Source organism: Dolomitihabitans soli (assembly GCF_022213955.1).
Classification (GTDB): domain Bacteria; phylum Actinomycetota; class Actinomycetes; order Streptosporangiales; family Streptosporangiaceae; genus Streptosporangium_A; species Streptosporangium_A soli.
Genome location: NZ_JAKNTW010000004.1, coordinates 1 through 56159, shown reverse-complemented (window position 1 = coordinate 56159; position 56159 = coordinate 1). Strand labels below are relative to the sequence as shown.

Below are 56159 nucleotides of genomic sequence, written 5' to 3'. Positions count from 1 at the left end.
CTGGCCTGGCAGCGCGCCGCCAAGTGGCGGCCGTTGCGGTCCGGGGTCGGCCTGGTGCGGGTCCCGGCCACCGGCCCGTGGGGGCCGAAGACCCCCGCCGCGCTGCTCGCCGCGCCCGCGGCGGAGCCGCCTGCCGTCTCCGACGCGCTCGACACCGTGATCCGCTGCCATCTGCGGGCGTTCGGCCCGGCCGCCGCCGACGACGTCGCCCACTGGATCGGCTGGAACCTCACCCCGGTCCGGGCCGCGCTGAGCCGGATGGCCGACCTGCTCACCTTCACCGACGAGGCCCGGCGGACCCTGTACGACCTGCCGGACGCGCCCCGGCCCGGCGCGGACGTCCCCGCCCCGGTGCGGCTGCTCCCCTGGTTCGACAGCGTCCTGCTCGCCTACCACCCGAAACACCGGACCAGGGTGCTGCCCGACGCCTACCGGGACATCGTCTACATCAAGGTCAACGGGCAGCTCAAACCCACCTTCCTGATCGATGGGCGGGTCGCGGGCATGTGGTCGATCGCGAACGGGCGGGGCGCGGCCACCCTCACCCTCACCCCGCTGGGGCCGCTCACCGCCTCCGACCGCGACGCGCTGCTCATCGAGGCGGAGCGCCTGCTGGCCTTCTGCCGTCCCGAGGCCGAGGCGCAGCACGTGCGTATGGCTCCCCCGGAGTAGCCTGATCCGTCCCCGGAGGTCGCCTTCGAACTGTTCCTCCGCTGATCGTCGCGCTGGTCAAACCACGCACGCGGCGGGCCGTTCGGCCTGGACGTAGGCGAGCAGGACCGGCAGGTCGCCCTCGTCCAGCCGGTGGAAGCCGGCCGCAGGGATCAGGTCGGCGAGCAGATCCATGGGCCGCTGCCGCATCGCCGGGCCCGGCAGCATTCCCACCAGCCGGGCGAGCAGCGGGCTTGCCGGTGGACGGAACTCGGCGATCAGCAGCCGCCCGCCCGGCCGCAGCACCCGGAACATCTCCCGCACCGCGGCACCGCGCTCGGCGGCCGGCATGTGGTGCACGGCCAGGCTGGAGACCACCACGTCGACGGACGCGTCGGGCAGGTCCAGGGCCTGACCCTCGCCCACCAGGTAGGAGCAGTTGCCCGGGGCGCGCCGCCGGGCGTGCTCGATCATCGGCGGCGAGGGGTCGATGCCGGTCACCTGCCCGGCGGGGCCGACGACCGGGGCCAGGATCCGGGTCAGGTAGCCGGTGCCGCAGCCGACGTCGAGCACCCTGTCACCGGGGCGGGTCCCGGACAGCGTCGCCAGGCGGGTGAAGATCTCCCGCCGCCGCCCGAGGAAACCGATCTCCGCCACGAACTCGTAGGCGCGTGGGTGGTCGATCGTTCCGCCGGCGTCGGTATGACCATGAAGCGGCTTGCCCGATCCCATCACATCTCTCCTCTCGAACAATGCGTTCGTTCAAGAATGGCGTCTTTCCCGCCGGCTCACGCCCGGCCGCGGTTCGTCGTCACGCGGGCGAGTGCGAAACCGGCACGCCGGGCGGCGTGGCGTTCGTCCCCTGCGCAGGGGCGCCGGCGGTGTCGAGGGTCAGGCGAATGAGGCGGCGGTCCTTCGCGCTCGCGTCGTCGCGGTGGTGACCGCCGGCATCACCCGGCAGTGCCTGAACCTCGGCCTGCCCGACGGGATCACCGTCGAGCAGGCCGAGGTGCTGCCGGTCGTCACGCCCCGGGGCCGGACTCGTGGATGACGGCGCGGACCTCCATGGCCGCGTACTTCGCGTCCGGCCATCTCGCCGCGATCTCCGTAGCCCGCTCCAGCGAATCCACGTCCACGACGATGTGGCCCGCGAAGTGCTCCTTGGCCTCGGTGAACGGGCCGTCGGTGATCGCCGTGGCTCCGTTGCGGACCCGTACCGTCCTGGTCTCGGACGGATCGGCCAACGCCTCGCCGCGGACGAGCTCACCCGACTTGGTGAGTTCCCGCATGATGGTGTCCACATCGGCCATCAGCGCGTCGCGCTCGGCGTCGGGCAGCTCGCCCACGTAGCCGGGGCGGTTGTGGATCAGCAGCATGTACTTCATCGTTCGGCTCCTCGCCGTGTGTTTCCTGCGTTCTCGTGAGCTGGTCGGAGCAGTACCGGCGTTCTCGACATCGACTCGCGATGGATTTCTCCGGAGGATTTCCCGGCCCATGTAAAGGTGCCCGGGTTCGCTCCGACTCTCTCATGTCGGCGCGGGCATGTCGGCGCGGGCCGCACGCGGTCGCGGTGATCAGCGATGCCCTTTTCGCTGGTGGGGCTGGTCGGCAGGGCCCTCGGCGGGCTGACGCCGGCCCGCTCCCGCCGCGCCGGCTGACCGGTTTTCGCGGCCGGGGGACACACGGCTGTCCCCCGGCGGCCGGTCGTGGTCAACGTGGTGAGGTGCTCAGCCTGCGGCCCCGCAGAACACCTTGATGGCGATGCCCATGACCTCTTGCGTGGACGGGTTGCGGGTCGAGGGGTTGATCGACATGGTCAGGGCCTTGCCCGAGTCGGCGCGGAACGCGAACGTCTGGTACCCGATCAGTTCGCCGCTGTGCCCCCACACCTTGCCGCACGGCAGCGTGTACGACTGCAGGCCGAGGCCGTAGCCGAATCCGGCGCGCGTCTCGACGGTCGTGCGCATGGCCCGCAGCGACGCGGCGCTGGTCAGCTTGCCGCCCAGCAGCGCGGACATGAACCGCTCCAGGTCCGCCGTGGTCGAGATCATCTCTCCCGCGGCCCAGTCGAGGGAGGGATTCATCCGCGTCGCGTCCACGAGGTGGGGCATCGCCTCATACCCCTTGGCGTGCGGCGACGGGACCCCCGCCCGATCGCCCGGCACCACGGTGTGGCGCAGCCCCAGTGGGCGCAGGATGCGGCGCTCGACCTCTTCGCCGTAGGTACGGCCCGTCAGCTTCTCCACCAGCAACCCGAGCACCACGTAGTTGGTGTTGGAGTAGTGCCACTTGTCATCATCGGGCAGCTTCTTGGCGAAGGCCACCTTGAGCAGTTCCCGCGGCTGGTAGGAGCGGAACCGCGCGTCGCCGCGCCACCGGTTGGTCGAGTATCCCGGCTCACTCATGTAGTCGTACAGATGGCTGGTGTGGTTGAGCAGGTGGCGAACCGTGATGCGTTTCCCGTCCGGTACCAAGCCCGGCATGTACTGATCGATGGGCTCGTCGAGCCGTACCTTGCCCTCGTCCACGAGCTGGAGCACCACGGTCGCGACGAACGTCTTGGTGACGCTGCCGATCCGGAAGTGCCCGCCGGGCGAGGGCCGCCCGTCGCGCTTGATGTCGCGCACTCCCACCGCTCCGGACCAGGTCCGGTCGCCGTCGGAGGCCCGCGCCAGAGCGGCTGTCGCCCCCTTGCCCGCCACGATCTTCTCCAACTCGGGACCCACCCCGGCGCCCGGGCCACCTGCCGCAACTGTCAGCGCTACCAGCACGTTCATCATCGTCTGCATCATGGGCTCAACGCTATGGAAGGCCGATCCGCGGCAGAATGGGGTGCTCCGCCTGTTCCTCCTGCGGAAAACCACAGCCGGAGGCCGGACGAGCGGCGATCAAGGCCTTCGCGAGCGGCAGATGACAGCCGTGGTCGGCTGTCCGGCTCTGCGTGGTGCCTGGTAGCGTTCCTCTGCACGTGACCGACCCGAGGAGGTGAGACCCATTACCGCTGTATCAGGCTGGGTGCTCTCCTCCCCCATGGTTGTGCGGTCCATCTGACATAGGTGGCCCGGGAGCGCCCGCAGGCATCCCGAAAGGCAACGAACCTATGCGCTTCACCTCGCAGACGACCTCGAACGGCGTCTCGGAACGTCTCTTCAACCTCGACGACATCCCCGGTGTGCTCTGGTCACCCGCCGATGCCGCCGGTAGCCGTCCCCTGGTGCTGCTGGGCCATGGCGGCGGCCAGCACAAGCAGGCGGCGGGCCTGGTGGCCCGCGCGCACCGCTACGTGACGGCCTGCGGCTTCGCGGTGGCGGCCATCGACGTGCCTGGGCACGGCGGCCGGCCGAGAACCGAACAGGACGAACGGTTCACCGCAGGCATCGGTGAACGGCTGGCTGCAGGCGAGCCCCTCGGCCCGCATATCGCCCGGCACAACGCCGCGCTGGCGGCGCGGGCGATTCCCGAGTGGCAGGCGACCCTGGACGCCCTGCAGAAACTCGACTGCGTCGGCGCGGGCGGGCCGGTGGGGTTCTGGGGCGTGTCGCTGGGCAGCGCGATCGGCGTGCCGTTCACCGCGGCCGAATCGAGGATCACCGCCGCCGTCTTCGGTCTCGCGGGTCACGAAACTCTGGCCGAGGCGGCGGCCCGGATCACCGTGCCGGTCGAGTTCCTGCTGCAGTGGGACGACGAGATGGTTCCGCGTGACTCGGGCTTGGCGCTGTTCGGCGCCTTCGCCTCTCCCGAGAAGACGCTGCACGCCAACCCCGGCCGGCACGCGGGCGTGCCCGCGTTCGAACTGGAGAGCTCGGAGCGCTTCTTCACCCGTCACCTCCTCGAAGGTGGCGCTTCTGCGGAGTTTGCTGGGTAGAGCGCCCGTTCCGACGGGTCCTGACGCTGTGGGGTGTGAGAATCGAACGGTTCTCAACACCCCGCAGGTCCAGGCCGGGCCGGCCGGGCTCAGGGCCGGCGGGTCCACTCGTCAGCGAGGTCGACGAGCCGGTCGAGGGCGGCCTCGACCCGTGCCTTGTCGCCGGTGGTCAGGTAGTCGAGTTGCAGGCCGGCGTACGCGGCGTTGAGCAGGGTCGCGTTGGCGCGGGCGACGTCGTCGGGGACGCCGTGGGCTCGTAGCGCCTCGGCCACGAACTCGGCACGGTCGCCGAGCATCGTGGGCACGTACGCCCCGGTGAGCCGACCGGCGGCGGCCAGGCCCTCGATCTCGTGGAGCAGCCGGATCAGCGGCAGATGGTCGCCGGTCAGGTGCCAGTCCCAGGAGGCCCGGACGACGGCGCCGAGGCTGCGGCCCTCCTCCCAGCCCGGCAGGGCCTGGAGCCGGTCACGCTGCCGCTGGTCGAGATGCTCGAGCACGGCGGCGATCAGGTCGTCCTTGGTGGCGAAGTGGTGGGTGAGCACCGAGGTGCTCCGCCCGAGGGCCTGGGCCAGCGGGCGCAGGGAAAGCCCGGCGACGCCGTGGGCGGTCAGGTGCCCGATGATCGCGTCGAGCAGCTCGGTACGGCGCTGCGGATCACGGGGCCTGGCCATGACGACTCCCTCCGGGTCGGGGTTCATCCGGCGACATCCTATTCACGTAACAGTCGTTGTGCATATTAGCGCAACGACTGTTACGCTAATATGCCAGGCCCGCCCTTTCCGGAGGTCCCCGCCCGTCACGACGGCCGCCGGCCGATTCTAGACGGGTTCACCGACGCCACGCGCATCGCACCCGGGCCGTGGCGGCCCGCACAGACAGATCCGCATCACCACACCCCTGAGGAGGAGCGGCGATGACGACCACCGTGGTCAGTCCTGCCGAGAGCCACGCGCTCGTCAACGGCCGGCGGCTGGCCTACGTCGACTTCGGCGGCGACGGCATCCCGATCCTGGCCGTGGTCGGGCACTTCGGCCGGGCCAGGATGTTCGCCCCCCTGGCCGCCGCCCTCGCCCCCGCCTACCGGGTGATCTCACTGGAGCAGCGCGGTCACGGCCACAGCGACAGCGACGGCGACTTCAGCCGGGAGGCCTACATCGCCGACGCCGCCGCGTTCCTGCGCCACCTCGACCTCGGCCCGGTGATCGCGCTCGGCCACTCGATGGGCGGCGTCACCGTCTACCAGCTCGCCGCCCGCCACCCCGACCTGGTTCGCGCCCTGGTCGTCGAGGAAGCCGGCGCCTTCAACCGGCGACCGGAGATACCCCACCCGGTCCTGGACATACGAAGCTGGCCCCGCCGCGCCGCCAGCCTGCGCGAGCTGCGCCTCCAGGTCGAAGCCCACGGCATCCCCGACGCGAGCTACTTCATGGAGAGCGCCGTCGAGCACCCCGACGGCTGGGGCTTCCTGTTCGACCACGACGACATGGTGAACTCCCAGCTGGCCCTGGTCGGCGACTGGTGGGCCGACTGGCTCGGCTCGCACTGCCCGGCCCTGTTCGTGCACGGCCTGGACAGCTTCATCCTGCCCACCACGATGGCCAATCAGATGGCCGAGCGACGGCCGAACACCGTACTGCGGGAACTGCCCGGCTGCGGCCACTGGGCCCACGACGACGACCCGGACGCCTTCGCCCAGGCCGTCCGAGACTTTCTCGCCGGCCTGTGAAAGGAACTCGCCCGAGGTCCGGATACGGCCACGCCGCGAGCACACGAGGTCCGCGCAGGCCGTCTGACGCCTTCGCCGAGATCGCCAGCCTGCTCGCTCAGCCAGGATCGCGATCGTGGGTTGGGCTTACCCTGGCCGCACCCCTCATCCGGTCTGCTGTGCCTCCACGAGAACCTCCCCGGCGTCCGTCCGGTAGTAGAACACGGATCGCCCGGCGCGTCGCCGCCGGATCAGGGCGGCGTCGAGCATGATCTTGAGGTGCCGGCCCACCGACCCCAGGCTCTGGCCGGTCAAGGCCACCAGTTGCGTCGTGGTCTTCGGACTTTCGAGGAGGACGAGGACAGCCGCTCGGGCCGGCCCGAGCAACCTGCTCAGGCTCTCGGGCGCCGACGCCCGGCCCGCCTCGGCCAGGAGGCCCGAGCACGGGTACACCACCGCGTGCCGGTGCGCGAGATCCCAGGAGACCCAGCTTTGGCGTGGCGTCACGGGGACGAACATCAGCTGCGCTCCGGACAACTCCCGTGGGGGGTGGTCATGCGTGGTGATCTGCAGGCGGCTCTCTCCGAGCCAGCGCATCCCGGGACGCATGTCATCGAGGGCCGCCGCCCAACCGCCGTGGCTCAGCTTCGCCGTACGCGTGATGATGTCGGCCTTGATGATCTCACGACGCCGTGGCCAGTAGGGGAGGACCGATTCTCCCCACACCTGTTCCAGCAGGGCGGCGGTGCGTTCGGGGAGGTCGGAACGACGCAACCGCGTGGGGAGCGGGCCGCCGAGGGACTCGGTGAGGTCGGCGCAGACCGTCTCGGGTGGGGTCTGACGGATACGCGCGACCTCCTGCTCGAAGGTGGGTTCGTCCTCGCCGGTCGGGGTGGGGGTGAGAAAGGTGGCGTTCCAGGTGCGGCCCAGGGCGGCCCGGATGAGCAGCGCGGTGATCGGGTCGTCGGACAGCCGCTTGCGGTAAGCGGGCAGGTGGGCATCGAGCCACGCGCGCTCACCCGGGTGCGCTGCCGTCGCACGTTCCAAGCTCTTGAGGCTCGCGGTGGCCTCGGCCAGAGGAGAGACGACGAACCGGACCCGCGCGAGGGTGTCCGCGTTGACCTGCCACCAGCCCATCGTTTCGCCTCCCGGCGAAACAGTACCGGTCCGACGACAAGGTCATCGAGACTCCGCCCATGCGCACCTACCGCGGGCTCTTTCGCGCGCCGGAGTTCACCCCGCTCTTTCTGACCTCCGCTGGGCAGATCACCGCTCAAACGGTCAGCGGGCTGGCTCTGGGCACGCTGGTCTACACGGCCACCGGCTCGCCCCTGCTCGCCTCCCTGGCCATGTTCGGATCCGCTCTCGGCCAGGTGATCGGCGCGACGACGCTGCTGTCGGCCGCCGACCGGCTGCCGCCGCGCGTCACGCTGACCGGCCTGGCAGTGGTCTCCGGCCTCGGCATCGCCGCCCAGGCCATCCCCGGCCTGCCCATCTGGGTGATCTTCGGCATCAGCCTGGTCCTGGGGACCCTCGCCGCACTGGGCGGCGGGGTGCGCTACGGATTGCTCAACGAGATCCTCGAGCGAGACGGGTACCTGCTCGGCCGCTCCGTCCTCAACATCTCGGCCGGTATCGTGCAGATCTGCGGGTTCGCGGCCGGTGGCCTCCTCATCACCGCCCTGTCACCGCGTGGCGCGCTGCTCACAGGCGCCGTGTCGTACCTCGCCTCTGCGGCCGTCGCCCGGTTCGGTCTCAGCCACCGCCCGCCGCGCGCGACGGGGCGGCCGTCTGCGATCGTGACCTGGCGCACCAACGTGCGGCTCTGGTCCTCCAAGCCCCGCCGCAACGTCTACCTGGCCCTCTGGGTTCCCAATGGGCTGATCGTCGGCTGCGAGTCCCTCTACGTCCCCTACTCCCCTCGGCATGCCGGTCTCCTGTTCGCCTGTGGCGCGGTCGGCATGCTGGTCGGGGACGTCTGGGCGGGCCGGTTCGTCTCCCGGCGGTGGCGGGAGCGGCTCGGAGTTCCGCTGTGCCTTCTGCTGGCCGTACCGTACCTGATCTTCGCCCTGGACCCGCCGCTGCCGCTCGCCATCGCCGCCGTCACGGTCGCCACCGTCGGTTACTCGGCCGGTCTGGTGCTGCAGGAGCGGCTGATGGACCTGACGCCGGACGAGCTGAGCGGACAAGCTCTCGGTCTGCATTCCTCCGGGATGATCACCATGCAGGGCCTGAGCGCCGCCCTCGCGGGTGCCGTCGCGCAGTACACCACGGCCTCGACGGCGATGGCCGTGATGGCGGCGGCCTCCGTCGTGGTCACCCTGATCCTGGCTCCCGGACTGCGCCCCGGCCACGCGAAAGCCGAGCAGGCGGCCCGCCCCTCTTGACCCCGGAGCCTGTGCGATCCTGCCCGTGCGAGCAGCGCTCGGCCCTTGGCGACACACGATCCCGGTAAGTCAGTCGCTCGGATTCAGGGGGTTGCCAGGCGAGTAGTCGCCGAGGCTGGTGAGCAGCTTGCGAAGCAATCCGGCGAGATGTTCCTGGTCGGGGCCGCTCAGTCGGCTGAGGAGCTTCGCCTCCAGGTCGACATGGGCGGCGACGATCGGGTCGATCAGCTCCCGGCCGCGCTCGGTCAACGTGATCAGCACGCTGCGCCGATTAAGGGGATCGACCTCGCGGGTCACCAGCTCCCTGGCGACGAGACGGTCGATCCGGTTGGTGATCGCTCCGGAGGTGACCATCGAGGACTCGACCAGCTGCCCCGCGGTGAGCCGATACGGATGCCCGGACCGGCGCAGCGTCCCCAGTATGTCGAATTCCCATAGCTGCAGGTCATGCGTGGCGAAATGGTCACGAAGCTCGCGTTCGAGCAGTCGGCAGGCGCGCTGGATCCGGGCCACCACGCCCATCGGCGTGGGGTCGATGTCGGGCCGCTCGGTCCGCCACTGGTCCAGCCGCCAGTCGACGTTGTCCTCCACGAGCCTGCCTCCTCCAGAACATCTCAACGTGAAACTGTTTGACGTCATCCTAACAGGCGGCTACATTCGCCAACATTGAATAGTTCAACGTTAAGGAGACTAGATGACGCAGGCTCTGAGCCGGCCGGACGTGGTTACCGCGTCCCAGCCCGGCACCACCCTGACAGTGACCGCGCTGACCGCGGTCGCGCCGGTCAGTTGGGGCACCACGTACCTGGTCACCACCGAGTTCCTCCCGACCGGCCACCCGTTGGTGTCCGGTGTGATCCGCGCGTTGCCGGCGGGGCTGATCCTGCTCGCCATCACGCGCAGGCTGCCGCACGGCAAGTGGCTGTGGCGCTCGTTGCTGCTCGGCACCCTCAACATCGGCGCGCTCTTCGCATTCCTGTTCGTCGCCGCCTATCGACTGCCGGGCGGCATCGCGGCGACCCTCACCGCCGTCCAGCCGTTGTTCGTCGTCGGCCTGGCGTTCCTGCTGCTCAATGAGAAGCCCACACGCTGGCGGGTCGGCTGGGGCCTGGTCGGCGTGGCGGGCGTCGCGTTGATCGTCCTGCGCGGCCGGCTCTCCTTCGACCTGCTCGGCGTCCTGGCCGGCATCGCAGCCGCCGGCGTGATGGCCGGCGGGATCGTCCTGACCAAACGTTGGGGACGTCCGGAGGGCGCCGGCGCAGCGACCATCGCCGGCTGGCAGCTCACCGCCGGCGGTCTCGTGCTCCTCCCGCTCGCGCTCGCGTTCGAGGGACTTCCGTCCGAACTGGATCTTCGTGCGATCGGCGGCTACGCGTGGCTGGCTGTTGTGGGCGCCCTGCTCGCTTACCTGGTCTGGTTCCGCGGCATCGGCAAGCTGCCCGTGGTCGCCGTGTCGTTCCTCGCCCTGCTCTCACCCATGGTCGCCACGATCCTGGGCTGGCTGTTCCTCGGTGAATCCCTGATGCCGTGGCAGGGCGTCGGGTTCGTGCTCGCGCTGACCGCCATCGCCGCCGCGCAGCTGCCCCCCGACGTCGTCCGCACCCTGATCCGTATCCCCGTCACCACCAAAGGAGAATGAGCGTGTCGCGCACCGTGCTGATCACCGGAGCCACCGGAACCGTGTCCGCCGCACTGATGAACGCGCTGGAAGGCGCCGATGTGGACCTTCGTGCTCTCGTCCGTGAAAAGTCCAAAGCGGACGGCCCGCGCGAGCAGGGCGCCGAGGTCGTCGTCGGTGACCTCGATGACGCCCGGTCGCTGCCGGCCGCCTTCGAGGGCGTGCAGGACGTGTGGCTGCTCACCCCGAACGGCCCGCGCGCTCCGGAGAACAACATGAACGTCGTGTGGGCCGCACGCCAGGCCGGTGTGGAGCGCATCGTGCGCCTGTCCGTCGTCGGCGCGGCACACGACGCGCCGAACCGCAGCGGCAGGCTGCACGCGCTGTCGGACCGGGAGACCGAACGATGCGGCATGCGCTGGACGATCCTGCGTCCGCACTGGTTCATGCAGAACCTGCTGAACGAGGCGGGCGACATCGCCGCCACCGGCACGTTCTCGCTGAACATGGCCTCGGCGCGGATCGGTATGATCGACGTACGCGACATCGCCGAATGCGCCGCCCGCGTGCTCCTCGACGATCCGGACCGCCACCACGGCCAGACGTACACCCTCACCGGCCCGCGCTCGCTGACGTTCGACCAGGTCGCCGATCAATTGAGCCTCGCTCTCGGCAGGTCCATCACGTACCTGCCGGTCAGCGACGACGCCAAGCGCAAGACACTGCTCGGCTACGGCGTTCCGAGATGGATCGCCGACATGCTCGAGGAGTACGCGCAGGCGTATGTCTCCGGCTGGGGAGACGTCGCCACCGATACGGCCGCCGACCTCCTCGGCCGCCCCCCGCGCGACATCGCCGACTTCGTCCGCGACCACGCCGCAGCGTTCACCTCGGCCGACGGCGACTGAACGGGCGTTGCCGCAGGCTACGGCGACCAGCCGCCGGCCTCGGCATCCCGAACCTCCCACGGGCCGCCGACCACCAGGACGATCACCGGAAGTTCCGGCCAAGGCACCTGCCCTGCCGGGCTAGCGCAGCCACCGCAGAGCTGCGTCGGCGCAGTCCTCGGGGCTGCTGTTGAAGGCGATGGCCGCGTCGGGCGCGTGCTGCCGGACCAGGTTGACCACCTTCTCGAAGAATTCGAGCAACGGCTCGTGCGTGCGGATGCCGCCCCCGATCACCACGCAGACGTAGTCTTCGCGGGTCAGCGCCTCCACGATCGCTCCTTCGGGGTTCTCGTCGAGTGCCACCAGGCACCAGTCGGCCTCGATACCGTGATCGTCGAAACGGGCCTGACCGCGTGCCATCGCCGCCTGGACCGGCCCCGGGTCCCAGCCCTGCAACTTGGCGGGATCGAGACCGACCACCAGTACTTGTGCCACTGTCACGCGTCCTCCTTGGTTGCGCTCCGCCGTCCACCACCACGTTTCAGATCGTTGCGCTGGAGGGTTTCCTGGTCGGCGGCCGTGGGTGGTCGGGCAGGTCAGGGAGTCTCGAGGGGGCGGCGTCGTGCACCTGCTGGAAGATCACCGAGGTGCGGAAGCCGGCGATCTCCCGGCGCTTGCTGAGCCGGTCGAGCAGGAAGGCGTGCAGGTGGTCGAGGTCCTGGACGGCGACGTGGAGAAGGAAGTCGTCACCGCCTCCCAGCACGAAGACGCTGAGCACTTCGGGCATGGCGCTCGCGGAGTCCTGGAAGGTATCGATGACGGTGCGGCTGAGGGGGCGCACCTGCACCGACACCATGGCCTGGACGCTGCGGTTCAGCGCAGCCGGGTTGATCTCGGCGTGGTAGCCACGGATGACGCCACGGCGGGTGAGCGCCCTGACGCGTTCCAGGCAGGTGGAGGGCGCGACCCCGAGCCTGCGTGCCAGTTCGCGGTTGGACTGCCGCGCATCTGTCTGGAGGAGCCGGATGATTTCCGAATCAAGTTCGTCCATGTACGGCAGTCTGCCAGTGGTTCCGCTCATACGTACGATCAGGCGGTCAAATCGCGGCCGAGTGACCAATCCTTGGAGGAAGCACCACTCGTATGACAGGGAGGGTCGATGGCATGTCTCTTGTCCACGAACAGATTCTGATCCGCACGGGGCCGCGCTCTGGTCTGCCGGTCATCGTCGCCGTGCATTCGTCGGCACTCGGGCAGGCCGTCGGCGGATGCCGGCTCTGGCGCTACGCCGACTGGCAGGACGGCCTCACCGACGCGTTGCGCCTGTCGGCCGGCATGACCGTCAAATGCGCCGTGGCCGGGCTGGCGAACGGCGGCGGCAAGACTGTCGTCGCCGCGCCCCAGGGCGCCGAGCTGGACGCGGCCATGCGCCGTGCGGTGCTGGACGACGTGGCCGACACGATCGCATCACTGGACGGGGTGTATGCGACCGGTCCCGACGTCGGAACGACTCCACAAGACATGGCGGTCATCGGTGAGCGCACCCCTCATGTCTTCTGCAAGCCTGCACAGCAGGGCGGCAGCGGCGACTCCTCCCCGGCCACCGCGCTCGGCACGCTGGCGGCACTGCGCGCGGTAAGCCAACGCCTCCACGGCACTCGGTCGCTCGCCGGCGTGCGCCTGTCGCTGGTGGGGCTGGGCAGCGTCGGCATACGGCTGGCGCGCCTGCTCTCCGCTGAGGGAGCCGACCTCCTGGTCAGCGATATCGACCCGGCCAAGCGGGCAGAAGGCGGGGAACTCGGCGCCACCTGGGCCTCGCCCGAGCAAGCCCTCACCGCGGACGTCGACATCCTCGTCCCGGCCGCGCTCGGCGGCATCCTGACCGCGGACGTCGTGCCGCGGCTGCGCTGCGCCGCCATCGCGGGGCCGGCCAACAACCAGCTGGCCGCCGGAGCCGTCGCCGATCTCCTGCACCGGCGTGGCATCGTCTGGGTGCCCGACTATGTCGTCAGCGCGGGCGGAGTCGTCAACGCGCTCGCCAGGGAACTGCGCCACGAAACCCCTGACGAGGCACGCGAACACGTCGAGGCCATCGAGCACACCGTCGCCGACCTTCTCGACACGGCGGAACACCGGCAGACGACACCCGCCCAGGCCGCGATGGAACTGGCCCGGCTCCGCCTCTCCCCCGCTTCCTCCACCCCGCGACCCACGTCCACGTGAGCGAGAAACGGATGGTCGCTGACATTTGGTCCGCGATCCGCCGATCCTCACGAAGCGGCCGGCGTGGCGCGCCTAGGACTGACCGGCATCTCTTCCCCGCTGTCGCCCGGCCGCGGTGGCCGGGCTCACGTCCACGGGCGTGACGAGCCGCCGATCATGGCCGACGGTGCGCGACGGGCCGGTCAGCCGTACGACGCTCTGGCACGGCAGATCCGCCGCCGAGGTGCCGACGAGCACCTCGACGTCCCCCGGCTCGACGATCCGCCGCAGGTCACGCCCGGTGAAGGCGGTCCGGTCAGCGTGTACGTGGAACCGCACGTCAGCGCGCTCCCCCGGCGCCAGCCGGACCCGCCCGAACCCGGTCAGCTGCTTGACCGGCCGGGTCACCTGGGCGACCACGTCGTGCAGGTAGAGCTGTACGACCTCCTCGCCGGCCCGGCCACCGGTGTTGCGGACCCGTACCGAGACGGTGAACTCGCCGTCGGTGGGCACCTCGGTGTCGCTGATCCGCAGGTCGTCGACCTCGAAGGTGGTGTAGGAGGTGCCGTGGCCGAACGGGAACAGCGGGGTCGGGTCGAGGTTGCTGATGCCCTGGCTGTTGGCGCCCAGCGGCGGCTGTAGGTAGGTGCCCGGCTGTCCGCCCGGCCCCTTGGGGATCTGCACGGGCAGTTTGCCCACCGGCTGGACGCGGCCGGACAGGACGCCGGAGATCGCCGCCCCGCCTTCCTCGCCGGGCATGAACGCCTGGACCAGCGCGGCGGCCTCGGCGTGCACCTCGCCCAGGGCGTACGGACGGCCGGAGACGACGACCACGACGACGGGCGTGCCGGTGGCGGCGAGCTCGGCCAGCAGGTCCGCCTGCACGCCGGGCAGGCGCAGGTCGTCAGCGTCGCAGCCCTCACCCGAGGTGCCCAGCCCGAACATGCCGGCCAGGTCGCCGACGACGGCGACGCACAGGTCCGCCTCACGCGCGGCGGCCACCGCGGCGGCGAAGCCGGAGCGGTCCCCGTCACGTACGTCACAACCGCGCTCGTGGACGATCGCGCTGTCCGGCAGCTCGGTGCGCAGCGCGTCGAGGACGCTGGGCGCCGCGACGCCGAGCCCGAGCTCGGGATGGCGGGGCAGCACGTGGTTGGGGAAGGCGTAGCAGCCCATGAAGGTGTGCGGGTCGTCCGCGCAGGGGCCGACGACGGCGATCCGGCGCGGGGCCGCGCGTCCTTCGCCGAGCAGGGGCAGCGTGGTGCCGGCGTCGAGCAGGATGACGGACCGCTCGGCCATCTCCAGGGCCAGCTCGCGGTTGGCCGGCGAGTCCAGGTCCACGGTGGCGGCCCCGGACACCGAGCCTTCCGGCGTCCAGTCCGGGTCGAGCAGGCCGAGCGCCACCTTCTGGGTGAGCAGGCGGCGCGCCGCCCGGTCCACCAGGGACTCCGGCAGCTCGCCCCGGCGTACCCGCTCCACCAGGTTCTCGCCGAAGCCGATGGTCTCGGGGAGCTCCACGTCGAGGCCCGCGGCGAGCGACATCGCGCCCGCCTCGGCGGCGTCCGCGGCGACCCGGTGCATCGAGGCGAGGAACGGGACCGCCCAGTAGTCCGAGACGACGGTCCCGGTGAATCCCCACTCGTCGCGCAGCAGGTCGGTGAGCAGCCAGGAGTCGGCCACGGCGGGGACGCCGTCCACATCGGAGTAGGAGTTCATCACCGAGCGCGCGCCGCCGTGCGTGAGGGCCGCCTCGAACGGCGGCAGGATCATGTCCATCAGCTCGCGGCGGCCCATGGGAACGGGTCCGTGGTTGCGGGCCGCCCGCGAGGCGGAGTAACCGGCGAAGTGCTTGAGCGTGGCGATGATCCCGGCGCCCTCCAGGCCGCGGACGTAGGCGGCGCCGAGCGTCGACACGAGGTGCGGGTCTTCGCCCATCGTCTCCTCGACCCTGCCCCAGCGGTAGTCGCGCACCACGTCGAGCACCGGGGAAAGGCCCTGGTGCGCGCCCACGGCGCGCATGTCGCGGCCGATCGCGGCGGCCATCCGCTCCACCAGGTCAGGGTCGAACGTCGCGCCCCAGGCGATGGCCGCCGGGTAGACGGTCGCACGGTAGGCGGTGAAGCCGGTGAGGCACTCCTCGTGGACGATCGCCGGGACGCCGAGCCGAGACCGCTCCACGATCGTGCGCTGCAGTCTGACCACCTCCGCGGCGCCTTCCTGCGCGGTCACGGGCGCGCTGCCGAACACTCGCGTCACATGGCCGAGCCCGTTGCGGACCGCCTCCTCGAAAGGGACCGTCCCGGAGGCCGCGAACACGTCCTGCATCGGCGCCACATTCTGCGTGCCACCGGCCTCGGGATCGATGGCCGGCTCGGGTTTGTCAGCGGCGCGCATCTCGTTGCCGACCCAACGGCTGCCGAGCTGGCCCACCTTCTCCTCAAGGGTCATCTCCGCAAGGAGAGCATCGACCCGGGCGGCCACCGGAAGAGTCGGGTCCTGCCACGGGCGAAGCGCCCGGCCTGCCGGCGCGGTCGAGTCTAGAGCGGTCATGTGCTGCTCTCCTTTGGGCACGGTTCTTACCGAAGGTTTCGAAATATTTCGGCGCCGTGAGCAACCCGGGCGGGAAACCTCATCGAGACCATATCGCCGGGAAGACCCCCTGGCGGAAGTACCATACACGTGGTTTCCCGAGACCTTTTCAAGGCCCTGGGCAGGAGTCTTGACACGACAATTCCCGATACTTAGATTGGCGTGCCACAGTCTGTTTCGTAAATGTTTCAATAGCCGGCTCACTGAAGAGTGGAAAAGCGGCATCGGGGGGTGCAGATCCACCGCCGGCCCGTTCGAGGTTCAGCGAGCCGCGGCTAAGCCCCCGGCATACGAGTGCGGAGATCAGCGTGGAGCCCAGGACAACATCGCGTCGCAACTTCCTTGCCCTTTCCATGGGCCTGCCCCTTGGAGCCGCGCTCGCCGCGTGCGGCACTTCAGGTCCGACCAGGCCCGGTGCCGAAGCGAGCAGCAGCAGCGGCGCTGGTGCCGCGGGCGCCACCTACTGGTACCTGTCGGTGCAGCCACAGGAAGGCGTCCGCACCAGAACCATGGAGAGGTTCAACAAGGCCAACCCCACCGGCACCATCAAGGGGACGACCTTCGCGAACGACGCCTTCAAGACCAAGATCAAGACGGCGATCGGAGCCGGCCAGGCGCCCACGCTCATCTGGGGCTGGGGCGGCGGCGGTCTGCGCAGCTACGTGCAGGCCGGCCAGGTCGAGGACCTCACCTCGTGGTTCGACGAGAACGCCGCGGTCAAGGACCGCCTGTTCGACTCCTCCTTCGGCGCGGCCACCATCGACGGCAAGATCTACGCGATCCCCTGCGAGACGATGCAGCCCATCGTCCTCTACTACGACAAGCGCGCCTTCGAGAAGATCAACGCCAAGCCGCCCGAGAGCTGGGGCGACATCATGGCCCTGGTGCCCAAGTTCAACGCCGCGGGCATCGCACCGTTCTCCCTCGGCGGGCAGTCCCGCTGGACGAACATGATGTGGCTGGAGTTCCTCTTCGACCGTATCGGCGGCCCCGAGGTGTTCCAGGCCGTGTTCGACGAGAAGAAGGACGCCTGGAACAACCCGATCGCCATCGACGCCCTGACCAAGATGCAGGAGCTGATCAAGGCCGACGGGTTCATCAAGGGCTTCTCCTCGATCACCGCCGACTCCAACGCCGACCAGGCGCTGCTCTACACCGGCAAGGCCGCCATGATGCTGCACGGCGGATGGTGCTACGGCAGCATGAAGGCCGACGGCGGTGACTTCGTCTCCGGTGGCCACCTCGGCTACATGAACTTCCCGCCGGTCGAGGGCGGCAAGGGCGACCCCACCAACACCGTCGGCAACCCCGGCCAGTACATGTCGATCTCCTCCAAGGCGACCCCTGAGGCGAAGGAGATCGCCAAGAAGTTCTTCGCCACCGAGCTGATGAGCGACACGGCGGTCAAGGAGTGGGTCGGGACCGGCGCGGTGCCGGTCGTCAAGGGCTCCGACAAGGAGTTCGCCGCCTCCGAGGACGCCGACTTCCTGAACTTCGTCTACGGCATCGCGGTCAACGCCAAGGCGTTCGCCCAGTCCTGGGACCAGGCCCTCAGCCCGACGGCCGCCGAGGTGCTGCTGGACAACATCGCCAAGCTGTTCCAGCTGTCGATCACACCGCAGGAGTTCGCCACGAACATGAACGCGGTCATCGGCAAGTGAGCACGTTCGTGACCTCCGCCACGGCCCCCGGAAAGAAGGGCCGTGGCGGCTCGCTCGGCTGGCTGGCCCTGCCGGCGCTGGCGTTCTTCGTCGCCTTCGCCGTGGTCCCGCTGGTCGGAGTCCTATTGCTCAGCTTCACCACCTGGGACGGACTCGGCGAGATCGAGCTGTCGGGTCTCGACAGCTGGACCGCCGTCCTCAGCAACCCGGGGCTGATGCACTCGCTCTGGGTGACATTCCTGGTGATGGTGCTGTCGTGGGCCTTCCAGACGCCGCTCAGCATCCTGCTCGGGGTGTTCCTGGCCGGCCGGCAGCGCTACCGCGCGGTGCTGGCGGTGGTGTACTTCATCCCGCTGCTGCTCAGCTCGGCCGCCATCGCCATCACGTACAAGGCGCTGCTCGACCCGAACTTCGGGCTCGGCGCAGGGCTGAAGATCCCGCTGCTGGTGCAGGACTGGCTCGGCGAGCCGAGCCTGGCCGTCGGCGTGGTGGTCTTCGTGGTGTCCTGGCAGTTCATCCCGTTCCACTCACTGCTCTACCAGGGTGGCGTACGGCAGATCCCGCGTTCCATCTACGAGGCCGCGGAGCTGGACGGCGCGGGCCGGGTGCGCATGTTCTGGAGCATCACCATGCCGCAGCTGAAGTACACGATCATCACGTCGTCGACGCTCATGGTCGTCGGGTCGCTGACCTTCTTCGACCTGATCTATGTGATGACCGCCGGCGGGCCGGGCGACGCGACCCGGGTGCTCGCCCTGGACATGTACAAGCGAGGGTTCCAGGCCAACCTCATGGGTCCGGCCAGCGTGATCGCCGTCATCCTCGTCCTCGTGGGCCTCTTCCTGGCGCTGTTACTGCGCCGAATCGGTGGCGGTAACAACAGCGACAGCCAGTTGGAAGGTGCCTGACATGGGGACGCCGCTAGCAACGCGCCCCAGAGAGAGCGCTCCCAGGCGGCATCGACACCGTCGCGACGTCAGGCCGGCCAGCCAGAAGAACTGGATCGGCGGTGCGTTCGGCTGGATCTGGCTGCTGATCGTGATAGTGCCGATCTACTGGATCGTCATCACCAGCTTCAAGTCGCAGAGCAACTACTACGCGACCAATCCGCTGGTGCCGCCGACCGAGCCGACCCTGGCCAACTACGTCATGGTCATCGAGTCGGACTTCCTGCTGTACTTCGTCAACAGCATCATCGTCACGCTGGGCGCGGTCGTCCCCGCGGTCATCGTCTCCTTCATGGCGGCCTTCGCGATCATCCGCGGCGGCAGAGGCCGGTTCCTGAGGTCGGTGAACTCGCTCTTCCTCATGGGCCTGGCCATCCCGCTGCAGGCGACGATCATCCCGGTCTATCTGATCATCATCCGGCTGAACCTGTACGACTCCCTGCTGGGGATGATCCTGCCGTCGATCGCCTTCGCGATCCCGCTGTCCGTGCTGGTGCTGTCGAACTTCATCCGGGACATCCCCAAGGAACTGTTCGAGTCGATGCGGCTGGACGGCGCCACCGAGTGGGGGACGATGTGGCGGCTGGCTTTCCCGCTCACCCGGCCTGCCGTGGTCACGGTGGCGATCTACAACGGGCTGACGATCTGGAACGGGTTCCTGCTGCCGCTGATCCTCACGCAGACTCCCGACAAGCGGACCCTGCCGCTCGCCCTGGCGGCCTTCCAGGGCCAGTACAGCGTGAACGTGCCGGCCGTGCTCGCCTCGGTCCTGCTCACCACGCTGCCCATCCTCGTCATGTACATGGTCGGCAGGCGTCAGCTTCTCAGCGGCCTGACCGCCGGTTTCGGTAAGTGACGGCCGTCCGCGCGCCCAGCGCGGACGGCCCGTCCAACGGCTCTCTTGACATTCCCTGTGTTGAACAGGGGGTCTGTCAACGCGGATCTTTCGTGTCCTTCGCGTGCCCGCTCGCACCAGTCACGAACGTACGGCGGTGGGTCACACGATCTGGATGATGTGCTTTCCGCGTACGCCGCCGGCCTCCAGGGCTCGGTGAGCGGCGGCGATGTCAGCCAGGGGGTGCACGGTGTCCACGACGTGGCGGACGTCGCCGTTCTCCACGTACCGGGCCAGCTCGGCGAACAGCTCGCGTCTGGGGTTGCCACTGAAGAAACGCACTCGCCGGGAGCCGTAGACGGTCGAGGCGAGGAGGTAGGAAAGGCCGGCGAGGATGTTGTCGACGTCGAAGGCGATGGCCACCATGCGTCCGCCCGGGGCCAGCAGCCTGCGGTAGACGGCGTGCTGAGTGCCGACGGTGTCCATGATGACGTCGAACGTACCCAGTTCGGACGGGTGGCTCGTCCGGTAGTCGAGGACCTCGTCGGCGCCCAGGCCGTGGACGAAGTCGAGGTTCTTCGAGCCCGCGAGAGCGGTGACGTGAGCGCCGAGGAGCTTGCCGATCTGGACTGCGACGCTGCCGACACCGCCGCTGGCGCCACGCAGCAGGAGACGCTCGCCGGGCTTGAGGCGGGCTTTGGCGCGCAGGGCGGTGATCGCGGTCGTTCCGCCGGCCAGAAGGGAGACGGCCTGCACCGGAGTGAGATCGGCGGGGGCGACGGAAACCTGCCGTGGGTGGACGGCCACATACTCCGCCGCGCTGCCGAACCGCCGCGGCAGACCGCCCCACACCCGCTCTCCTTCGCGCAGTCCGGTCACTGAGGAGCCGACCTCGGCGATCTCGCCGGCGAAGTCGATTCCGGTGCGCTGGGGGAAGCGGCGCCCCGTCACCAACCGCACTCGCCCGGCCCGGCCGTACAGCTCGCCGCCGTTGACGCTGGCCGCGTGGACGCGTACCAGCACCTGGTCGGGCTTGACGTCCGGCACCGGGACCTTGCCCTCGTACAGCACCTCCGGGGGCCCGTAACGGTCGTAGAGGGCCGCGCGCATCTCGTTCACGATCTCGTCCTGTTCTGTCGCCGGAGCCGCCGGCAGAAGGAGTGTTCTGCCTGCTCACCAAGCTAGCCAGCTAAACGGGCGATCCATTCCACTTACGCTAAAGTGAGAGACATGCCTGCTCAGTCCTCTCGGAAGCCACCTGCTCTCGCCGATGAACCCCGTCCGGCTGCCGCGGCCACACGGATGCGCGCTGACGCCAGGCACAACCGCGAGCGCATCCTCCAGGCCGCCCGCCAGGCATACGCCGTCCACGGGATCGACGTGCCCATCACCACGGTCGCCCGCCGGGCCGGCGTCGGGGCCGCCACCCTCTACCGGCACTTCCCCACCCGCGCCGCACTCATCACCGAAGCCTTCGCCGAACAGTTCGCCCGCTGCGTCGCGGTCCTGGAGGAGGCTCTGGAGGACCCCGATCCCTGGCGCGGGTTCTGCTCCGTCGTCGACAAGGTGTGCGCCATGCAGGCCACCGACCGAGGCTTCACCGCCGCGTTCCTCTCCCAGTTCCCCGACGCCATCGACTACGACCGCGAACACAGCCGCGCCGAGAAAGGCCTCGCCCTGCTGGTGCAGCGGGCCAAAGACGCCGGGCGACTGCGCGACGACTTCGACCCCACCGACATCACCCTCGTGCTCCTGGCCAACAGCGGCACCGTCGGAGAGTCCCAGCACGTCTCGCTGGCCGCCTCTCGACGCCTGGTCAGCTATCTCCTCCAGTCCTTCCAGGCCGGCCACGCCGACCCCCTGGCTCCGCCCGCACCTCTGGGACTGCACCAGATCCACAAGCTCTCACCGCGACGCGATCGGCCTACTGCCGGAGCTGAGGTCTGAGGAACAGCGGAACCGCCCTGGCGGTATCGGCGCAGCCAGCGGGCGGACCACAGCCTCCGAGCGGCGAGTACGGCGCCGGCATGTGGTGGCCGAAGGCCTCACCCGTCGAGTGAGATCGCGTTCTTGGCCGCGTCCACCGACTCCTCCGAAGCGGGCCCGTCGGAGTTCTCCGTGGCGATCGCCTGGTTGACCAGGACGAAGGGGCGCATCCGCTCCTCGTAGCGGTCGAAACCGGCGCGATGGTCCTCCCCCGCGTCGCCGAGTGCGTCGGCCAGCACGTAGGCGCCCACCAGGGCGAGGCTGGTGCCCTGGCCCGACATCGGCGAGGGACAGTAGCCCGCGTCGCCGAGCAGCGCCACCCGGCCTCGCGACCAGTGATCCATCCGGATCTGCGCCATCGCGTCGAAGTAGAAGTCCGGCGCCTCCCACATCGCCTTCATCAGCCTCGGCGTCTCCCAGCGCAACCCCGCGAGCCGGTCGGCGACCAGCCTCTTCTGCGCCTCGACGTCGCGGTGGTCGAAGGCGAGCGGTGCGGAGTCGAACCCGACGGTGACCCTGAGCTCGGTGTTGTCCCGCACCGGATAGATGCCGTATCCGGCGTCGCCCTCCCTGAGCCAGACCTGCCAGTTGTCGAGGTCCAGGAAGTTCTCCGTGGCGAAGATCCCCAGGTGGGTGCCCAGCGGGTGGATGAACCGGCTCTCCTCGCCGAAGACGATGGCGCGGACGTTGGAGTGCAGCCCGTCCGCGCCCACCACCAGGTCGAATCTCCGGGGCTCGCCCCGCTCGAAGCGGGCCAGCACCCCGTGCTCGTCCTCCTCCAGAGCGGTGATGGAGTCGCCGAAGACGTATTCGGCGGCGGACTCGGTCCGTTCGTGCAGCAGCCGGGTCAGGTCCTCGCGCAGCAGCTCGACGTCGTCGCCGTCGAGCCGGCCCCCGCTGTAGGTCTTCTCGGTGGAGCGTCCCACCTCGTTGCCGTCGCCGTCGAGCATCGTCATGCCCCGCATCCGCGTGCGGGCCCGCCGTACCTCTGCTCCGATGCCCATCCGCTCGGTCACCTCGAGCGCGGCCCCGCGCACATCGATCGCCTGACCGCCCATCCGCGGGGCCGGGGCGCGCTCCACCACGGTCGGCGCGAAGCCGCGGCGGCTCAGCCAGTAGGCCAGCGCCGGGCCGGCGACGCTCGAACCAGAAATCAGTACAGTCTTCATCGAACCCTCCAGATACGGTGTACGCGGATTGAATATACGCCGTACATGCACACCGTCAGGCCAGGTGAAGAAGCCAGTGAGCTAGTACAGAAGAGAGCGTTGAAGGGCCCCGCGCCTGCTAAGTTCTGTACTAGTACAAGCAGGTGAAGGGGACAAAATTCGTGAAACTCGATCCTCCCTATCTGCGGATCGTCGCCGACCTCCGGCGGCGCATCGCGGACGGTGACCTCGCCCCCGGCGATCGGGTGCCCTCGACCCGGCAGATCGCACGCGAGTGGAACGTCGCCCTCGCCACCGCCACCAAGGCGCTGACCGCGCTCTCCCAGGAAGGGCTGGTGCGCGCCCAGCCCCGCGTCGGCACCGTCGTGGCCACGCCGGCCGCCCCGCCGCGCGGCGGCCGGCAAGGGCGGCGGGGCGCCGTCCCGGAGGCCGAACTGACCCGTGACCGCATCGTCCGCGCCGCCATCGCCATCGCGGACGCCGAAGGACTGGCGGCGCTGTCCATGCGCGGCGTCGCGGCCCGGCTGGGCGTCGCCACCATGTCGCCCTATCGGTACGTCACCAGCAAGGACGATCTCGTCCTGCTGATGGCCGACGCCGCGTTCGGCGAGCAGACCTACCCCGCCGACTTCCCGCCCGGCTGGCGGGCCCGGGTCGAACTCGGCACGCGCACGCTGTGGGCGCTGTACCGCAGACATCCGTGGCTGGCGCAGATCCACCCGCTCACCCGCCCGCTGCCGCTGCCGAACATGCTGGCTCACGCCGACTGGCTGCTGAGCGCCCTCGACGGCCACGGCCTCGATTCGACGACCATGCTCAACCTGCACGTGCTGTTCTACGCCTACGTCCAGGGCATCGCGGTCAACCTGGAACAGGAGGCGCAGGCCGAAGCCGTCACTGGCCTGACGGAGAGCCAGTGGATGGACACCCAGGAGGCCGCGCTGGAGGAGATCGCCGCCTCGGGCCGCTACCCCGCCTTCGCCAGAACCGTCGCCGGTCTCGACGGCGGTTACGACCTCGACCTCGACGAGCTGTTCGAGTTCGGCCTCCAGCCGCTGCTCGACGGCGTCGCCGTACGCATCGCGAACGCGAACGCGGCGTCCCGGCCCGCGAACCGCTCCCGCTAGGCGTGGGGCGGTGAGCACCTCGGCGAGCCGGTTCATGGACTCCCGTCACCCCGGCCAGGCGGCCCTCGCGCACGCACCCCGCGAGGTGCCCGGATCGCGGCCGGCCAGATCACGCGTCGAGTGACCTCTTCAGGAAGTCCAGCTCGAGCTGGAGCAGGGTGTCGGCCACTCCCTCACGGGCGACGAGATGACCCACACCGGTCAGCGGCAGGACGGTGTGCGGCCGGCCTGCCGCGAGGAGCGCCGCGGAGAGGCGCAGCGTGTGAGCCGGGAACACGTTGTCGTCGGCGAGCCCGTGGACGAGCATCAGCGGGCGGGTCAGCCGGTGCGCGTGGGGCAGCAGTGAGCTGCGCTCGTAGTTGCCGGGCTGGACGTCGGGGTGCCCGAGGAAGCGTTCCTCCCAGTAGGTGTCGTACAGCCGCCGGTCGGTCGGCGGCGCTCCCGCGACCGCGGCGTGGAACACGTCGGGACGGAGCAGGACGGCGCCCGCCGCGAGGTAACCGCTGAACGACCAGCCCCGGATGCCCACCCGGTCCAGGTCCAGGTCGGCGTACCGCTCGGCGGCCGCGTGCAGCGCGTCGATCTGATCCTCCAGCACGGGTGCCAGGCGGTCACCGAGGATGCCCCGCTCCCACTCCACTCCGCGCCCGGGGGTGCCGCGCCCATCCGTGGCCAGTACGGCGAAGCCCTGCTCCGCCCACCATTGGCACACCGCCGTGTACCACGCGCGGGCCATGGTGACGACCTGCAGGCCGGGCCCGGAGTAGGGGCTGAGCAGCACCGGCAGCCTGCGTGACCCCTCCTGGTGCCAGGAGGGCAGGTGCAGCCGGCTGCGCAGTTCCCGCCTTCCCAGGCTGAGATGGATCGGCCTGGGCGTGACCAGCGGTTCCTCGGTGAGGACCGCGATCGCCCCGGCCGGTTCCCCGCCGTGCAGGACCGTCACCGTGTGTCCGTCCAGCGTCCTGCTGTCGAGGACGATCGTGTCGCCGCCCACCGCGGCCGAGTGCACCCCGGGGGCGTCGGTCAGCCGGACGAAGCCGTGGCCGGGTTCGTGCGACCAGACGTGGACCTCCGTGGGTTCCCGGCTCGCGGTGAAGAAGACCCGCTCACCCACGGCTCCCAGGACCTCGCGGACCTGCAGGCCGTCCGGGCTCAGGGTGGTTCCGATCCGGATCATCCGGGCGTCGGCGTGCTGCCAGGAGACCACCGGTGTGCCCGCCGCGGTGCGCAGGGGCGTGCCGGGCCGGAACGACACCCAGGCCGGGTCGGCCGTCCGGGTCAGCAGTTCGACGTCACCGCTCGCCGGATCGACGGCGATGGTCCACATCGTGCGCTGGTCGCGGGTCTGGAGGCTGACCACGGGGCCGGCGCCGTCCCAGCCGGCGGTGACGACGTACTCGAACGCGGGGGCGTTCCAGACGCCGCGCGGTGTGCCGGTCTCGTGCGCCGCGGCCGGCAGCCGGACGGGTGTGTGGCCGCCCGCGATCGTGACGACGCGCAGCGAGGTCTGCGCGTTGGCCGTGCCCGCCGCCGGGTAGGGGACCGACCGGGGCGGACGGGCGGGGTTGGACGGATCGGCGATGTACCGGCGTTCCACCATCGAGGTGTCGACCCTGGCCACCAGCAGCGCGTCGCTGTCCGGGGACCACCAGTAGCCGCGCGTCCTGCCGATCGACTCGGTCGCGGTGTGATCGGCCAGCCCGTAGGTGACGTCGGGGTCTTCGGGCCGGGCCAACGGCCGATCATCGGTGCCGTCGGCCCCTATGACGTGCAGCGCGCCCCTGCAGATGTAGGCGATCGAGGTGCCGTCCGGGGACGGGCGCGGCTCGGTCACCGGGCCGGCGGTGGTGAGGCGGCGCGGCACGCCGCCGTCCGTCCGTACGGTCCACAGCGCGCCGTCCAGGGCGAACGCCGCGAGGCGTGCCTCCCGGTCGGTCGCGTACGCCACCACCCCCGTCGCATTCTCGCGGGCCCGCTCCAGCGTGGTGGACCGGTCGTCGTCGCCGGGGGACGCCGGGTCGGCGAGGACACGTTCCCGCCCGTTCTCGTGCAGCCACAGCAGGCCGCGCGGGGCGCCGCCCGAGACGGACCGCACGAAGAGCACGCGCTGCCCGTCCGGTGAGACGGTGAACTGCCGGGGGACGCCGAGCGAGAAGCGCCGGGTGCGGGCGAACTGGCGGGGGAATCCGCTGATTTCCATGATCTGCGATCTCCAAGGGCATGCCGGGGAGCGCCACCGGTCGAACCGGTGGCGCGGTGTCGGGAATGCGTCTCAACGACAAAGGCTCCAGGTCGGTGACCTGGAGCCTGACTGCGGGAACGGCCGACACGACGGCGACGGCCGTGTCGCGGTCGTCGGCGTTCCGGGCGGATCGGGCGGATCGGGCGGGAAGGCGGGAATCGGCCCGGCGGCCTCACCGGCCGGGGCGAGCCTTCCGTGCTCATCCGCAAAGGATCTTACCACGAGGGCCGGTTCGTCCCCTACGGCGGCGCCTCAAAGCTGCTGCGGGCAGGTTCGGTGACCGGGCGGCGTGGTCTCACGGGTGGTCCAGGGTGGCGGGAACTGCGTCCTGGAGGCCGTTGACGCCGGGATCGGTCTCCTGCTCGCCGTCACCGTCGTCCGGGGGCTCCGGTGCGGGGCGGCAGTCCTGGGCGCAGCCCTCGAAACGCGCCGTGTTCAGGGGCGTGAACGACGTCGGGGGGACGTCCGCCAGTGCGCCGATCATCGTGTCCTTCCAGATCGGCCCGGGCAGGGTCGCCCCATCCACCGACCCGTAGTACCGCCCGCCGATCGTCACCCCGGTCAGCTTGTGGTCCTGGGAGCCGCGCGGGTCCCCGATGCTCACCGCCGCCGCCAAATCCGGGGTGAATCCGGCGAACCAGGCGGCCGCGTAGTCGTCGGTGGTGCCCGTTTTGCCCGCCGCGTCGCGCCCGATGCCCCCGACGCCGCGCATCGTGCCCTTGGTGAACACGCCGGACAGCACCTCCGCCGTCGCGTCGGCGATCTCGGGATCGAGCGCGTGGCGGCACTTCGGCCGGTACCGGGTGGACGTGCCGTCCCGGTCGGTGATCCGCGTGATCGCCATCGGCGCGCAGTACTCTCCGCGCGCCGCGATGGCCGCGTACGCGTTGGCCACCGTCACCGGGTCCATCTCGTTGATGCCGAGCGTGAACGTCTCGTACTCCTGTGTCTTCCGCCCGTCGGCGCGGCGGATGCCCAGCGACTTGGCCGTGGTGACCGTCTCGCAGAGCCCCACCCGCTGCTGCAGTTCCATGAAGAAGGTGTTCACCGAGCTCCAGGTGCCGGTCCGCAGCGTCTTCCACCCCGGGGAGCCCTCGTCGTTGGTGACCGTGTGCGTCGGATCGCCGACGTTCTCGCCCGCGCAGTTCTTGAACGTCGTATAGCCGGGCGCCAGGTATCCGGCGCCCGCCCGCAGGCCGTCGTCGAGCTTCATGCCCTGCTGCAACGCGCTGATCAGGGTGAAGGTCTTGAACGTGGAACCCGCCTGGAATCCCGTGCCGCCGCCGTGCGCGACGTCCGCGACGACGTTGTAGGAGATCTCGTTCCTGGCCTTGCTGGGGCCGTACGGCCTGCTCGCCGCCATGGCCTTGATCGCTCCGGTGCCCGGCTGGACCAGGGCCTCGGACGCGACGGGGCCGTCAGCGGCGCGCACGTATCTGCTGATCGCCCGCTCCGCGGCCGCTTGCATGACCGGGTCGATCGTCGTCCTGATGGTCAGCCCGCCGCGGTTGAGCATCTTCAGGCGCTCGTCGGCCGTCTTGCCGAAGTCGGGGTTGCTGAGGACTTCGCGGCGGACGTACAGGCAGAAGTACGGATTTTTGCTGGACTGGCAGCCGCCGGGAAGCTTTGTGCCCTTGTAGCCGAGCTTGGTGGCCTTCGCCGCGGCCGCCTCGGCTGGGGTGATCTTGCCGAGCTCGGCCATCCGGTCCAGCACGACGTCACGGCGCTGCTGCAGCCGCTTGCGGTGTTTCCTGCCGAGGTTCGGGTCGGTGGCGTTCGGATCCTGTACGGCGCCCGCCAGCGTCGCCGCCTGGGCCAGGGTGAGCTTGCCGGCCTTGACGCCGAAGAACCGTTTTGCCGCCGCCTCGACTCCGTAGGCACTCGCGCCGAAGTACGCGATGTTGAGATATCTCTCCAGAATCTGGTCCTTGGAGTACTTCTTCTCGATCCCCATGGCGTACCGCAGCTCTTTGAGCTTGCGCGCGTAACTGGCCTCCAGAGCGGCGTTCCGCTCCGCTTTCGTGTCGGCGGAGTTCAGCAGCACCTGCTTGACGTACTGCTGGGTGATGCTCGACCCGCCCTGGCTGACCTCACCCGCCCGCAGGTTCGTGGTGAGCGCGCGCAGCGTGCCCTCGATGTCGATCGCGCCGTGCTCGTAGAAGCGGAAGTCCTCGATCGCGACGATCGCCGTCGTCATGACCTCGGCGATCTCCTCGAAGCCGACGACCTCCCGGTACTGCTCGTAGAAACGCGCGATCTCCTGGCCCTTGGCGTTCTGCACGGTCGTGGCCTCGGCGAGCGGCGGCTCGGCGAGGTCGACCGGTTTGAGGCCGGCCTCCCCCGCCGCCGTCACGAACCCGAGACCCCCGCCCCCCACGGCAGGCAGCGCCATTCCCGCCACTAGCACGCCCGCCGCCGCCCCCGCCGCGGCCAGCCGTACGACCTTCGTCCCCCGTCGTGCCATCAGAGTCCGCCCGGTCCGCTCGCCCGGAGGGTGGCGGGCACCGTCGAGGCCGTGTCCGTGGCGAGGGCGCCACCCGTCGAGATCGTCACCGCGATGGCGCGCAGCCCAGCCGGGAGACGGCGGATGCGGAGACTTCGCATGTCATCGTCCTTGTTGTCGTCAGTCAGAGGTCAGGAGCAAAGCAGAACGGCTCAGTTGTTGTCCAATAGCGATATCAGCTGACATTGATATCCGATTGGATATGAACGCTGGAGGCTAGGGGTTCACCAGCCCCGAGGGGCAGCTGAGATGGCCGGAAGGGATGGCAGCGCCATCTTGAGCGGCCATCCCGTCTCGCCCCCCGCAAGACTTCGTGCCCTGCACCGGCGGGTGAGTGACATCGCGCAGTCCTGCGCCATTCCCGCAAGCACGGCTTGGAGAACCCATCGTCGGGAAGACGGGACAGTCCCGGGCGCCTGACGTACCGTCAGGACATGACCACCGACGACGACGCCGCCGGGGAGATCTGTGACATCTGCCTGGGCGGCGGCGGGGAGTGGATCGACCGGAACGGCACCAGCCCGGCCCACCAGGTGTGGGTTCCCTGCTCGACGTGCGCGGGGACGGGACGGCGATGACCGACCCGATCACCTGCCCCGAGTGCGGCGGCCGCAAGGTCCAGCGGTTCGGCCGGCTGGCGCTGCGCTGCCGCTTCTGCCACGGCCGCGGCTGGGTCGGCGCCGAGCACGAGCCCGCCGAACCCCGCCCGGGACCGCCGCCGCCCCCGCCTGCGGCCTGGGAGCACAAGGTGTGGCGCGAGGAGCAGGTGCGGGAGGCGCTGGCCTGCCACTACTGCTTGGACGCGGGCAGCGTGACCCGGGTGGACCGGCAGGCCCGCACGCTGGTCAGCGCGCCGTGCCCGGCGTGCCAACCGGGGGCCGCTCCTCCCCAGTCCTGACCGGCCATCCGCCGCGTGCGAGATCGCGCACCACATCCCCGTGTTGGGTGGGGCGGCCAAGCCCGCGCGGGTCCGTCGCTGGGCCCGGCCCTGATCTGACCCCGGGCAGGGCGAGGTACGGTTGCCGTGTCCTCGCCCTGGGCTTTTGGGCGTTACGGCCTCCACTGCTCCGTCGGCGACACACCCGGCAGCGGCTTGCCAATGAGGGCCAGCCAGCGCCGCCATCCACCCGGCGCTCGTCAACGGCCTCGCCGGCCTGGTCAACACCATCGACGACCAGCTCATCTCCGTCATGAGCTTCACCATCGCCGACGGCAAGATCGCCACCATCGATATCCTGTCCGACCCCGACCGGCTGGCCCAGCTCAACCTCACCCGTCTGGAGCCGTGAAACCTGACCAGGTTGACACCCCATCGCCGACGCGCCGGTCGGCCCATTTTGTTGCCTCAGCGGCGGTTCTCGGCCGCCTTTGGCGAGGCCTTCGCCGGACCGACCCTCCCCTCCACGACGGTGATGGTGGTGGCGAGCAGTGCCAGGACTGCAGCGGGAACACCGAGCAAGGTGACCGGCAGCCACTCCTGGGCCAGACCACCGAATCCGCCACCGATCGCTACACCGAAGTAGATCGCGGAGGAGTTGAGACCAAGGAGCATTGGTGATGAGGCGGGCGCGAAGGTCACCAGCCGGTGTTGCTGCACCACTGAGGCCATCCCGTCGGTGATGCCCCAGATGGCGGCCCAGACGCTCGCGATGGCCAGGTTGCCAACCGTGAGTGGGCTGATCGCGAGCAGCACGGTGCCGCCGGCGAGTGCTCCGACTGCGACCCCGAGTACCGGACGCTTGTCCGCGAGATGGCCCGCGAAGAAGTTGCCAACCAGGACTCCGACACCCCAGACGAACAGAATCATGGTGAGGGCCTGGGGAAACGATCCGGTCGTGGCGCTGGCCGTCACTGCTGCGATGTAGGTGTAGACGGCATAATGTCCGGCCATCACCAGCAGCGTCACGACCAAAATGGAGAGCACCTGGGGCCGGCGCAGCGGAGCCAGGCGGGCCATAAGGCTTGTCGCCGGCAGCACGACCTTGGGCAACGCGACCGAGATACCGATCACGGCAACGACGCCAAGGGCAGCGACCGCCCACAATGTGAGGCGCCAGTCGATGCCGCCGATCAAGTTGCCCAGCGGCATGCCCAACGCGGTGGACAGCGTCAATCCACCGATGACCAACGCCATGGCACGCCCCCGGCGTTCGGGAGGCGTGATCGCGACGGCGGCGCTCGACGCTGTGGCGGTGATGGTGGCCGCCCCGGCCGCTGTGAGAATCCGGGCTGACAGCGCGATCGGGTAGCTCGGGCTGAGTGCGGTGACGACGTTGCCGACGACGAACACGATCAGCGCCAGCTGCAAAACCTTGCGACGATCCAGTGGGCTCAGCAGCCAACTCAGAATCGGCGCAGCGACAGCGAGCGTCAGTGCGAACACTGTCACCAGCTGGCCGGCGGCCGGGACGCCGACCTCAAGGTCGGCGGCGATGGCCGGCAGGAGACCGGCCATCACGAACGCGTCGGTGCCGACCGCGAAGGTTGCCAGCGCCAGCGGCAGCAACGGCCTCACGAGGGGTTCGGATCCCTTTGGTTCTGGCTCGCCGATCTCGGTGCGATTCAATCCTGGTCTCCGGCCTGTTCGGACAGGCTGAACTCCACGCCCTGATCGTCTGTGCAGTGGGCGTAGGCACCAGAGGGGATGCTGACCGGATCTTCTGCCGTGCCACCGAGTTCGCGCACCCGAGCAACGGCGGCGGTGATGTCGTCGACGGCGAAGAAGATGCGCGGGTGTCGTGACGAATCGTCGTGTGGCGATCCGCCCATCGGGTCGGGTCCCTGGATCATCGAGTAGCCCGGGAAGTTGCCCTCGTAGAACGTCCAGTCGAACAGCGAGCCCCAGAATCGCTGGGTTGCTCCGATGTCGGTGCTCGGCAGCTCGAAGTACGTGACCTGTCCACTCATGCCGTTCCTCCTATGTCAGTGTGCTGACATAGGAGTATGTCAGAATATTGACATGGAGCAAGAAGAGACCGTGGGCGACCTTGACCAGTCGGTGGGCTACGTCCTCAAGCAGGTGCAAGCCTCGCTGCACACCGCGATGGATGAGGTGCTGCGTCCACTGGGTCTCACCGTCGCCCAATACGCATGCCTCGAACTGCTCGGACGGCATCCGGGACTGTCCAACTCCGAACTCGCCCGCCGCGCCTTCGTCACCCGCCAGTCGATGAACCTCGTACTTCGCCGGCTCCAAGAGCGGGGCCTGCTCGCCAGGCCTGATCACGCCATTCATGGGCGGGCACTGCCCACCGAGCTCACCCGAGCCGGACAGTCGACGCTGCGCGAGGCCAGTGTCGCCGTGCGCGCCGTCGAACAGCAGCTGTTCTCACCGTTGTCCCAGGCGCAGCAGCGTCGGCTACGCGAGGACCTCGCCGCCTGCGCGGATGCTGCGATCGCCAACTAATCGACTCGTCACCCGCCCCAGAACGGCATCGTCCATGCCCTGGCCAACCCCATCACCGAACCTGGTCGTCGAGCGTGACGGCCAGCACCGCTCGAGCGAGACGGCCACGGGCGCGCCGGTCACGGTCTGCGCGCGCGACCCCGCCGATCCGCGCGGCGATGGCCCTGGCGCGCGACCCGATCCGGCGGGCGGACCTGGCTGGCAAGCTCGCCGCCGACTTTCCCCGTGTCGGGGATGGACCTGCAACGGAACCGTTTCGTACGGTAAGCGCCTTCCCGCAGGCCAGGGCGGACGTCTGACGGGGGCGGCCAGGGGTCGTCAGCGTACGTTCCGGTTCCGGCGCAGCTCGCTTGTGATCATGGTTTCGGGGTGGATCGGCTGGTGGGTGACGCCGGGTGACGGTGATCTTCGTGTCCGGAAGTCCTCGATGACGGACAAGATCAAATACAGGGTGTGGGGATCGCCTCGAGCCCTCGGAAGCGTCCGAAACTCACCGCACCACCGCGACGTCGGCCCGACTCCACCCGGTCGGCGCAGGCCGGGACCGCCGGGCTCGACGTCGACCGAGCGGCCTTCGGGCTTGAGGCCGTGTCACCACTGACCGGGCACACTCTTGGGGGTGTGCCCGGCAGCAGGTTCATCAGCCAGCGGAGGCGGCCACCAGCCTGCGCAGGGTCATCGGCTCGGTGAGGACGAGGTCCAGAACCTGCTGTGCGTGGCGGAAGTGCGGGGTGGTGAAGTGTTCCATGAGGGCTCGGGGGGTGGCCCATTCCTCGATCACCACCATGCTGGCGGGGTGGTTGGGGTCGGTATAGGTGCGGTAGGCCAGGCAGCCGGGTTCGTCCAGGGACGGTTCGATCATCGCCTCCAGGGCGGTGCGGAGCCGGTCTTCCTGGCCGGGCGCGGCCCGGCACTCGGCCAGGACGATGAGGGGCATCTCGTTCGCTCTCTTTGCATGATGGCAGGTGGCTACGGCCGGGCAGGGCCGGTACCGGCGCCTGAGGCGGCGATCGCGGCGGCGACCTCGTCCAGGTCTGCCGGCGCCAGGCGCACCGCGCCGGCTGCGATCCAGCCGTCGACCTGCTCCGGCTTGCGGGCGCCGACGATGGCTCCGGTGACGCCGGGCCAGGCCAGGGCCCAGGCGATGGCCACTTCGGCCACGTTGGTGCCGTGCCGTTGGGCGATCGGGCGCAGCGCGTCGGCCAGCCGGAGATTGGCCGACAGCCCCGTGGTGAAGTCCTGGTGGGCGGCGCGCCAGTCGTCGGCGGGCAGGCCAGCCGCTCGCTGGGCGGAGAAGGCGCCGGTGAGCAGCCCCGACTGGAGCGGTGAGTAGACGATCACGCCGGTGCCGTGAGCGTGCGCCCAGGCGATCTCGGCCGCGGCGGACCGGTTGATGGCCGAGAACGGCGGTTGGATGACGTCGACATGGGCGATCTGCTCAGCGGCCTGCAGCTGGTCGGGGGTGTGGTTGGACAGCCCGATCGCGCGGACCTTGCCCTCGGCCTTCAGGTCGGCCATGACCTGCCAGTACTCCTCCAGGGGCGTGGCGTTGGGCGAGACGGCACCGTAGCCGTCGCCGGCGTACTCCAGCGACTCGCCGGTGTCGGGCCAGTGCACCTGGTACAGGTCGATGTGCTCGACGTTCAGCCGGTGCAGCGAGTCCTCGATCTCGCGGCGGACGCTGGCCGGCTTCATGATCCGGCGGGGCGTGGCCTGCGGGTCGTCGGGGTCCCAGACCAGGCCGGCCTTGGTGAAGATGTACGGGCGGTCGGCCTCGGGCAGGTCGGCGATGGCCTTGCCGACCAGTTCCTCGGAGTGGCCGAGCCCATAGACGGCGGCGGTGTCGATCCAGTTGACGCCGGAGGCGACCGCGTGGCGGATCGCGGCGATCGACTGGGCGTCGTCGGTGGCGCCCCAGCCGAAGCGCCAGCCGGATCCCGACACCGCCCAGGAGCCGAAGCCCAGACGGGTGATGCCCATGCCCGTGGCACCGAGCGGCCGGGTCGGCACGTCAGTGGTGCTCATGTCGCAGTGCTCCCTGTGAGATCAGGGCCAGGCACCCTCTGGGGTGTCTGGCGCCGGAACCGTTCCGGCGCACATCACTGTGGTCTGGCGGAAGCGGCCGACCCAGTGCCCGCCGCTGCCTAGGTATGGCGTGACCAGGCTCCGGAGGGCGGCAGCGGAACCGGGACCGGGATACTGGGCACATGGCACTGGACAGACGTGCGGAACTGGGTGAATTCCTGCGATCGCGTCGGGCCCGGCTGCGGCCCGAAGAGCTGGGCCTGCCCGACTACGGCGGCCGCAGGCGCGTGCCCGGGTTGCGGCGGGAGGAACTGGCTCAGCTGGCCGGGGTGAGCGTGGACCACTACGTCCGGCTGGAGCAGGGCCGTACCCTGCACTTCTCCGAGGCGGTCCTCGATGCGGTCGCCCGCGCTCTGCGGCTGGACGCCGTCGAACGTGACCATCTGTACCGCCTGGCCCGCCCCTGGTCCGAGGCCGACCGCGCCGACGCCGAGCCCCCGCTGCAGCGCGTACGGCCGGGTCTTCGCCGCCTGCTGGATTCCTCGGCCGACGTCCCGGCCTACATCGTCGGCCGCAACACCGACGTCCTGGCCTGGAACCACCTCGCAGCGGCACTGATCACCGACTTCGCAGCGCTGCCGCCACAGCAGCGCAACCTGGCCCGTCTGGTGTTCCTGGACGAGGGCATGCGCAGCCTGTACGCCGACTGGCGCGGCAAGGCCGGCGACGTGGCCGCCTACCTCCGGCTCGATGCCGGACGCCACCCCGAGGACACGCGGACGGCAGCCTTGATCGACGACCTGTCGGCCGCCAGCCCGGAATTTCGCGAGGTGTGGGCGAAACACCGGCTCAAGGACAAGACCCACGGACGGTACGTCTACCAGCACCCCGTGGTCGGCAGGCTCGACCTCGGATTCGAGACGCTCCGGCTCCCCGACGACCCCGACCAGGCATTGATCGCCCACACGGCAGAGGAAGGATCCCCGTCCCAGACAGCGCTCCACCTGCTGGCGGCCTGGGCCCAACAGAGCAGCCTGACCGTGAGCTGACGACCCGGCCTTGCAGCCACCCGTCGGCGGTTCCGTAAATCGCCGCGAAGCTGACAGTCAAGGCGATCGGGCTACCGCAGGAACTCGCCAACGGGTGCACGATGGACAGCGGGAAGGACCTCGTCTCGAAGGGCCGCGACGAGGACCGGTTCTCACGTGGCTTAACGGCCTTCAAGCGGCTGACCAGCTAGTTTCGCTCGACAACTCCAGATAACTTCGGTACCGGGTGTTCCCTCGTACCGAGGGTGTCTACCAGGAGTCGTCCTCATCGAACTCCTCCTCGTCCTCGTCGCGGGCGGCGGGGACACGCAACTTCCGGGTTGCGACGGCGCCTTTGGCGGAGTCGGCGGAATCCACCGTGGTTTCCCGTGGACATTGATGTGTTTCCGCATGAAAGACTGAGGCGGGCGACGTCTTCATCCCGCACGGGATACCCCTGGGCGCGTAACGTGTTCAACGCGGCGTCATATAGACCGTATTCCAGAGAACCACGCAATTCAAACAATGCCCAGCGCGCCCAGCTGGTCCTCCATGCCTTCCCGGTATCTCTGGAACACCTCGCGGCGGCGGCCGTGAAATATCTTCTCGGCCAGTGCGTGGTGGAGGTTGCGCATCGGCCATGCGGATCTCGGCCATGGCGTTGAAGACGTCCATGGATGCGTCGGCCTGAGTTGGCCTGTCGTTAACGAAGCTGCCACGAAGTACATCGGTTGGTCGCTAGTCCAGGTCAGAGCGGCCTTTCGTGAGCGGCTGCCAGGTCATTTGCTGTTTCCGAGACGTGTCCAATTGGATGCGGTAAGTATTGGTCCGGATCTCGGGGGTTCGTCTGCGGTGGCCGGCCACGCGCTGTCGGTGACCCCTGGGAGAGAGCCCTGTGCCATGGCGCGTGTCGTCGATGAGGACGAGCTGATCGGTCATTGGACCCTGCTCGATGAGGAGATGGAACTCCTGGCCGGCCGTCGAGGGCCGACGAAATTGGCCTTCGCGCTGATGCTGAAGTTTCACCAGCTCCACGGCCGGTTCCCGCGCGGTCGCGCCGAACTGCCGGACGAGGCGGTCGAGTATGTTGCCGCCGCGGTGAAGGTCCCGGCCGCGGACCTGGGGCTGTATGAGTGGGACGGGCGTACCAGCAAGGCCCACCGGACCGACGTCCGCACCTTTACCGGTTTCCGCGAGTGCAGCGTGGAGGATCAGGACAAGGCGGCTGGGTGGCTGGCTGACAAGGTGTGCCAGTCCGAGCGGCGTGCCTACCGGGTTCGCGCGGCGCTGCTGGCCCATCTCAAGGATGAACGGATCGAGCCGCCGTCCAGGCAGCGGCTGCAGCGGATCGTCGGCTCCGGGCTGGACCAGGCCGAGAAGACGCTGACGTCGCGCGTCTCCTCACATGTTCCTGCGAAGGTGGTCGAGCGGATGCTGACGCTGATCGCCCGCCGTGCCGGTGACGACACGAGACCGGAGGTCGAAGAGGAGCGGCAGGCCCCTGAGGGGAAGCCGCCGGAAGCGGCGGAGGGCGAAGGCGTGGACGTGTTCGCGGTGATCCGCGAGGAGCCCGGCAACGTCAGCGTCACCACGATGGAGAAAGAGGTGTTCAAGCTCGGCGCGATCAAGGCGATCGAGCTGCCCGAGGATCTGTTCGACGACATCGCGCCGGGTGTGCTGCTGGCGTGGCGGGCGCGGGTGGCGGTGTCCTCGCCCAGTCATCTGCGGCGGCACGGCGATGAGCTGAAGGTGACGCTGCTGGCGGCCTACCTGCACTGCCGGCGGCGGGAGATCACCGATGTGCTGGTGGATCTGCTGATCACGACGGTGCAGCGGATCAATGCCCGCGCCGACACGAAGGTGACAGAGGAGTTCGTCGCGGAGCTCAAGCGGGTCTCGGGCAAGGAGAACATCTTGTTCAAGATGACGCAGGCCGCGTTGGAGGCGCCGGAGGAGACGGTCAGCGAGGCGATCTACCCGGTGGTGCCCGGCGGTGTGGACACGCTGGTGGCGTTGTGGCACGAGTACACCAGCAAGGGCAGCACCTACCGTCAGCATCGGCAGCGCGTGTTCAAGGCCTCCTACACCAACCACTATCGGGCAGGGCTGATCCAGATCCTGGAGGCGCTGGAGTTCGGCTCGGCCAACACGGTGCACGCGCCGATGATGACCGCGCTGGCCCTGATCAAGCGGTACAAGGCCGAGACCACGCACCGCACCAAGTACTACGCGCTGGGCGAGACGGTGCCGGTGGAGCAGATCGTGCCGGCGGAGCTGGCCGAGTTGATGTTCCGCACCGACAATAAGGGCAACCGCCGGATCTTGCGCAGCGTGTACGAGTGCGCGGTGTTCCAGACGCTGCGGGAGAAGCTGCGGTGCAAGGAGATCTGGGTGCACGGCGCCTACAAGTGGCGCAACCCCGACCTGGACCTGCCAGCCGATTTCGAGGAGCGGCGGGTGGAGAATTACGCCAGGCTGCGCAAGCCGTTGGACGCCAGACGGTTCACGGGCGAGCTGCTGGAGGAGATGGACGCCGAACTGTCGGCGCTGCACGACGCCCTGCCCGGCCTGCCATGGCTGGAGATCGTCGAGCACAAGAAGGGCGGCGCGATCCTGCTGTCGCCGCTGGAGGCGCTGCCGGAGCCGCATAACCGCTACGCCACGCGATCCGGCAGGGCACCGCCTCCACCGAGGCGCTGCTGCGGCGCTTTCAGGGCGAGACCACTCACCCGGCGTACTCGGCGATGCTGGAGGTCGGCTGCGCCCAGAGAACCATCTTTCTCGCGCGCTGGCTCCGAGATCGCGATCTTCAACATGAGACCGAGTCGGGGTTGAACGTGGTGGAGAACTACAACGGGGTCAATGACTACATCAGGTTCGGCAAGCGCGGGGAACTCGCTTCCAACCGGCGTGAGGAGCAGGAACTGGCCATGCTCTGCCTGATGATCTTGCAGAGCAGTCTCGGCTACATCAATCTCCTCATGATCCAAGACACGTTCGCCGAGCCGGAATGGGACCAGGTGCTCACCGACGTCGACCGGCGCGGCCTGACCCCGCTGTTCACCACCAACATGACACCGTACGGAACCGTGCAGTTGAGGCGTGATCGCCGGCTGGATCTGACCGGCCCGCCAGTGCCCCCTCCACCGGCCGAAGGACAGGGGTGAGGGCTCGGCCCTCAGAATGTGGCGGAACGGCGCCGTACGACAAGCCCGCTCGCCCAGCTCACTGGCAGCAGGTGAAGAGTGGCGGCGAGGCGGGCCGTTCTGGTCAGACGTTCGGGGGGTGCCTCGGCCTGGTGTCCGAGGCAAGGGGCCGGCGGTGGCCTGCATGCGCGGCCTATCACGATCGGGTTATCGGGCCGGCCGGTTGTGGTGGTGCAGGCTCGCCGACGGCGCCGCCCTACCGGCGACCATCGTCATTTGGTGCCGGTTTGTGGGGGGATCGGCGGGAAGTGCGGCGCCGCAGGCGTTCGGCGGCCTACGATCGGGTTGCTGGCCAGTCCGTGGTGCGGTGGGAGGGCGTGTGGCGGAGCTTGGGTTACCTGAGGCGATCGAGCAGATCCGACAGGAGCTGCGGGAGGCGATCGCCGCAGGCGCCGATGCGGACATCCAGTTCCCCGTCGGGGAGGTGACGCTGGAGTTTCAGGTCGGGTTGACCAAGAGCGGCGAGGGCAGCGGCAAGGTGAAGGTGTGGGTGCTGGAGGCCGGTGCCGGCGGGAAGGTCGAGCATGAGCGGGTGCAGAAGGTGACCGTCGTGTTGCAGCCGCCCGTCGACGCGCAGGGCGATCCAGTCAAGGTGGCCCGTCGCTCGTCCGGCAAGCCGGGCTAGCCGGAGGGGCAGGGTCGTGCTGGTGGCGATCCAGGACCGGTTCGTCGAGGTGATCGCCCAGATCACCGTCGGCCAGAGCTCTCGGGCCCGGACGGAGTGGCGGGTCGCCTCGGGTTTCCTGATCGACGGCCGCCACGTTCTGACCTCGCTGCACGCCGTCGCCGACGGCGCGATCGAAGTCCGGCGCGCCGTGCCCTGGCCCGATGGCCCGAAGCGGAGCTGGCGGGCGCGGGTGCTACTGCGCGGCGAGGTCGAGCACGCGGATCTGGCCGTGCTGGAGTTGGCCGAGGACACGCCGGAGGCGATCGGGCGGCTGCCGCTGATCGCTTTCGCGCGCGTCGCCGACCGCACCGAGCGGCTGGAAGTAGTCGAGGACTGCGGCGCGGTCGGGTTCCCACGGTTTCTGGAACGCGGCCACGGCGCGTCGGTGGTCCGCCAGGCCGCCCAGATCAGCGGCCGGATCCCGGTCTCGCAGCGGCCGGGGCCGGGGCTGCTCACCCTGCAGACCGGTCATCGCCCCGAGGGGCCGCCGCTGCCCTCGGCCGGTACCGCGCTGGCCAGGTCGGCCTGGTCGGGCATGTCCGGGGCGGCGGTGCTGGCCGGCGACTGCGTGATCGGGGTGGTGTCGGAACACGCGCCGCGCCACGGCGCCTCGGACCTGACCATCGTGCCGATCACCCTGATCGACACCCTCCCCGACCGCGACGCCTGGTGGACACTGCTCGGCGCCAGTCCCGGTCGGCTGCGCACGCTGCCCGCGGCGTGGAAGGGGATGCTGGCCTGGCTGACGTGGATAGTCAGCGTCGTGCTGATCGCGGTGATCGGGGTCGTGTTCACCGGCTGGTTCAACGCGCGGGGAGCCGACACGATCGACCGGCTCAGCGGGACTGGCCCGCTCGCGATCGAGCACGTCTCCATCAATCATGCGGAGCACGACAGGGCGCTCCGCAAGGCCGTGACCGATCCCGACGATCGGGCAGCGCTGCTGGGCACCTCGTCAACCGCGCAAGACGCGCTGCTGGCGCGTTACCAGGAAGCCCCGATCGGCAGTGTGGAGGTGACCGTCGTGCTGGTCGGCAGGGTCAGCAGCATGCGCATCGTGAACATGCGGCCGCAGATACTCAAGCGGTTGCCTGTGTCGCGGGGCGCCTGCCTGCCGCGGCCCAGACAAGGAGAGGTCCCGACGGTCGAGATAGCCGCCGACCTTGATCACCCGTCCCCCCGGTTCACGCCCAAGGACAAGCCCGATACCTCGTACTTCCGTGAAACCCAGATCGATCTCAAACGCGATGAACGGGTGACGTTCAGCATGACCTTCCGCGCCGAGAAGGCCTTCTATGAGTTTGAGCTCGTGCTCACCGTGGCGGCGGGGAACCATGACGAACACATCGTGGTCAGGGCTCCCGGCGGTGGCCCGTTCCGGTTGACCGGCCGGTCCGACGACGGCTATGACGCGTACTACGAGGATTCTCCGCTGGGCGGCTTACGGGTGGTTCACCATGACGCCTGCTGATTCAATTCTGCGGCGACCCGGCGGCGATGGGATGGTGAGCGTGCGTGGTGCGGGTGCCGTCATCGTGTTGCTGGCGGTGCTGCTGGTGACCGGCTCGGTGGCGGCCGGGGACGATCCGCAGTTGCCGCTGGCGGAGGTGGGATGGCGGGCGGCGTGGTCGATGGCCGTCGATCCCGTCATGACGCCGCATGATGACACGCCGATCGCGGCGGTGTCGGCGCACGGTCTGGTGGTGGCGACGCGGCAACGGACGGTAGAGGTCCGCGATCCGCGGACGGGCGCGGTCCGGCGTGTGGTCGCGGCGCCTCGCGAGCCGACCGGCCTTGGGGCGGCCGCCGGGATGCTCGTCATGGCCACGAAGGCGCCCAGTCCGGCGCATCGGTCCCTGCACGGGTACAAGCTGGCCGACGGCGAGCACGTCTGGAAGCAGACGATCACTGATGTGGTCGAGAACGAGGGGCCGCCGATCATGGTGACCGAGCACGCGGTCGTGGTCGTCGGGCGAGAAAAAAAGGGGACGGTGCCCGTACGGTCCATTGACGTGCGTGACGGGCGGACGCTCGCCCGCGTGGTCCGTCCCGTCGGCTGCCAGCCGTCCTCCCAAGGCGCCACGACGCGGTTGATCGTGTTCGCCGAGCAATGCCCGGACGGCGTACGGGTCACGGCAATGGACCCGAACACGTTGCGGCAGGTTTGGACGCGCCCGCTGACGTCGCTGCGCCGGCCAGGGGGTGACGCGGACGACGCGGACAGTTCGCCCGGCGTCGAGCTCCAGGTCTCCGCCGAGGGGATCACACAGGTTTGGGTGGACGGCGACGACCTCGGCTTCACGGACGACTTCGTCTTCACGTTCACGCAGGACGGGCAGCTGCTGCCCGCTCTGAGCGCACGGCCCACGCTGGACTCCCCGCTCGACCGCTGGAGCCAGCCCCTCCAGCGCCTGGAGTTCGGCGAACCTCCTGCTCCAGCGGCCGAATTGGAGGGGTTCGACAGCGCGCGGCCGCTGCCCGCGTACCTGACGTCGATCGAGTCCGGCAGCGGCCGTCTGGGCGCCTTTCCCCTGGATATCCCGGCTTCGGCCGGTCAGCTCCTGGGCACGGCCGGCGACCTGGCCTTCGTATACGTCAAGGACGAGAGCAGCGGGCACATCACGGCGTACCGGCGGGTTCGCGGGCATCTGCCGGGCCCGGCCGCGCTGGGCGGGGTCGATCCCGCCGCATGGCCGGACGCCTGTACGCTGCTGACCGCTCATGACCTGCGGATCGTGGCCGACGGCTACCGGCCGGTCCCGTACCGGCGGGCGCTGGGGGACCTGACGTGGCCGAAGCCGGCCACCTGCGACTGGATTCCCCCCACCGACAGCGGCGCGGTGGTCTCGGTGTCGGTGGCCTGGGTGGCGAGATCGAGCGCTGAGGCGCGGGCGCTGTTCGACGCCGCGGTGAGTGAGCTCAGGCGGGACTGCGACGATACCGCCAGTGTCGACTGCGACTATGACCCCGTCGCCGATGGCGACGGGCTCTTCTCGGCGATGCCGGACAAGTACAGCGTGGGCCGGAGAGGCAACACGCTGGTCAACGTGGGACCGGTCATCGCCGAACTGAACACCGACAGCCCGAGCGTGCTGCGGCTCCTCGCCCCGCGCATCCGCGCCAATCTGGGGGGCTCGGGCCGCGGGCGTCCGGCGCACGGGAGCGGGTGGAGCCATGTCACCGACTCGTGGCTTCGCGACGCCCCCGTGGTGGATGGCGGGGTCGTGTATGTCATGGACGCTGATCACGAGGGCGGTCGTTACAAGTTCTACGCGCTGGAGGAGGCCACGGGGCGCCCGCGGTGGACCGTGCCCACCTGTGTGTGGTCCGTCTTCGCGGTGGCGGACGGGGTCGTGTACGGGACAGCAGAGGAGAGGACCTACGCGATCGACGCCACCACGGGCCGCGAGCGGTGGCGTTATCAGATGACGTCCAACGATGATGCCGTACTCGGGCGCGACCATGTGTACGTCTTTGGCGAGAATGGGGTCGTCGCCCTGGACAAGGCCACCGGGCGGCAGCGGTGGCGGTACCAGGAGCGCGGGAATGAGGACATCGGCACTCTGTCGGAGGTCGGCGGTCTCCTGTACGCCAGCGGTGGCGGAGGCGTCGTCGCGCTGGACCGGATGTCAGGGAAGGTTCGGTGGCACCGGGCAAGGCTCGGCGGCAGGGCGATGGCGGTGAACAAACGCGCGGTCTACGCCGGGGACGGCGACGGCTACGCGTACGCGCTGGATCCCGCCACGGGAAAGACCCGGTGGCGTACCCGGCTGTCCGGCTCGATCGGCTCGGTTGTCATCGCGGCCGGCGGCACGGTGTACGTCACCGGTGAGGGCCGGACGTACGCGCTGGACGCCACCATTGGAAAGCGCCGGTGGAGCTTCCTGGGCGAGCCCGTCCAGGAAGATTCCGGGAGAGTGGCCACCACCCAGGACCTCGCGTACATCCTCGGGCCTGACAAGCGACTGCTGCACGCCCTGGACTCCGCCTCCGGCGTGCAGCGGTGGAGCCGGGCCCTGCCCGACGACCCCTCGACCGAGGTGGTAATTCGTGGCGAGGCGGGGTATGTCGGCGACGAGGAGGGGGTGCTGCACGCCTTCGACGCGGTCACCGGGACGGACCGGTGGAGCTTCCAGACAGGTGCCAAGCACATCATGGTCGGACCCGTGGTGGCGGGCGATCACATCTATGTAGGCGGCTCGAACGGCATCCTGTTCGCCCTCAGCGCGGCGGACGGGACCGCCGGCTGAGAGCGGATCTTGGCGCGCAAGCCCGTTGCCGCTGACCATTCGCCAACCTGCACGACGATGTTCGTGACAGTGAGGCAGGGCAGGCGAAGGAGCACAGTGGATCATCTTGCCGCACGCGTGTTCGGCTTCCGGGAGACCGGATTCCCGCATCGCCACGCAAAGTCCTCACATGGCCATCGGCCGGCTGGACCGGTTCTTAGATAACTGTTGTTATCTGGCAAGATAGCGATCACTGGCATAGCGCGAGCTGGGCCGCCGCCGTCCGGCGCGCACGCTTCGCTTCCGGTTATCTGGCAACTTCGCGGATGGTGGAGGTCGGCAAGGTGGATCCGGTCATCGCCGAGCAGCTCGGCAGCTCCCACCCGCTCGCCCGGCACCTCGACGACTTCCTCACTGACCTGGCCAACGCCGGGAGGTCGGCGCACACCCGGCGCTCCTACCGCGGCGACCTGATCGCCTTCGCCGCCCACCACGGCGACGAACTCGCCGAGCTGACCGCGACGCCGGTCCGCGCGTTCCTGGCCGAACTCACCGAGCTGTCGCCGGCCAGCCGCAAGCGCAAGCGCGCCGCCGTCGCCTCCTTCGCCAAGTGGGCCGTCCGCCACGACCTGCTGGACGCCAACCCGATGGACCACATCGACACCGTCAAGGTCCCGAAGGCCCTGCCCCGTCCCGCCAGCGCGGCCGACGTGGCCAAGGTGCTGGCGGTGATCTGCTCACGGCGGCCGCGCAAGGAGACGCCACTGGACCGGCTACGGGATCGGGTGCTGTTCGAGACCGCCTACGTCTGCGGCGCCCGCGCCTCCGAAGTGTGCGGCCTGCACGTCGAAGACCTCGACCTGCGCCTGGACGACGAACACGTCCGCATCCACGGCAAGGGCGGCAGCATGCGCACCGTCCTGCTCGACGACCGCGGCTACGTCGCCCTGCTCAAGCTCTACCTGGCCCGCACCGGCTACACCGCCGGGCCGCTGTTTCGCGCCTCCATCAACGGCCGCGGCGGGCCGCTGTCCTATGACGCCGCCCACCACCGCTGGCAGAGCTACTGCGCCCAGGCCCGTGTTGAGATCGACATCCACCAGCTGCGCCACGCCCACGCCACCGAGCTCATCAACGCCGGGGTGTCCATCGAGGCCGTGCGACGCCGGCTCGGGCACGCCTCGACCGAAACGACGCAGCTGTACGCGCTGCTCAACGACAAGATCGCCGACACCGAGATCCGCGCCGCCCGCCGACGCCGCGACCGAGCCGCGCATTGATCGCACAGTTGGCCACTTCCGATTCAGGCTGCTCTGAGCAGGGATAACGCAATCGCGTGTACCTGGTGACAGCTTCGTTAACGACAGGCCGAGTTCCGTCATGGGCTGCGGGCCCGCTGGGCGAAGGCTCCCCGTTCGGCGTGCATGGCGTCGTCGTATTCGCGCTGGCGGTGGCCTGGCCTGCCCGAACCGGAGAAGGGCGGCGTCGGCTTCGCCATCCGCTCCGCACGAGGGCAGGTGAGCCTCCGATGGTGGGCGCCCGGCCGGTTCGAGGGCGAGGCGGTGATTCTGGGCATCGACCACCCTCATCACCCCATGGCCCGGCTGCAACGCACCAGCAACGAGGCGATGCTGCGCGCGATGGCGGACGTGTTGTACGCCGCCGGGTTCACCATGACGCTGCGGCCCGGCGTGGACAGCCGAAGTGAGGACGAGGCCCGGGAGCAGAGGCGCACCAGATGCTGCGCCGCTTCACCCGCGAGCACCCCACCTACCGGGCCATCGAGGAGCTCGGGCGGGTGATCCGTACGGTGTTCATCTGCGACTACCTCGCCGACGAGGAGTTGAGGCGGGAGATCCACGAGGGCCTGAACGTGGTGGAGAACTGGAACTCCGCGAACAAGGACATCTTCTACGGCAAAGCTGGCGACCTGACCGGCGATGACAAGGAACACGTCGCCGTATGCCTCGGCCAAGCGGGTGTTCTGGATCGTGGACAACGGCTCCTCCCACCGTGGCAGGGCCGCCGCCGACCGGCTGGCCGACCGCTTCCCCAACGCGGTGATGATCCACACGCCCGTGCACGCCTCCTGGCTGAACCAAGTGGAGATCTTCTTCTCCATCGTGCAGCGCAAGGTCGTCACACCCAACGACTTCACCGGCCTTGACCAGGTCGAAGACCGGCTCATCGCCTTCGAGCGCCGCTACAACGAGACCGCCCGGCCCTTCCGATGGAAGTTCACTCCAGCCGATCTCGAGGACCTACTGGCCCGGATCGAGCGGCACGAACAGAAAAGAGTCGAACTCCCAGCAACCCGCCGGCTGCGACCATCAGCCTGCCGTACTCGCCTCAGCCGCGTAACCCCCGAAGGATTTGCGAGCGAGACCACTTAGTCGTGGTGGTCCCAGCGGTTGCTGGCGCCGGGGGTACTTGGCCGCAGGCGCTCCCGCCCCCCGCAGGACCGAGCGACAGTGACGTTCTCGAACGAGCTCTCCGTGGATGCGTAAAGCCCGACGCCGCCGCTGCGCACAACGGTGTCGCGACCCTTCAGGATCTGAACGTCGTTCAACGTCACGGTGATGCCGTCGCCGTGAATCGCCGCACCCAGTCGCACGGGACCTGTCAACGGGTTGCTGATGGATGCCGTGGCCACTGTGACGGGACCCGACGCGTGAGCCTCGCGGATGATGCTCGCGTACTGGGTTCCGTTGCTCGTCTTGCCGACGTGGATCCGATACCCGTACGCGTCCGTGGTGTCTCGCAGCGAGATTCCTGCGTTACCGACAGATCCGTCGATCGTGACCGTGGTCTCCACGACATAGTCGCACGCCTCGGAGAAGCGCGCCGGCAGTGTCGAGTCGGCCAGTACGTGCGCCCGGCCACCGGCAGGCGGCGTGAGGTGCAACTTGCCCGAGGCGACGGACACAGACCCTGTTATTCCTCGCCAACTGGCCTGATCGAGCCCTTCCCTGATCACGATGTTGTCGAAGGTCGCGGCCCGCCGATGCGTAAAGGCAGCGGCACCACCCGTCGGCAACTGTCCGTCGTCCGCGGAGATCGACGTATCGCCGACTTTGGCGCTCAGATGCCTCCCGATCGCGGATACGACCAGCTTGTGCGGGACGTTGGCGCCGATCGGCAGTGCGGTCTCCGCGAGAACCTCGGTTTTCGAGTCGTATATCTTCACGAGCTTCAGCGTCGCTCCCGACGTGGAGTTGAGCACTTCGGCCCGGTAGTAGTTGCGGGAATCGTGGTAGCGGAACGCGAGACCGGTACGGGCCGTCGTCTGGCCGCGTACCCCGGGAACGATGTCCGCGGCCATAACCACGTCATCGGGTACGTCCTGCAGCGCCGCGAACGACACCATGTCCGCAGTCGAGGTCTGTGCCAGCTGCGTGTCTGGCTGTGCGCCGGTCAACGCCCAGGTCCCCTGGACCGGCGTCCAGCCGCCAAAGGATCCGTTGAAGTCATAGACGGTGCGGTCCAGGCTGGCATCGTCGAACTCGTCGTTGAGCACGGGTGCCGGGGCAAAGTGTTCCTCGAGTGACACGGTAATGAGGTTGCCCGTGCGGGTGAACGCGATCGGGGTGTTGTTCACCTTCACCGCGTTCGCGTTCGGCGCGTTGATGGAGAGCGTGCCGGTGAACGGGTCCCCAAGCGAGATCCGGGCGGTCGCGCCGCGCAGTTCCACACTGATATCGGACACCGGTGCGGATGCGCTGATAACGGTGTTATCTTGGTCGATCAGCGACGACCCTCTGGTCAGCGCGTACCTGGTAAGCCCGCCGCCCGAAGCACGCTCGAGGTACGCGGTCTCGGCGTTGGTCGTGGCGGCCCCGAACGCCCTCGACGAGGGAGTCGCCTCGCGCGAAAGGTAGAAGCGTCCGGTCGCGTTCGGCAGGGCGATCTCCATCGCCGTCGCCACGGAGTGACTCACCCCGGGCATGGCGATGCGCTTCGCCGTCACCGAGGGCGCCGCGCCGGCCTTGCCGGGAACCACGACCGTGTCCAGTCCCGTCGGCCCGGTGGAGGACCAGTCGTACGACAGGTAGTCGACGTTGGTGAGTACCTGCTCGCCGACGCGTACGGCGCCATCCTCGTGGACCCTGGGGGTTACCGCGGCGCCGGCCGTTGCCACCGGGATGAGCTGCACGCCGGCAACGGGTGCGGCTCCGAGCACGGTGTCGAACCCGACCGTGGCGACCTTCGTAGTCGGATTGACGGTCACCGGATCACCGGGGAAGTGCCAGAGCTGCCGGTAGTTGTGCGCGGCGGTGTCACCGGTGAGGTCGTCGGAGACCACCCAGAAGCCGGGCTTGACGAAGTAGACCGCGCGATCGTGCGCGACCGGCCGGTAGCCCATCGCCGCACCGCGGTAGATGTCGAGGCCCGCGTTCGAGCGCCACAGCGACGTTGTGCGGGGGACGCCGGCGGTCTGCGGGAGTCCGTCGACCTCGATGGTGTTGTGCGCCTCGGTGGTACGGCGCATCCAGTCGTTCGTCGGAGTCGCGCTGTAGTCCCCCACCCCGGAGTCGACGATCAGCGGACGCCCGTACGCCGCCATCACCAGGCTGAGGTCGTCCGGATGCCGATGCGAGGCAGTGTAACTGGAATTCTGGTTGTTGATCAGCATGTACCGGGCATCGGCGTCCCACCCGGAACGCTGAACCGCGAAGCTGATCGGAAACACCGTGGACGACAGCGTCGGGGCGGTCCCCTCCGTTCGGCCGGAGGCGACCCAGGTGAAATCGGGCCAGGAGTTGCGTACACCGCTCCTGCGAATGGCCGACGTACCCGCGTAGTTGTTCGGCGTGTCGCCAATCGCCGCGGGTTCAAGATTCGGCTGACGGGTCGCGAACAGCGAATCCGCGATCCAGTCCGCCCCCTGGACGAGCGAATCAGGAACGGTTCGCCCGTTGGCATCCGCGACTGCTATGACGGAGTTGAGGATGTCCGCCACGTATGCCTGATAGTTGAACGCCGGCTCGCGGTACACACCGTCGCCCTTCACGTGCGCGCGCAGGAACCGCTCGATCGAGCGCACCGCGAACCACTCCCAGCCAGGCGATGACGAGAACTCGGGCAGAAACACGGCTGCCGCGTGGACGGAGCGGGCCATCGACACGTACCAGTTGTTTCCGACATGTATCTGCATCACGTCGACGAGGAAGTCCGTCGTGGCGTGCACACCGGACAGGTACGCCACGAGATCGCTCGCGTCGATGCCAGGATCGGTCCGGAACACGGAAAACGCGCCGACCAGCTGGGCGAGCCGCTTGGCCGCCGACAGGTTGCGGCCCTGCGGCCAGCTCTGATTGTCGGCGAAGAAGTCCAGCGAGATGTCCATCCACGCCGCCGCGTACGCCGCACGCTTCGCCGGGTCACTCTCGGACACGTAAGCGAATGTCAGTTTGGGCATGAACGTGAGGTCGCTCATCAAAGTCTGCGCGCTGCCCGGGGTGGTCTGCGTCCCACCCCAAAGGTCCTGCCAGTCGATGTCGATCCGCTGCTCGGCGCTGTTGTAGAAGTTGCGGGTCTCGGCGCCGAACCGGAAGATCCCCGCCGCGAGCTCGTCGGGGCCCGAGTCGCCACCGCCCAGGCCCTCGGCCGGAGCCGGGTAGTGGACGTCGGCGCGGCCCGCGTAATAGACCCTGAGCTCGCTCGCGGCGCCCGCTTCATCACCGGCGGCTAACTTAGCCGCCACCGCGCCGAGCCCCGGGCGCGTCAGGTCGAGCAGCCCGCCGAGATCCGACATGTCGGCGGCCGCGGCGGCACTGCCCGGCGACAGAAACGCCGCCACCAGAGCCAGCACGACCGCCGCACGGACCCGACCACGCGTGTACCGACGAAACTTGCTCCGTCTCACCACTGTCTTCTCCCTAAACCCGTGAGAGTGTTAGCTGAGTCCAGCGCGTCAGCCACCCGCCTGCTCCTCGTACTCGGCCTTGATCTTGTTGCCCACCCGGTCCATGAACTTCGTGATGGCCGGCTGCCACGCCGAGACGGGCTTGTTCCCCAGCTGGATCTCCAGCAGCACCGAGTCCAGTTCCTGCTGCTCGCTGGCACCCTTGCTGGCGGCGGTCTCCGAGTACAGCCCGAGGGTCGGGTCCGCGACGGCAAGCGGGACGCCGGCGACCTGGTGGTCGTGCTGGTCCTGTACGGCCTGGCGGTTGCCCGGCTCGTAGATGACGGGCGATGCTTCGGCGAGGTACCGCACCGGCAGGAATATCTGGCTGCGCCCGCCCTCGGTGAGGGTCGGGTCGGAGCCGTTGCGGTTGAACGTCTGGCCCTCGACGCCGTACCGGAGGGCCAGGTACTCGCTGCTGCCGAAGGGTGAGCACAACCAGTCGAGGACCTTGAGGATCTGCTTGATCCGGTTGGCGTTGTCGGTCTTGGCTACAGCGGTGAAGCTGGACAGGGTCGGGCCGGGCGTGCGTACCTGCGTTCCTGTGCCGTCGCGGGTGGGCGAGAGCATGCCGGTCAGGCGGAAACCGGGCACGTCTTTCGCCTGGCCGTAAAACTTGCCCCACCCGGCGTACCCGCCGATGGTGAACGCGGTCGTGCCGGCCAGCATCCACGCGTTGCGCTTCGTGTTGGGCGCGCCCGCGTGGTCGGGATGCATCACCCCCGACTTCATCAGCTCGACGGTGTTCTCGAGGGCCTGCATGAACTGCGGTGTCGTCCCGGAGTGGGTGAAGACGCCACCTTCGGCCTGCCAGGCGCCGGTGCCGCCGGGCCAGTTGCCGGTGATCCCGTTCATCTCAAGGATCGTGTTGAACGGGATCTGTCCGAACGCCCACCGACCGGCCCGCTCGTCGGTCAGCGCGGCCGCCATCTCCTTGAACTCGGCCCACGAATTGGGCTGGAGGCTGAGTCCTGCCTTGGCCAGCAGGTCGGCCCGGGTGTACAGCACGGTGCCGACCCGTGCCCGCGGCACGGGGATGCCCCAGATCCGCTGGTCGTAGACGGTGCTGCGCCAGGCATCGGTGGGCAGGGCGGCGAGGTTCGGGTAGGCGAGGACCGCGTCCCCGGACAGGTACTCGGTGAGGTCGGTGAATGTCGCCTTCAGCATGGCCGGCATCTGCTGGACAACGCCCTGGACAGCCACCATGTCGGGCAGATCGCCACTGGCAATGGTCGTGGCGACCTTGCTCTTGTAGTCGGTCGAGGGGACGTACGCGATCTTCAGTTCGGTGCCGAGTTTGCTGTTGAGGTTCTGCCAGTAGGGGTTCGAGCCGAGCGCGGGGGCGATCGGGTCGTAGGTGTACGTCAGTGCCGTGACGGCTTCGCCCTGCACCGGTTGTGATGCGGCGCTGGAGGCGGTCGGGTAGGTGAAGTATCCCGGCGACACCCCGGCCGGCTCGGCGGCCAGGTCGGGCGTGGCCGCGGTGACGGGCTTGTAGGTGGGCAGCTTGACCGACCCGGTCGAGCTGTTCGGCGAACTCGGGCTGCCGTCGCCGCAGGCCCCGAGCAGCGGGGCCAGCCCCGTTGCCGCGCCGAGTGCCAGGACGTGGCGGCGGCTGAAGGTGGGTGCCATGACGTCTCCTTTCCACATTGCGTGGACGACCGGTCAGCCTTTGACGGCGCCGACCATGAGTCCCTTGGCGAAGTGCTTTTGGATGAAGGGGTAGATGCCCAGGATGGGCAGGACGGAGATGACAAGAATCGCCATCTGGACGGAGATTTGTGGTGGCAGGTTCTCCAGGTTCGAGCTGAGCTGGTCGGACCCGATCGGGGTGTTGTTGACGACGTAGGTGCGCAGCACCAGTTGCAGCGGCCACTTTTCCGACGACTGGAGGTACAACATCGCGGAGAAGAAGGCGTTCCAGTACGCCACTGCGTAGAACAGCCCGATCACGGAGACGACCGCCTTCGACAGTGGCAGTACGATCCGCAGCAGGATGCGCATCTCCCCGGCACCGTCTATATAGGCGCTTTCCCGCAGCTCGCCTGGGATTCCCTGGAAGAACGCGCGCATGACGATGACGTTGAACGCGTTCACCAGCACCGGCAGGATCAGTGCCAGGTAGCTGTCCAGCAGGCCAAGCTGTTTGACCGTCAGGTACATCGGGATGATGCCCGGGTTGAACAGCAGGGTGAACACCGTCATCAGCAGGATCGGCTTTTGCAGCAACGAACCTGGCCGCGACAGCGCGTACGCCAGAGCGATCGTGGTGACGAGGCTGAGTGCCGTGCCGACCGCGGTGATGCCGGCGCTCACCAGCAGCGCACGGGTGACGACTCCTCCGGACAGGACGGCCCGGTAGGAGTCCAGCGTCGGTTCGTTCGTCCACAGCACGAAGCCGCCCGCCCTGTTGATCTCCTCCGGGGAGGCGATGCTGGTGATGAGCACCGCCCAGAACGGAACCAGAACCGCCAGGCAGCCCAGGCCGAGCACGAGTCCCCGCGCACCGAACCCCAGCTTGCTGGGCTCGCCCATCCAGACCGGACGCTGGCTGCGGCCCGAGCGTGGCCGCCGCGGCCCTGTGCCCGCGGCGGGGCGCGCCACGGACACCGCAGTCGGCACAGGTCGGCTCGTCACTTGGCGTACACCCCCTGCTCGCCCAGGGCGTGGGCCAACCGGTTGGCGCCGAGCACGAGCGCGACACCGACCATGCCTTTGATCAGCCCCACCGCGGCCGCGGTGCCCCAGTCGCCGCCGACGATCCCGTGGTTGTAGACGTATGTGTCGAGTACTTCGCTGGCACCGGCACCGACCTGTGCCTGCTGCAGGATGATCTGCTCGAACCCGACGGACAGCGTGTCACCGAGCCGCAGAATCAGCAGCAGGACGATCACCGGGCGGATGTAGGGCAGGGTCACGTGCCACAGGCGGCGAGCTGCCGAGGCGCCGTCCACCACCGCGGCCTCCATCTGCGCCGGATCCACTCTGGACAGTGCGGCGAGGAAGATGATTGTCGACCAGCCGGTGTCCTTCCAGATCACCTGTGATGTGATCATGAGTTTGAACAACTCGGGTACGCCGACGATGTGGAACGTGGACAGGTCGGCCGAGCGCAGCCAGGCGTTGAGCATCCCGCCGTTGCCGAACATCTGCTGGAACAGGGCAACCACGATGACCCAGGACAGGAAGTGCGGCATGTAGAGGATCGACTGGGTGAGGCGTTTGAGCCGTTCGCTGATGGTCGCGTTCAGGATCAACGCGAGGCAGATCGGCAGCGGGAACACGAAGACCACCTGGATCAGCGTGATGATCAGTGTGTTGACGAGTGCGTTGAGGAACACCGGGTCGCCGGTGAGCACCGGCTCGAAGTTGTCCAGCCCGACGTACGGGCTGTGCCAGATTCCGAGGAACGGCTGGAAGTCCTGGAACGCGATGATGTTCCCGCCGAGCGGCAGATAGTGGAACAGCAGCAGCGCCGTGACCCCGGGAAGCGCCAGCAGCAGCAGGACCCGGTCGCGCCGCCAGCGATCGCGCAGGCTATGCATCGCCGGTCTCCACCGGTGTAGGCAGGCCGATGGGCTGGCCCGCGACGCAGGCTTGCACCGCCGCCCGCAGCCGGTCGTCGGCATTGGCCGCGACCCTCCTGCTCCGGGCGACCGCGGGCGCCGGGTCGGTGGCGATGTCGGTGACCGCCGCGACGACCGTCGCCGCGGCACGATGGTCGAGCTCGATCACCAGGTCTGGGGCGCCGAGGTCGGCGAACATCTGAGATTTCGTGGTCTCGGTCGGCTGCCGAAGGTAGATGGTCGGGATCGCATGTCGTGCGGCCAGGATCGGCGAATGACACTCCATGCTGACCACCAGCGACGAGACGGCGTAGACCCCGGTCGCCTCCTCCAGCGGCCAGTACCGGTCCAGGAGCCGGACCTGACCGAGCGTCTGTGGACTGAGCAGGCTGGGAAGCTGCTCGTGAGCGAGCTCGACGGCATAGCTCATCTCGGGCACCACGACGGCCGGGAGGCCGCTGACGCGTACCCAGGTCTCGATCGCCGCCGCCAGCACCGCCAGGTCGTGCGTCACGGTGGCCCGGTTGACCGCGTCGCGCCGCATCTGCTCGCGGGTCGGTTCCGTGCCGTAGATCTTCGCATAGGGGGCGTAGCGCAGCCGCGGAACGAAGCAGGCGAACCGACCGGGCTGCAGGCCGAAACCCTCCAGCAGGCGAGCGGCGGCGACGGCGTCAGTGTGGTCGAACGCGAACGTGCCATCCGGCCCGAAGGCGAGGTCGGGCCCGGTTATCTTCTGGCCGCGCAGGGTGGCCAGGGTCAGCGTTTCGCGGCAGTACACGAAGTCGGCGCTGTCGAAACGGTCCTTGACGTCGTCCTCGAGATAGGACGGTGGGAGCAGATCGACCATCTGTGCCAGCTCCGGCAGCGTCGCCATGGTCGGTGGGCACAGCGGATCCACGGTGACCCCGAAGTACCCATACGGGCGGCCCACGTGCTCGCGCCACCAATCGATCTCGGTGCTCTGGAAGGCGTCGGCGCCCGATCCGTGCATTAGGACGTCCGCGCCGTCGATGGCGGCGGCCAACTCCGGGGTGCTCGGCCCGTCCCCGCCGAGAGTGCCATCGACGACGCGCACGTCGGGAAACGCGTGCCGCAGCATGGATCGTTCGCGCTCCTCCAGCCGCACCGGCCAGAGGATGACCTCGACCTCGGGGGCGAACCGCTGAAACGCCCGCACCACGCCAGGGGAGTGAGCCACGTCGCCGATGTTCACCGTCGCCCAGGAGGACCGCAGGAGGACGGTGCGACGTGTCGATGTCATATATGCTCCTTGTTGACGTAACGTTAATTCAAAATAGGGATGGTGAGACGTTACGTCAAGAACCGAGTAGGCTTTCACCATGGCAACGCAACGTGACGTCGCACGGGCGGCTGGGGTGTCGCTCGCCGTGGTGTCGGCGGTGGTCAACGGCACGAGCCACACCCGGATGAGGGAATCCACCCGCACCCGGGTGCTCCAGGCGATGCAGCAATTGGGCTACCAGCCGAACCAAACGGCGCGCTCGCTGCGGCTCAACCAAACCGACATGATCGCGATGATCCTCAACAAGATCGACAACCCGGTCTACGGACCGCTGCGGCATGGGGTCTACGAGGCGGCGGCGGAGCACGGCGCGACGGTCCTGCTGGGCGATGCCGAGACGATGCGCTTCGGCAGCCGGTTCCTGACCCGGCTGCTCAGCCAGGGCACGGTCGACGGTATCTTGATCCGCGGCGAAGGGCTGCTGGACGACGACGTGATGGCTGAACTCCGCTCCCACCCCAAGCCGATCCTCATCCTGGAACATGCAATGGACCATCCCTGGATCGACGTAGACGATCGCCGCGCGGGCGAGATCGCGACGCGGTTCCTGGTCAACCTCAGCCACCGCCACATCGTCTTCGTCGGGGGTTTGGGATACCTTTCCCAGCAGCGCTACCTGGGCTACCAGCAGGCGATGGACGCCGTCGGCCTGACACCGGCTCCGCACCTGGCCACCGGGTTCGGTGAGCAGGCCGGCGCCGACGGGCTCCGGCAGGCCATGCAGGCGGCAACCGCGCCGACCGCCATCGTCGTCAACAACATCATGAGCGCGGTCGGGGTCCTGGCCGCCGCACGCGACCTCGGCATCGCCATCCCCGACCAGCTGTCGGTGGTCGGCATCCACGACGTCGACCTGATGCAACACCTGCGCCCGGCTGTCACCGCAGTCCGGATGCCCATGTACCAACTCGGCCGGGCCGGCGTCGAGGCGCTTTACGACCTGATCGCGGGGCGGCCAAGCGCAGGCGGTGTCATCACCGACCCCGAACCCGAACTGGTGATCCGTGACTCAGCGACTGCTCTGACCCGGATCCGCGATTAGCGTTCGCATGATCGCCCGCGGCTCATATCGATTGTCGTCAGCCTATGTGACGGGCCCGGGTGGCTATGATCGGTGGCGCTGTAACTGCGGGAATGCTGGGCAGTGCCGGCCCGCGTCGGCGAGCGTGGAGGGTTTCCGGTGATGTAGCCGCTGTCAAAGCTCGATTCAAAACGCTGTCAGTTCATCGGGCGGTCCGTTGTGGGTCCGCTGCGCGACCGTGCGACGACGCTCCCGGTCCGACCGGGTCACCTGCCGACGAAGGCCAGCAACGCCTCGTTGACCTCAGTGGCGTGCGTCCACAGCAGCCCGTGCGGCGCCCCCTCGATTTCGACGTACTCCGCCTCGGGGAACGCCTCGTGGAAGGGGCGTCCGGTGGAGTCGATCGGGAGGATGTTGTCGTTGGTGCCGTGCAGGATCAGTGACGGCTTGTCGGCGGCGCGGACTGCGGCCACGTCCTCGCGGAAGTCTTCGATCCAGGCGGGCACCACCGCATAGGCGGCGACCGGTGCGGAGGTGGTGGCGGTGTTCCAGCTGGCGGTGACGACCTCCTGGCTGATTCTGCTGCCCAGGTTCTCGTCCAGGTTGTAGAAGTTCTTGTAGAACTGGGTGAACCAGGCGTAGCGGTCGGTCCGGGCGGCGTCGGCGATGCCGTCGAACACCGACTGCGGCACTCCGGTGGGGTTGTCATCGGCCGCCACCAGGAACGGCTCCAGCGACGCAAGGAACGCCAGCTTGGCGACCCGCTCGTGGCCGTAGATCTTCACGTAGCGGGCGAGCTCGCCGGTGCCCATGGAGAACCCCACGAGGATGACGTCGCGCAGGTCCAGCGTCTCCAGGAGGGTGTTCAGGTCGGCGGCGAAGGTGTCGTAGTCGTAGCCGCTGCCGACCTTGCTGGATTGGCCGAAGCCGCGGCGGTCGTAGGTGATGACCCGGTAGCCGGTGGCCAGTAGCTCGCGGGTCTGGAGCTCCCAGCTGTGCCCGTTCAAGGGGTAACCGTGGATGAGGACGACCGGCTGACCGGAGCCCTGGTCCTCGTAGTACAGCTCGACGCTGGTGCTGTTCTCGGTCTGGACCGTGATGTAGCCCATCAAGTCACTCCTCATCTGGAGAATTTCTCGTTCTCGCGATCACATCGTGTTGATCACCGGTGAAAACCGGGGACCCGGGTCACGCCGACGCCGCCCCGGTGGCGTTCACGCGGCGCCGACGCCCCGCGCTTGTCGTGCCCAGCGGCGGCTTGAAGGATTCCCTAAGCAGGACAAAGCTCCGAAGGCTTCTCAGTAAGACGGCGGCCGCCCCCTCTTAACCGCTCGGCCCACCGGATCTCTACCGCCCCCTGCTCCACCGGTAACGGGGGTGGACCTGCAACGGAACCGTTTCGTACGGTTCCGTTGCAGGTCCACCCCCG

49 protein-coding genes and 3 pseudogenes (1 of these 52 running past the window's edge) are annotated in these 56159 nt (G+C 68.9%); 27 read left to right on the top strand and 25 right to left on the bottom strand.

From position 1 onward, the window contains the following. Positions 1-672, top strand: the 3' portion of a protein-coding gene (locus MBA17_RS09585) for a winged helix DNA-binding domain-containing protein (RefSeq protein ID WP_274385209.1). Its footprint begins 393 nt before the window's first position; the window shows 672 of its 1065 coding nt (coding positions 394-1065); the start codon falls outside the window, past its left edge; its stop codon occupies positions 670-672. A 57-nt stretch (positions 673-729) separates the two neighbouring features. Here MBA17_RS09585 and MBA17_RS09580 read toward each other — a convergent pair whose 3' ends face one another. After that, positions 730-1383, bottom strand: coding sequence for a class I SAM-dependent methyltransferase (locus MBA17_RS09580; protein WP_238495950.1), 654 nt, complete (start codon positions 1381-1383; stop codon positions 730-732). Positions 1384-1474: 91 nt separating this feature from the next. Here MBA17_RS09580 and MBA17_RS09575 point away from each other — a divergent pair, with 91 nt between their 5' ends. After that, positions 1475-1702: a hypothetical protein gene (locus tag MBA17_RS09575; protein WP_238495949.1), complete on the top strand. Its 228-nt coding sequence runs from the start codon at positions 1475-1477 to the stop codon at positions 1700-1702. Here MBA17_RS09575 and MBA17_RS09570 read toward each other — a convergent pair. Together MBA17_RS09570 and MBA17_RS09565 are read right to left on the bottom strand one after the other, a co-directional pair. Next, complete coding sequence (locus MBA17_RS09570) at positions 1674-2036, bottom strand: YciI family protein (protein WP_238495948.1); 363 nt, start codon at positions 2034-2036, stop codon at positions 1674-1676. The two genes, MBA17_RS09575 and MBA17_RS09570, sit on opposite strands and share 29 nt — an antisense overlap. 342 nt (positions 2037-2378) lie before the next feature. Next, positions 2379-3443, bottom strand: a complete 1065-nt coding sequence (locus MBA17_RS09565; protein WP_238495947.1) for a serine hydrolase domain-containing protein — start codon at positions 3441-3443, stop codon at positions 2379-2381. 308 nt (positions 3444-3751) lie between these two features. On the opposite strand from MBA17_RS09565, the gene MBA17_RS09560 reads away from it, so the two are divergent. Further along, positions 3752-4516 (top strand): dienelactone hydrolase family protein, encoded by a 765-nt coding sequence (locus tag MBA17_RS09560; protein ID WP_238495946.1) that lies wholly within the window; start codon positions 3752-3754, stop codon positions 4514-4516. Between the two features lie 89 nt (positions 4517-4605). Here the strand turns inward: MBA17_RS09560 and MBA17_RS09555 are convergent, their stop codons facing one another. Further along, positions 4606-5214 (bottom strand): TetR/AcrR family transcriptional regulator, encoded by a 609-nt coding sequence (locus tag MBA17_RS09555; protein WP_238495945.1) that lies wholly within the window; start codon positions 5212-5214, stop codon positions 4606-4608. A 215-nt stretch (positions 5215-5429) separates the two neighbouring features. Here MBA17_RS09555 and MBA17_RS09550 point away from each other — a divergent pair, with 215 nt between their 5' ends. Beyond that, entirely contained in the window at positions 5430-6242 is an 813-nt protein-coding gene (locus MBA17_RS09550; protein WP_238495944.1) for an alpha/beta fold hydrolase, read from the top strand. Between the two features lie 144 nt (positions 6243-6386). On the opposite strand, the gene MBA17_RS09545 is transcribed toward MBA17_RS09550, so the two are convergent. Continuing rightward, positions 6387-7358, bottom strand: coding sequence for an ArsR/SmtB family transcription factor (locus MBA17_RS09545; RefSeq protein WP_238495943.1), 972 nt, complete (start codon positions 7356-7358; stop codon positions 6387-6389). Positions 7359-7417: 59 nt separating this feature from the next. Here MBA17_RS09545 and MBA17_RS09540 point away from each other — a divergent pair, with 59 nt between their 5' ends. After that, the gene (locus MBA17_RS09540; RefSeq protein WP_238495942.1) at positions 7418-8608 is read left to right on the top strand and encodes an MFS transporter; all 1191 of its coding nucleotides are present in this window, start codon (positions 7418-7420) and stop codon (positions 8606-8608) included. Positions 8609-8677: 69 nt separating this feature from the next. Here the strand turns inward: MBA17_RS09540 and MBA17_RS09535 are convergent, their stop codons facing one another. Next, positions 8678-9199, bottom strand: coding sequence for a MarR family winged helix-turn-helix transcriptional regulator (locus MBA17_RS09535; protein ID WP_238495941.1), 522 nt, complete (start codon positions 9197-9199; stop codon positions 8678-8680). 103 nt (positions 9200-9302) lie between these two features. On the opposite strand from MBA17_RS09535, the gene MBA17_RS09530 reads away from it, so the two are divergent. Continuing rightward, positions 9303-10247 (top strand): EamA family transporter, encoded by a 945-nt coding sequence (locus MBA17_RS09530; RefSeq protein ID WP_238495940.1) that lies wholly within the window; start codon positions 9303-9305, stop codon positions 10245-10247. A gap of 2 nt (positions 10248-10249) precedes the next feature. Next, the gene (locus MBA17_RS09525; protein WP_238495939.1) at positions 10250-11134 is read left to right on the top strand and encodes an SDR family oxidoreductase; all 885 of its coding nucleotides are present in this window, start codon (positions 10250-10252) and stop codon (positions 11132-11134) included. A gap of 120 nt (positions 11135-11254) precedes the next feature. Here MBA17_RS09525 and MBA17_RS09520 read toward each other — a convergent pair whose 3' ends face one another. Both MBA17_RS09520 and MBA17_RS09515 read right to left on the bottom strand, forming a co-directional pair. Continuing rightward, complete coding sequence (locus MBA17_RS09520) at positions 11255-11614, bottom strand: hypothetical protein (RefSeq protein ID WP_238495938.1); 360 nt, start codon at positions 11612-11614, stop codon at positions 11255-11257. Between the two features lie 40 nt (positions 11615-11654). Continuing rightward, on the bottom strand, positions 11655-12164 hold the full coding sequence (locus MBA17_RS09515; protein WP_238495937.1) for an Lrp/AsnC family transcriptional regulator: 510 nt from the start codon (positions 12162-12164) through the stop codon (positions 11655-11657). Positions 12165-12277: 113 nt separating this feature from the next. Here MBA17_RS09515 and MBA17_RS09510 point away from each other — a divergent pair, with 113 nt between their 5' ends. Continuing rightward, a complete protein-coding gene (locus tag MBA17_RS09510) occupies positions 12278-13336 on the top strand; it encodes a Glu/Leu/Phe/Val family dehydrogenase (protein WP_238495936.1) in 1059 nt (352 codons plus the stop codon). Positions 13337-13408: 72 nt separating this feature from the next. Here MBA17_RS09510 and MBA17_RS09505 read toward each other — a convergent pair whose 3' ends face one another. Next, a complete protein-coding gene (locus MBA17_RS09505) occupies positions 13409-15865 on the bottom strand; it encodes a glycoside hydrolase family 3 N-terminal domain-containing protein (RefSeq protein ID WP_238495935.1) in 2457 nt (818 codons plus the stop codon). A 392-nt stretch (positions 15866-16257) separates the two neighbouring features. Between MBA17_RS09505 and MBA17_RS09500 the strand changes: the two genes are divergently transcribed. Genes MBA17_RS09500 through MBA17_RS09490 form a run of 3 tightly spaced genes read left to right on the top strand, consistent with a single transcriptional unit; the run spans position 16258 to position 19368 of the window. Beyond that, entirely contained in the window at positions 16258-17565 is a 1308-nt protein-coding gene (locus MBA17_RS09500; protein ID WP_238495934.1) for an extracellular solute-binding protein, read from the top strand. Next, the gene (locus MBA17_RS09495) at positions 17562-18473 is read left to right on the top strand and encodes a carbohydrate ABC transporter permease (protein ID WP_238495933.1); all 912 of its coding nucleotides are present in this window, start codon (positions 17562-17564) and stop codon (positions 18471-18473) included. The genes MBA17_RS09500 and MBA17_RS09495 overlap by 4 nt, the downstream gene beginning before the upstream one ends. 1 nt (position 18474) lies before the next feature. Further along, on the top strand, positions 18475-19368 hold the full coding sequence (locus MBA17_RS09490) for a carbohydrate ABC transporter permease (RefSeq protein WP_238495931.1): 894 nt from the start codon (positions 18475-18477) through the stop codon (positions 19366-19368). Positions 19369-19509: 141 nt separating this feature from the next. On the opposite strand, the gene MBA17_RS09485 is transcribed toward MBA17_RS09490, so the two are convergent. Next, complete coding sequence (locus MBA17_RS09485) at positions 19510-20457, bottom strand: NAD(P)-dependent alcohol dehydrogenase (RefSeq protein WP_238496247.1); 948 nt, start codon at positions 20455-20457, stop codon at positions 19510-19512. A 192-nt stretch (positions 20458-20649) separates the two neighbouring features. Here MBA17_RS09485 and MBA17_RS09480 point away from each other — a divergent pair, with 192 nt between their 5' ends. Next, the gene (locus MBA17_RS09480; protein ID WP_238495930.1) at positions 20650-21294 is read left to right on the top strand and encodes a TetR/AcrR family transcriptional regulator; all 645 of its coding nucleotides are present in this window, start codon (positions 20650-20652) and stop codon (positions 21292-21294) included. A 98-nt stretch (positions 21295-21392) separates the two neighbouring features. Here the strand turns inward: MBA17_RS09480 and MBA17_RS09475 are convergent, their stop codons facing one another. Beyond that, a complete protein-coding gene (locus MBA17_RS09475) occupies positions 21393-22502 on the bottom strand; it encodes an FAD-dependent monooxygenase (protein ID WP_238495929.1) in 1110 nt (369 codons plus the stop codon). 161 nt (positions 22503-22663) lie between these two features. Here MBA17_RS09475 and MBA17_RS09470 point away from each other — a divergent pair, with 161 nt between their 5' ends. Next, a complete protein-coding gene (locus tag MBA17_RS09470; protein WP_238495928.1) occupies positions 22664-23629 on the top strand; it encodes a TetR/AcrR family transcriptional regulator C-terminal domain-containing protein in 966 nt (321 codons plus the stop codon). Between the two features lie 109 nt (positions 23630-23738). On the opposite strand, the gene MBA17_RS09465 is transcribed toward MBA17_RS09470, so the two are convergent. The 3 genes from MBA17_RS09465 to MBA17_RS09455 form a co-directional block, all read right to left on the bottom strand. After that, entirely contained in the window at positions 23739-25829 is a 2091-nt protein-coding gene (locus MBA17_RS09465) for a S9 family peptidase (protein ID WP_238495927.1), read from the bottom strand. Between the two features lie 337 nt (positions 25830-26166). Further along, positions 26167-28335: a transglycosylase domain-containing protein gene (locus MBA17_RS09460; protein WP_238495926.1), complete on the bottom strand. Its 2169-nt coding sequence runs from the start codon at positions 28333-28335 to the stop codon at positions 26167-26169. Then, complete coding sequence (locus tag MBA17_RS09455) at positions 28335-28475, bottom strand: hypothetical protein (RefSeq protein ID WP_238495925.1); 141 nt, start codon at positions 28473-28475, stop codon at positions 28335-28337. Before MBA17_RS09455 ends, MBA17_RS09460 begins: the two co-directional genes overlap by 1 nt. 333 nt (positions 28476-28808) lie before the next feature. Between MBA17_RS09455 and MBA17_RS09450 the strand changes: the two genes are divergently transcribed. Together MBA17_RS09450 and MBA17_RS09445 are read left to right on the top strand one after the other, a co-directional pair. Next, a complete protein-coding gene (locus MBA17_RS09450) occupies positions 28809-28952 on the top strand; it encodes a J domain-containing protein (RefSeq protein WP_238495924.1) in 144 nt (47 codons plus the stop codon). Beyond that, positions 28949-29272: a hypothetical protein gene (locus tag MBA17_RS09445; protein WP_238495923.1), complete on the top strand. Its 324-nt coding sequence runs from the start codon at positions 28949-28951 to the stop codon at positions 29270-29272. Before MBA17_RS09450 ends, MBA17_RS09445 begins: the two co-directional genes overlap by 4 nt. A gap of 447 nt (positions 29273-29719) precedes the next feature. Here the strand turns inward: MBA17_RS09445 and MBA17_RS09440 are convergent, their stop codons facing one another. Beyond that, positions 29720-30940: an MFS transporter gene (locus MBA17_RS09440; protein ID WP_238495922.1), complete on the bottom strand. Its 1221-nt coding sequence runs from the start codon at positions 30938-30940 to the stop codon at positions 29720-29722. Then, positions 30937-31281 (bottom strand): VOC family protein, encoded by a 345-nt coding sequence (locus MBA17_RS09435; RefSeq protein ID WP_238495921.1) that lies wholly within the window; start codon positions 31279-31281, stop codon positions 30937-30939. Before MBA17_RS09435 ends, MBA17_RS09440 begins: the two co-directional genes overlap by 4 nt. 52 nt (positions 31282-31333) lie before the next feature. Here MBA17_RS09435 and MBA17_RS09430 point away from each other — a divergent pair, with 52 nt between their 5' ends. After that, a complete protein-coding gene (locus MBA17_RS09430) occupies positions 31334-31780 on the top strand; it encodes a MarR family winged helix-turn-helix transcriptional regulator (RefSeq protein WP_238495920.1) in 447 nt (148 codons plus the stop codon). Between the two features lie 640 nt (positions 31781-32420). On the opposite strand, the gene MBA17_RS09425 is transcribed toward MBA17_RS09430, so the two are convergent. Both MBA17_RS09425 and MBA17_RS09420 read right to left on the bottom strand, forming a co-directional pair. Next, positions 32421-32717: a putative quinol monooxygenase gene (locus MBA17_RS09425; protein WP_238495919.1), complete on the bottom strand. Its 297-nt coding sequence runs from the start codon at positions 32715-32717 to the stop codon at positions 32421-32423. Positions 32718-32749: 32 nt separating this feature from the next. Next, positions 32750-33805 carry an aldo/keto reductase gene (locus tag MBA17_RS09420; protein WP_238495918.1) on the bottom strand — a complete coding sequence of 352 codons (1056 nt, stop codon included), beginning with the start codon at positions 33803-33805 and terminating at the stop codon, positions 32750-32752. A gap of 182 nt (positions 33806-33987) precedes the next feature. Between MBA17_RS09420 and MBA17_RS09415 the strand changes: the two genes are divergently transcribed. Beyond that, positions 33988-34854, top strand: a complete 867-nt coding sequence (locus MBA17_RS09415) for a helix-turn-helix transcriptional regulator (RefSeq protein ID WP_455432727.1) — start codon at positions 33988-33990, stop codon at positions 34852-34854. Between the two features lie 362 nt (positions 34855-35216). On the opposite strand, the pseudogene MBA17_RS09410 reads toward MBA17_RS09415, so the two are convergent. Next, positions 35217-35453: pseudogene (locus tag MBA17_RS09410) on the bottom strand (Tn3 family transposase); the annotation flags it as partial. Between the two features lie 280 nt (positions 35454-35733). Between MBA17_RS09410 and MBA17_RS09405 the strand changes: the two are divergent. The 9 genes and pseudogenes from MBA17_RS09405 to MBA17_RS09365 all read left to right on the top strand — a co-directional run. Beyond that, a pseudogene (locus tag MBA17_RS09405) lies at positions 35734-36129 on the top strand (DUF4158 domain-containing protein); the annotation flags it as partial. Between the two features lie 1370 nt (positions 36130-37499). Continuing rightward, positions 37500-38000 carry a Tn3 family transposase gene (locus MBA17_RS09400; RefSeq protein WP_455432737.1) on the top strand — a complete coding sequence of 167 codons (501 nt, stop codon included), beginning with the start codon at positions 37500-37502 and terminating at the stop codon, positions 37998-38000. A 358-nt stretch (positions 38001-38358) separates the two neighbouring features. Continuing rightward, entirely contained in the window at positions 38359-38664 is a 306-nt protein-coding gene (locus MBA17_RS50330) for a trypco2 family protein (RefSeq protein WP_238495917.1), read from the top strand. A 16-nt stretch (positions 38665-38680) separates the two neighbouring features. Beyond that, positions 38681-40177, top strand: coding sequence for a trypsin-like peptidase domain-containing protein (locus MBA17_RS09390; RefSeq protein WP_238495916.1), 1497 nt, complete (start codon positions 38681-38683; stop codon positions 40175-40177). A gap of 40 nt (positions 40178-40217) precedes the next feature. Further along, positions 40218-42956 carry an outer membrane protein assembly factor BamB family protein gene (locus MBA17_RS09385; protein WP_238495915.1) on the top strand — a complete coding sequence of 913 codons (2739 nt, stop codon included), beginning with the start codon at positions 40218-40220 and terminating at the stop codon, positions 42954-42956. 305 nt (positions 42957-43261) lie between these two features. Continuing rightward, complete coding sequence (locus MBA17_RS09380) at positions 43262-44215, top strand: tyrosine-type recombinase/integrase (protein WP_238495914.1); 954 nt, start codon at positions 43262-43264, stop codon at positions 44213-44215. 144 nt (positions 44216-44359) lie between these two features. Next, positions 44360-44737, top strand: coding sequence for a hypothetical protein (locus tag MBA17_RS09375; protein WP_238496262.1), 378 nt, complete (start codon positions 44360-44362; stop codon positions 44735-44737). Next, a pseudogene (locus tag MBA17_RS09370) lies at positions 44659-44877 on the top strand (Tn3 family transposase); the annotation flags it as partial. The gene MBA17_RS09375 and the pseudogene MBA17_RS09370, both read left to right, overlap by 79 nt. Further along, complete coding sequence (locus tag MBA17_RS09365; protein ID WP_238495913.1) at positions 44876-45328, top strand: transposase; 453 nt, start codon at positions 44876-44878, stop codon at positions 45326-45328. The pseudogene MBA17_RS09370 and the gene MBA17_RS09365, both read left to right, overlap by 2 nt. Here the strand turns inward: MBA17_RS09365 and MBA17_RS09360 are convergent. From MBA17_RS09360 to MBA17_RS09340, 5 genes are all read right to left on the bottom strand, one after another. Beyond that, positions 45325-48747, bottom strand: a complete 3423-nt coding sequence (locus MBA17_RS09360; protein WP_238495912.1) for an alginate lyase family protein — start codon at positions 48745-48747, stop codon at positions 45325-45327. The genes MBA17_RS09365 and MBA17_RS09360 overlap by 4 nt on opposite strands. Positions 48748-48849: 102 nt before the next feature. Continuing rightward, entirely contained in the window at positions 48850-50472 is a 1623-nt protein-coding gene (locus tag MBA17_RS09355) for an extracellular solute-binding protein (RefSeq protein ID WP_238495911.1), read from the bottom strand. A gap of 33 nt (positions 50473-50505) precedes the next feature. Beyond that, the gene (locus tag MBA17_RS09350; RefSeq protein ID WP_238495910.1) at positions 50506-51375 is read right to left on the bottom strand and encodes a carbohydrate ABC transporter permease; all 870 of its coding nucleotides are present in this window, start codon (positions 51373-51375) and stop codon (positions 50506-50508) included. A gap of 98 nt (positions 51376-51473) precedes the next feature. Beyond that, positions 51474-52385, bottom strand: a complete 912-nt coding sequence (locus MBA17_RS09345) for an ABC transporter permease (protein ID WP_238495909.1) — start codon at positions 52383-52385, stop codon at positions 51474-51476. Beyond that, positions 52378-53667, bottom strand: coding sequence for a polysaccharide pyruvyl transferase family protein (locus MBA17_RS09340; protein WP_238495908.1), 1290 nt, complete (start codon positions 53665-53667; stop codon positions 52378-52380). Before MBA17_RS09340 ends, MBA17_RS09345 begins: the two co-directional genes overlap by 8 nt. A gap of 79 nt (positions 53668-53746) precedes the next feature. Between MBA17_RS09340 and MBA17_RS09335 the strand changes: the two genes are divergently transcribed. After that, positions 53747-54751 (top strand): LacI family DNA-binding transcriptional regulator, encoded by a 1005-nt coding sequence (locus MBA17_RS09335; RefSeq protein WP_238495907.1) that lies wholly within the window; start codon positions 53747-53749, stop codon positions 54749-54751. A 245-nt stretch (positions 54752-54996) separates the two neighbouring features. Here MBA17_RS09335 and MBA17_RS09330 read toward each other — a convergent pair whose 3' ends face one another. Continuing rightward, a complete protein-coding gene (locus MBA17_RS09330) occupies positions 54997-55839 on the bottom strand; it encodes an alpha/beta fold hydrolase (RefSeq protein ID WP_238495906.1) in 843 nt (280 codons plus the stop codon). Between the last annotated feature and the right edge of the window lie 320 nt (positions 55840-56159).

Bases quoted from the DNA above. Each gene is read 5' to 3' on its own strand.
- MBA17_RS09580 (WP_238495950.1), bottom strand. From the start codon at position 1,383: ATGGGATCGGGCAAGCCGCTTCATGGTCATACCGACGCCGGCGGAACG.
- MBA17_RS09570 (WP_238495948.1), bottom strand. From the start codon at position 2,036: ATGAAGTACATGCTGCTGATCCACAACCGCCCCGGCTACGTGGGCGAG.
- MBA17_RS09565 (WP_238495947.1), bottom strand. From the start codon at position 3,443: ATGATGCAGACGATGATGAACGTGCTGGTAGCGCTGACAGTTGCGGCA.
- MBA17_RS09560 (WP_238495946.1), top strand. From the start codon at position 3,752: ATGCGCTTCACCTCGCAGACGACCTCGAACGGCGTCTCGGAACGTCTC.
- MBA17_RS09555 (WP_238495945.1), bottom strand. From the start codon at position 5,214: ATGAACCCCGACCCGGAGGGAGTCGTCATGGCCAGGCCCCGTGATCCG.
- MBA17_RS09550 (WP_238495944.1), top strand. From the start codon at position 5,430: ATGACGACCACCGTGGTCAGTCCTGCCGAGAGCCACGCGCTCGTCAAC.
- MBA17_RS09545 (WP_238495943.1), bottom strand. From the start codon at position 7,358: ATGGGCTGGTGGCAGGTCAACGCGGACACCCTCGCGCGGGTCCGGTTC.
- MBA17_RS09540 (WP_238495942.1), top strand. From the start codon at position 7,418: ATGCGCACCTACCGCGGGCTCTTTCGCGCGCCGGAGTTCACCCCGCTC.
- MBA17_RS09530 (WP_238495940.1), top strand. From the start codon at position 9,303: ATGACGCAGGCTCTGAGCCGGCCGGACGTGGTTACCGCGTCCCAGCCC.
- MBA17_RS09515 (WP_238495937.1), bottom strand. From the start codon at position 12,164: ATGGACGAACTTGATTCGGAAATCATCCGGCTCCTCCAGACAGATGCG.
- MBA17_RS09510 (WP_238495936.1), top strand. From the start codon at position 12,278: ATGTCTCTTGTCCACGAACAGATTCTGATCCGCACGGGGCCGCGCTCT.
- MBA17_RS09505 (WP_238495935.1), bottom strand. From the start codon at position 15,865: ATGACCGCTCTAGACTCGACCGCGCCGGCAGGCCGGGCGCTTCGCCCG.
- MBA17_RS09500 (WP_238495934.1), top strand. From the start codon at position 16,258: ATGGGCCTGCCCCTTGGAGCCGCGCTCGCCGCGTGCGGCACTTCAGGT.
- MBA17_RS09490 (WP_238495931.1), top strand. From the start codon at position 18,475: ATGGGGACGCCGCTAGCAACGCGCCCCAGAGAGAGCGCTCCCAGGCGG.
- MBA17_RS09485 (WP_238496247.1), bottom strand. From the start codon at position 20,457: ATGCGCGCGGCCCTCTACGACCGTTACGGGCCCCCGGAGGTGCTGTAC.
- MBA17_RS09480 (WP_238495930.1), top strand. From the start codon at position 20,650: ATGCGCGCTGACGCCAGGCACAACCGCGAGCGCATCCTCCAGGCCGCC.
- MBA17_RS09475 (WP_238495929.1), bottom strand. From the start codon at position 22,502: ATGAAGACTGTACTGATTTCTGGTTCGAGCGTCGCCGGCCCGGCGCTG.
- MBA17_RS09465 (WP_238495927.1), bottom strand. From the start codon at position 25,829: ATGGAAATCAGCGGATTCCCCCGCCAGTTCGCCCGCACCCGGCGCTTC.
- MBA17_RS09460 (WP_238495926.1), bottom strand. From the start codon at position 28,335: ATGGCACGACGGGGGACGAAGGTCGTACGGCTGGCCGCGGCGGGGGCG.
- MBA17_RS09455 (WP_238495925.1), bottom strand. From the start codon at position 28,475: ATGCGAAGTCTCCGCATCCGCCGTCTCCCGGCTGGGCTGCGCGCCATC.
- MBA17_RS09450 (WP_238495924.1), top strand. From the start codon at position 28,809: ATGACCACCGACGACGACGCCGCCGGGGAGATCTGTGACATCTGCCTG.
- MBA17_RS09445 (WP_238495923.1), top strand. From the start codon at position 28,949: ATGACCGACCCGATCACCTGCCCCGAGTGCGGCGGCCGCAAGGTCCAG.
- MBA17_RS09435 (WP_238495921.1), bottom strand. From the start codon at position 31,281: ATGAGTGGACAGGTCACGTACTTCGAGCTGCCGAGCACCGACATCGGA.
- MBA17_RS09430 (WP_238495920.1), top strand. From the start codon at position 31,334: ATGGAGCAAGAAGAGACCGTGGGCGACCTTGACCAGTCGGTGGGCTAC.
- MBA17_RS09425 (WP_238495919.1), bottom strand. From the start codon at position 32,717: ATGCCCCTCATCGTCCTGGCCGAGTGCCGGGCCGCGCCCGGCCAGGAA.
- MBA17_RS09420 (WP_238495918.1), bottom strand. From the start codon at position 33,805: ATGAGCACCACTGACGTGCCGACCCGGCCGCTCGGTGCCACGGGCATG.
- MBA17_RS09415 (WP_455432727.1), top strand. From the start codon at position 33,988: ATGGCACTGGACAGACGTGCGGAACTGGGTGAATTCCTGCGATCGCGT.
- MBA17_RS09380 (WP_238495914.1), top strand. From the start codon at position 43,262: ATGGTGGAGGTCGGCAAGGTGGATCCGGTCATCGCCGAGCAGCTCGGC.
- MBA17_RS09375 (WP_238496262.1), top strand. From the start codon at position 44,360: ATGGCGTCGTCGTATTCGCGCTGGCGGTGGCCTGGCCTGCCCGAACCG.
- MBA17_RS09365 (WP_238495913.1), top strand. From the start codon at position 44,876: ATGACAAGGAACACGTCGCCGTATGCCTCGGCCAAGCGGGTGTTCTGG.
- MBA17_RS09355 (WP_238495911.1), bottom strand. From the start codon at position 50,472: ATGGCACCCACCTTCAGCCGCCGCCACGTCCTGGCACTCGGCGCGGCA.
- MBA17_RS09350 (WP_238495910.1), bottom strand. From the start codon at position 51,375: ATGGGCGAGCCCAGCAAGCTGGGGTTCGGTGCGCGGGGACTCGTGCTC.
- MBA17_RS09345 (WP_238495909.1), bottom strand. From the start codon at position 52,385: ATGCATAGCCTGCGCGATCGCTGGCGGCGCGACCGGGTCCTGCTGCTG.
- MBA17_RS09340 (WP_238495908.1), bottom strand. From the start codon at position 53,667: ATGACATCGACACGTCGCACCGTCCTCCTGCGGTCCTCCTGGGCGACG.
- MBA17_RS09335 (WP_238495907.1), top strand. From the start codon at position 53,747: ATGGCAACGCAACGTGACGTCGCACGGGCGGCTGGGGTGTCGCTCGCC.
- MBA17_RS09330 (WP_238495906.1), bottom strand. From the start codon at position 55,839: ATGGGCTACATCACGGTCCAGACCGAGAACAGCACCAGCGTCGAGCTG.